46 protein-coding genes and 2 tRNA genes are annotated in these 47,478 nt (G+C 51.7%); 32 read left to right on the top strand and 16 right to left on the bottom strand.

The features are described 5' to 3' along the window. The first annotated feature begins 130 nt into the window (after positions 1 to 130). Positions 131 to 217, top strand: a tRNA-Leu gene (locus tag Q4491_RS19750). A gap of 255 nt (positions 218 to 472) precedes the next feature. Here Q4491_RS19750 and Q4491_RS19745 read toward each other — a convergent pair. Continuing rightward, entirely contained in the window at positions 473 to 1,633 is a 1,161-nt protein-coding gene (locus Q4491_RS19745) for a 2-octaprenyl-3-methyl-6-methoxy-1,4-benzoquinol hydroxylase (protein ID WP_303460193.1), read from the bottom strand. A gap of 302 nt (positions 1,634 to 1,935) precedes the next feature. On the opposite strand from Q4491_RS19745, the gene miaB reads away from it, so the two are divergent. From miaB to lnt, 5 genes are all read left to right on the top strand, one after another. Then, a complete protein-coding gene (gene miaB, locus Q4491_RS19740) occupies positions 1,936 to 3,360 on the top strand; it encodes a tRNA (N6-isopentenyl adenosine(37)-C2)-methylthiotransferase MiaB (RefSeq protein ID WP_192014597.1) in 1,425 nt (474 codons plus the stop codon). A gap of 75 nt (positions 3,361 to 3,435) precedes the next feature. After that, entirely contained in the window at positions 3,436 to 4,500 is a 1,065-nt protein-coding gene (locus Q4491_RS19735) for a PhoH family protein (RefSeq protein WP_303460196.1), read from the top strand. 8 nt (positions 4,501 to 4,508) lie between these two features. Next, positions 4,509 to 4,973: an rRNA maturation RNase YbeY gene (gene ybeY, locus Q4491_RS19730; protein ID WP_303460188.1), complete on the top strand. Its 465-nt coding sequence runs from the start codon at positions 4,509 to 4,511 to the stop codon at positions 4,971 to 4,973. A 97-nt stretch (positions 4,974 to 5,070) separates the two neighbouring features. Further along, on the top strand, positions 5,071 to 5,943 hold the full coding sequence (corC, locus tag Q4491_RS19725; RefSeq protein ID WP_192014595.1) for a CNNM family magnesium/cobalt transport protein CorC: 873 nt from the start codon (positions 5,071 to 5,073) through the stop codon (positions 5,941 to 5,943). After that, the gene (gene lnt, locus Q4491_RS19720) at positions 5,943 to 7,502 is read left to right on the top strand and encodes an apolipoprotein N-acyltransferase (RefSeq protein ID WP_192014594.1); all 1,560 of its coding nucleotides are present in this window, start codon (positions 5,943 to 5,945) and stop codon (positions 7,500 to 7,502) included. The genes corC and lnt overlap by 1 nt, the downstream gene beginning before the upstream one ends. Before the next feature lie 65 nt (positions 7,503 to 7,567). On the opposite strand, the gene Q4491_RS19715 is transcribed toward lnt, so the two are convergent. Beyond that, positions 7,568 to 8,050: a zinc ribbon-containing protein gene (locus tag Q4491_RS19715; protein ID WP_027253806.1), complete on the bottom strand. Its 483-nt coding sequence runs from the start codon at positions 8,048 to 8,050 to the stop codon at positions 7,568 to 7,570. A gap of 214 nt (positions 8,051 to 8,264) precedes the next feature. On the opposite strand from Q4491_RS19715, the gene leuS reads away from it, so the two are divergent. The 12 genes from leuS (at position 8,265) to lipA (ending at position 20,931) form a co-directional block, all read left to right on the top strand. Beyond that, the gene (leuS, locus tag Q4491_RS19710; RefSeq protein ID WP_218383860.1) at positions 8,265 to 10,841 is read left to right on the top strand and encodes a leucine--tRNA ligase; all 2,577 of its coding nucleotides are present in this window, start codon (positions 8,265 to 8,267) and stop codon (positions 10,839 to 10,841) included. Between the two features lie 79 nt (positions 10,842 to 10,920). Continuing rightward, positions 10,921 to 11,568, top strand: a complete 648-nt coding sequence (gene lptE, locus Q4491_RS19705; protein ID WP_303460183.1) for an LPS assembly lipoprotein LptE — start codon at positions 10,921 to 10,923, stop codon at positions 11,566 to 11,568. After that, entirely contained in the window at positions 11,565 to 12,596 is a 1,032-nt protein-coding gene (gene holA / locus Q4491_RS19700; protein WP_303460180.1) for a DNA polymerase III subunit delta, read from the top strand. Before lptE ends, holA begins: the two co-directional genes overlap by 4 nt. Before the next feature lie 172 nt (positions 12,597 to 12,768). After that, on the top strand, positions 12,769 to 13,086 hold the full coding sequence (gene rsfS, locus Q4491_RS19695; RefSeq protein ID WP_192014591.1) for a ribosome silencing factor: 318 nt from the start codon (positions 12,769 to 12,771) through the stop codon (positions 13,084 to 13,086). Positions 13,087 to 13,093: 7 nt separating this feature from the next. Then, positions 13,094 to 13,564 carry a 23S rRNA (pseudouridine(1915)-N(3))-methyltransferase RlmH gene (gene rlmH / locus Q4491_RS19690; protein WP_192014590.1) on the top strand — a complete coding sequence of 157 codons (471 nt, stop codon included), beginning with the start codon at positions 13,094 to 13,096 and terminating at the stop codon, positions 13,562 to 13,564. Between the two features lie 5 nt (positions 13,565 to 13,569). Beyond that, entirely contained in the window at positions 13,570 to 15,507 is a 1,938-nt protein-coding gene (mrdA, locus tag Q4491_RS19685; RefSeq protein WP_303460175.1) for a penicillin-binding protein 2, read from the top strand. Then, positions 15,504 to 16,625 carry a peptidoglycan glycosyltransferase MrdB gene (gene mrdB, locus Q4491_RS19680; RefSeq protein ID WP_237794728.1) on the top strand — a complete coding sequence of 374 codons (1,122 nt, stop codon included), beginning with the start codon at positions 15,504 to 15,506 and terminating at the stop codon, positions 16,623 to 16,625. Before mrdA ends, mrdB begins: the two co-directional genes overlap by 4 nt. Then, positions 16,625 to 17,437 (top strand): septal ring lytic transglycosylase RlpA family protein, encoded by an 813-nt coding sequence (locus tag Q4491_RS19675; RefSeq protein WP_303460170.1) that lies wholly within the window; start codon positions 16,625 to 16,627, stop codon positions 17,435 to 17,437. The genes mrdB and Q4491_RS19675 overlap by 1 nt, the downstream gene beginning before the upstream one ends. 151 nt (positions 17,438 to 17,588) lie before the next feature. Continuing rightward, positions 17,589 to 18,764: a serine hydrolase gene (locus Q4491_RS19670; RefSeq protein ID WP_192014586.1), complete on the top strand. Its 1,176-nt coding sequence runs from the start codon at positions 17,589 to 17,591 to the stop codon at positions 18,762 to 18,764. A gap of 157 nt (positions 18,765 to 18,921) precedes the next feature. Further along, on the top strand, positions 18,922 to 19,197 hold the full coding sequence (gene ybeD, locus Q4491_RS19665; protein WP_192014585.1) for a DUF493 family protein YbeD: 276 nt from the start codon (positions 18,922 to 18,924) through the stop codon (positions 19,195 to 19,197). A 115-nt stretch (positions 19,198 to 19,312) separates the two neighbouring features. Continuing rightward, positions 19,313 to 19,957, top strand: a complete 645-nt coding sequence (gene lipB / locus Q4491_RS19660; RefSeq protein WP_192014584.1) for a lipoyl(octanoyl) transferase LipB — start codon at positions 19,313 to 19,315, stop codon at positions 19,955 to 19,957. A gap of 2 nt (positions 19,958 to 19,959) precedes the next feature. Further along, positions 19,960 to 20,931 carry a lipoyl synthase gene (lipA, locus tag Q4491_RS19655; RefSeq protein WP_192014583.1) on the top strand — a complete coding sequence of 324 codons (972 nt, stop codon included), beginning with the start codon at positions 19,960 to 19,962 and terminating at the stop codon, positions 20,929 to 20,931. A gap of 139 nt (positions 20,932 to 21,070) precedes the next feature. Here the strand turns inward: lipA and bamC are convergent, their stop codons facing one another. Next, the gene (gene bamC, locus Q4491_RS19650) at positions 21,071 to 22,102 is read right to left on the bottom strand and encodes an outer membrane protein assembly factor BamC (protein ID WP_192014582.1); all 1,032 of its coding nucleotides are present in this window, start codon (positions 22,100 to 22,102) and stop codon (positions 21,071 to 21,073) included. 17 nt (positions 22,103 to 22,119) lie between these two features. After that, positions 22,120 to 23,016: a 4-hydroxy-tetrahydrodipicolinate synthase gene (gene dapA / locus Q4491_RS19645; RefSeq protein ID WP_027253793.1), complete on the bottom strand. Its 897-nt coding sequence runs from the start codon at positions 23,014 to 23,016 to the stop codon at positions 22,120 to 22,122. A gap of 288 nt (positions 23,017 to 23,304) precedes the next feature. Here dapA and Q4491_RS19640 point away from each other — a divergent pair, with 288 nt between their 5' ends. Both Q4491_RS19640 and bcp read left to right on the top strand, forming a co-directional pair. Continuing rightward, a complete protein-coding gene (locus Q4491_RS19640; protein WP_192014581.1) occupies positions 23,305 to 23,847 on the top strand; it encodes a glycine cleavage system protein R in 543 nt (180 codons plus the stop codon). A gap of 24 nt (positions 23,848 to 23,871) precedes the next feature. Next, the gene (gene bcp, locus Q4491_RS19635; RefSeq protein ID WP_192014580.1) at positions 23,872 to 24,342 is read left to right on the top strand and encodes a thioredoxin-dependent thiol peroxidase; all 471 of its coding nucleotides are present in this window, start codon (positions 23,872 to 23,874) and stop codon (positions 24,340 to 24,342) included. 51 nt (positions 24,343 to 24,393) lie between these two features. On the opposite strand, the gene Q4491_RS19630 is transcribed toward bcp, so the two are convergent. Genes Q4491_RS19630 through Q4491_RS19620 form a run of 3 tightly spaced genes read right to left on the bottom strand, consistent with a single transcriptional unit; the run spans position 24,394 to position 26,613 of the window. Beyond that, positions 24,394 to 25,260, bottom strand: coding sequence for a DMT family transporter (locus Q4491_RS19630; protein ID WP_303460157.1), 867 nt, complete (start codon positions 25,258 to 25,260; stop codon positions 24,394 to 24,396). A 50-nt stretch (positions 25,261 to 25,310) separates the two neighbouring features. Further along, positions 25,311 to 26,378 carry an AI-2E family transporter gene (locus Q4491_RS19625; protein WP_192014579.1) on the bottom strand — a complete coding sequence of 356 codons (1,068 nt, stop codon included), beginning with the start codon at positions 26,376 to 26,378 and terminating at the stop codon, positions 25,311 to 25,313. Positions 26,379 to 26,385: 7 nt separating this feature from the next. Beyond that, positions 26,386 to 26,613, bottom strand: coding sequence for a sulfurtransferase TusA family protein (locus Q4491_RS19620; protein ID WP_192015027.1), 228 nt, complete (start codon positions 26,611 to 26,613; stop codon positions 26,386 to 26,388). A gap of 157 nt (positions 26,614 to 26,770) precedes the next feature. On the opposite strand from Q4491_RS19620, the gene Q4491_RS19615 reads away from it, so the two are divergent. From Q4491_RS19615 to Q4491_RS19600, 4 genes are all read left to right on the top strand, one after another. Beyond that, complete coding sequence (locus Q4491_RS19615; protein WP_192015026.1) at positions 26,771 to 28,243, top strand: M48 family metallopeptidase; 1,473 nt, start codon at positions 26,771 to 26,773, stop codon at positions 28,241 to 28,243. A 108-nt stretch (positions 28,244 to 28,351) separates the two neighbouring features. After that, the gene (arsC, locus tag Q4491_RS19610) at positions 28,352 to 28,702 is read left to right on the top strand and encodes an arsenate reductase (glutaredoxin) (RefSeq protein ID WP_303460149.1); all 351 of its coding nucleotides are present in this window, start codon (positions 28,352 to 28,354) and stop codon (positions 28,700 to 28,702) included. Continuing rightward, a complete protein-coding gene (gene wrbA, locus Q4491_RS19605) occupies positions 28,702 to 29,280 on the top strand; it encodes an NAD(P)H:quinone oxidoreductase (RefSeq protein ID WP_303460146.1) in 579 nt (192 codons plus the stop codon). Before arsC ends, wrbA begins: the two co-directional genes overlap by 1 nt. Positions 29,281 to 29,326: 46 nt before the next feature. Continuing rightward, positions 29,327 to 29,752, top strand: a complete 426-nt coding sequence (locus Q4491_RS19600) for a DUF2069 domain-containing protein (RefSeq protein ID WP_192014576.1) — start codon at positions 29,327 to 29,329, stop codon at positions 29,750 to 29,752. A gap of 71 nt (positions 29,753 to 29,823) precedes the next feature. On the opposite strand, the gene Q4491_RS19595 is transcribed toward Q4491_RS19600, so the two are convergent. Beyond that, positions 29,824 to 30,960: a DUF2066 domain-containing protein gene (locus Q4491_RS19595; protein WP_303460141.1), complete on the bottom strand. Its 1,137-nt coding sequence runs from the start codon at positions 30,958 to 30,960 to the stop codon at positions 29,824 to 29,826. A 455-nt stretch (positions 30,961 to 31,415) separates the two neighbouring features. Between Q4491_RS19595 and Q4491_RS19590 the strand changes: the two genes are divergently transcribed. Continuing rightward, positions 31,416 to 32,666 carry a uracil-xanthine permease family protein gene (locus tag Q4491_RS19590; RefSeq protein WP_192014574.1) on the top strand — a complete coding sequence of 417 codons (1,251 nt, stop codon included), beginning with the start codon at positions 31,416 to 31,418 and terminating at the stop codon, positions 32,664 to 32,666. A 76-nt stretch (positions 32,667 to 32,742) separates the two neighbouring features. On the opposite strand, the gene upp is transcribed toward Q4491_RS19590, so the two are convergent. Continuing rightward, positions 32,743 to 33,369 carry a uracil phosphoribosyltransferase gene (upp, locus tag Q4491_RS19585; protein WP_192014573.1) on the bottom strand — a complete coding sequence of 209 codons (627 nt, stop codon included), beginning with the start codon at positions 33,367 to 33,369 and terminating at the stop codon, positions 32,743 to 32,745. Between the two features lie 194 nt (positions 33,370 to 33,563). Here upp and purM point away from each other — a divergent pair, with 194 nt between their 5' ends. Further along, on the top strand, positions 33,564 to 34,604 hold the full coding sequence (gene purM, locus Q4491_RS19580; RefSeq protein WP_218383881.1) for a phosphoribosylformylglycinamidine cyclo-ligase: 1,041 nt from the start codon (positions 33,564 to 33,566) through the stop codon (positions 34,602 to 34,604). 3 nt (positions 34,605 to 34,607) lie between these two features. Next, a complete protein-coding gene (gene purN / locus Q4491_RS19575) occupies positions 34,608 to 35,252 on the top strand; it encodes a phosphoribosylglycinamide formyltransferase (protein ID WP_218383882.1) in 645 nt (214 codons plus the stop codon). Positions 35,253 to 35,317: 65 nt separating this feature from the next. On the opposite strand, the gene Q4491_RS19570 is transcribed toward purN, so the two are convergent. Further along, the gene (locus tag Q4491_RS19570; RefSeq protein ID WP_192014570.1) at positions 35,318 to 36,130 is read right to left on the bottom strand and encodes a class II glutamine amidotransferase; all 813 of its coding nucleotides are present in this window, start codon (positions 36,128 to 36,130) and stop codon (positions 35,318 to 35,320) included. Between the two features lie 30 nt (positions 36,131 to 36,160). Next, positions 36,161 to 36,745: a D-sedoheptulose 7-phosphate isomerase gene (gene lpcA, locus Q4491_RS19565; protein WP_120510134.1), complete on the bottom strand. Its 585-nt coding sequence runs from the start codon at positions 36,743 to 36,745 to the stop codon at positions 36,161 to 36,163. Between the two features lie 357 nt (positions 36,746 to 37,102). On the opposite strand from lpcA, the gene fadE reads away from it, so the two are divergent. Next, the gene (fadE, locus tag Q4491_RS19560; RefSeq protein WP_192014569.1) at positions 37,103 to 39,556 is read left to right on the top strand and encodes an acyl-CoA dehydrogenase FadE; all 2,454 of its coding nucleotides are present in this window, start codon (positions 37,103 to 37,105) and stop codon (positions 39,554 to 39,556) included. Positions 39,557 to 39,751: 195 nt separating this feature from the next. Here fadE and Q4491_RS19555 read toward each other — a convergent pair whose 3' ends face one another. Beyond that, complete coding sequence (locus tag Q4491_RS19555; protein ID WP_303460128.1) at positions 39,752 to 41,008, bottom strand: TIGR03503 family protein; 1,257 nt, start codon at positions 41,006 to 41,008, stop codon at positions 39,752 to 39,754. A gap of 7 nt (positions 41,009 to 41,015) precedes the next feature. Then, complete coding sequence (gene dnaQ / locus Q4491_RS19550; RefSeq protein WP_218383886.1) at positions 41,016 to 41,747, bottom strand: DNA polymerase III subunit epsilon; 732 nt, start codon at positions 41,745 to 41,747, stop codon at positions 41,016 to 41,018. 51 nt (positions 41,748 to 41,798) lie between these two features. On the opposite strand from dnaQ, the gene rnhA reads away from it, so the two are divergent. Next, positions 41,799 to 42,263, top strand: coding sequence for a ribonuclease HI (rnhA, locus tag Q4491_RS19545; RefSeq protein WP_192014566.1), 465 nt, complete (start codon positions 41,799 to 41,801; stop codon positions 42,261 to 42,263). A 16-nt stretch (positions 42,264 to 42,279) separates the two neighbouring features. On the opposite strand, the gene Q4491_RS19540 is transcribed toward rnhA, so the two are convergent. Beyond that, a complete protein-coding gene (locus tag Q4491_RS19540; protein ID WP_192014565.1) occupies positions 42,280 to 43,023 on the bottom strand; it encodes a methyltransferase domain-containing protein in 744 nt (247 codons plus the stop codon). Positions 43,024 to 43,061: 38 nt separating this feature from the next. Between Q4491_RS19540 and gloB the strand changes: the two genes are divergently transcribed. The 3 genes from gloB (at position 43,062) to Q4491_RS19525 (ending at position 46,167) form a co-directional block, all read left to right on the top strand. Continuing rightward, positions 43,062 to 43,820 carry a hydroxyacylglutathione hydrolase gene (gene gloB, locus Q4491_RS19535; protein WP_192014564.1) on the top strand — a complete coding sequence of 253 codons (759 nt, stop codon included), beginning with the start codon at positions 43,062 to 43,064 and terminating at the stop codon, positions 43,818 to 43,820. 71 nt (positions 43,821 to 43,891) lie between these two features. After that, complete coding sequence (locus Q4491_RS19530; protein WP_303460124.1) at positions 43,892 to 45,481, top strand: LysM peptidoglycan-binding domain-containing protein; 1,590 nt, start codon at positions 43,892 to 43,894, stop codon at positions 45,479 to 45,481. After that, positions 45,478 to 46,167, top strand: coding sequence for a YIP1 family protein (locus tag Q4491_RS19525; protein ID WP_303460121.1), 690 nt, complete (start codon positions 45,478 to 45,480; stop codon positions 46,165 to 46,167). The genes Q4491_RS19530 and Q4491_RS19525 overlap by 4 nt, the downstream gene beginning before the upstream one ends. Here the strand turns inward: Q4491_RS19525 and Q4491_RS19520 are convergent. Both Q4491_RS19520 and Q4491_RS19515 read right to left on the bottom strand, forming a co-directional pair. Next, the gene (locus tag Q4491_RS19520) at positions 46,133 to 46,990 is read right to left on the bottom strand and encodes an endonuclease/exonuclease/phosphatase family protein (RefSeq protein ID WP_192014561.1); all 858 of its coding nucleotides are present in this window, start codon (positions 46,988 to 46,990) and stop codon (positions 46,133 to 46,135) included. The genes Q4491_RS19525 and Q4491_RS19520 overlap by 35 nt on opposite strands. A gap of 316 nt (positions 46,991 to 47,306) precedes the next feature. Then, positions 47,307 to 47,383, bottom strand: a tRNA-Trp gene (locus Q4491_RS19515). Positions 47,384 to 47,478 lie beyond the last annotated feature (95 nt).

Genomic DNA, 47,478 nt, shown 5'->3' with positions numbered 1-47,478 from the left:
GGCTATCGCCAAGCGGTAAGGCAGCGGCTTTTGATGCCGCCATTCCCTGGTTCGAATCCAGGTAGCCCTGCCATCTTGATGCTGACCAAGAGTGTCAAAAAGTTAGAGACTGAGTCTCTTTCACCATGTTGCGGTGGTGGCGGAATTGGTAGACGCGCTAGCTTCAGGTGCTAGTGTCCGCAAGGACGTGAGAGTTCAAGTCTCTCCCTCCGCACCAACTTACTGTTCAGGCAGAAGTTGTAAAACACTTGGGTATTACTCGCTGTAATATCTGTTAAGAAACCAGCTCTTTGGCTGGTTTTTTTATACCTGAAAAATACAGCCCGCCCTAACACCTCTCTTTGTTCACGTCTCTTTTCACACTGACCGTCCTGAAATGGGTTGGAAAAGTGTCACCTTATTTAGGACGGGACACACGCAGTAAAAAAGCCACGCTATTGGTGGCTTATAAAATCGAATAAAAACAAAAAGCTTACAACCCTAGCGCATACTTCAGCACTTGGTGTTTCAGCGGGCCGGTATGCTCGGCCAGTTTAAGGCCAAGGTTTCGCAGCAAAGCAACGGGTTTAAGATCATTGCTAAAGGCACAGTAAAACACATCCATCCCGGTCTGCATCATCAGGTTATCGGGTCTGCGCCGCCTCTGGTAGCGCTGAAGAACCGGCTCTCCGAACCAGTGTTCTCCACCGTGCGCCATTTCATCAAGCAGCACATCAACGTCTTTAAAACCGAGATTCACTCCCTGCCCCGCCAGCGGGTTAATGGTATGCGCGGCATCTCCCAGCAAAACAATCCCGTCTTTATAGTAAGACTGGGCGTGGCGTCGTGTCAGCGGGAAACTGCCTTTGTTCCGCACACGAACCGCACCGAGTTCAACAGGAAATTCACTCCGCACCGCTTTTTCCAGTTGCTCCGCCGACATGGCTGATAACTGTTTGATCCGCTGAGGGCTGTCATACCAGACTAGCGATCCGTTGTGACCCGGCATCGGCAGAAAAGAGCGAGGGCCACGCGGCGTAAACTGCTGCCAGGTAATATCCTGCTGGGGTAAAGCGGTTTCAACATTGATCAGCATGCAATGCTGACGATAATCCCAGGCTGTAATGCCGATATTGGCCTGCTGACGAACGCGGGAATTCGCACCATCGGCCCCAACCAACCAGCGGGTTTGCAGCACCTGACCGTTATCCAATGTGACCTGGTACCCTTCATCAGCACGCTGAAAATGCGCTAAACGGGCAGGACAAATCAGTGACAGATTGGAATATGCGTCAAACGCCTGCCACAGACCCAGCTGAATCAAACGGTTCTCCACCATAAAGCCCAGCTCAGCTAACCCAAGGTCAGCGGCATGAAAACGGGTGCGGCATTCCGGGTGCTCCCAGGTTTCCAAACGCCGGAAAGGACACATCCTCATGACCTGGATATGTGGCCATGCCCCCAGACGGTTCAGCAGGGTGACCGACTGGGCAGAAATGGCTGACACACGCAGATCCATCTCCTGTGCGGAGTCAAAAGCCACCGGAGGCTGACCTTCAATCACTGCCACTCTGCGTCCCTGCCGGGCCATTCCCAATGCTGCCGCCGCACCCACCATGCCGCCGCCAGCAATCACAATATCAAACTGTTCCATGCAGGTATCTCATCTCATTACTCTGCCGACATTCTAACGGCTTTACGCGGGTTTACTACACTCAACACTTTCTGCGCTCGCTTTTCTGTCATCTTTGGCACTGAAGCTTGATCTGTGCCAATAGCCACCGGCCAGAGATGCGCCTGCTGCTGATTTTATAATCAGCATGGATGATCTGGTCACGCCGTGTCGAAAGCAGTACAATACGCGGCTTGCTATTTAAGGCGGCCCCAGAGGCGATCTCTGACGCTGCAAACGCAACGTAAATGCACTGAATTAACACTACGAGTGAAGAGTTAGACATGGCGAAGAAACTGCTTATCAAAACCTGGGGTTGTCAGATGAATGAATACGATTCATCCAAGATGGCCGATCTTCTCAACGCCAATGGCGGTTATGAATTAACAGAAGAACCAGCAGAAGCCGATGTACTGCTACTTAACACCTGCTCTATTCGCGAAAAGGCACAGGAAAAAGTCTTCCACCAGCTGGGCCGCTGGAAAACGCTGAAAGACAAAAAGCCAGGCCTGGTGATTGGCGTTGGCGGCTGTGTCGCTACTCAGGAAGGGGATTCCATCCGGGATCGTGCTCCCTATGTCGATGTGATCTTTGGTCCGCAAACGCTGCACCGTCTGCCTGAAATGATCAGCACATCACAGTCTTCCGATGCGCCGGTCATGGATATTTCTTTCCCGGAAATCGAGAAATTCGACCGCCTGCCTGAACCACGGGCCGAAGGCCCTACCGCGTTCGTGTCTATCATGGAAGGTTGCTCCAAATACTGTACTTTCTGTGTGGTGCCATACACCCGTGGTGAAGAAGTCAGCCGCCCGCTGGATGACGTGCTGTTTGAAATCGCTCAGCTGGCAGAGCAAGGCGTGCGTGAAGTAAACCTGCTGGGCCAGAATGTGAATGCCTTCCGCGGTGAGACACACGATGGCGAGATCGCTTCATTTGCTGAGTTATTGCGCCTGGTGGCAGCAATTGACGGTATCGATCGCATTCGCTATACCACCAGCCACCCGATTGAGTTCACCGACGACATTATTGCCGTTTATGAAGACACGCCGGAAGTGGTCAGCTTCCTGCACCTGCCGGTTCAGAGCGGTTCCGACCGTATCCTGGCGATGATGAAGCGGCCTCATACTGCCATCGAGTATAAATCCAAGATCCGCAAGCTGCGTAAAGCTCGCCCGGACATCACCATCAGCTCCGACTTTATCGTCGCTTTCCCGGGTGAGTCCGATCAGGACTTCCAGGACACCATGAAACTGATCCGCGATGTCGACTTTGACATGAGTTTCAGCTTCATTTATTCAGCCCGCCCGGGGACACCAGCGGCCGATTACCCTTGTGATTTGTCTGAAGACGTGAAGAAAGCGCGTTTGTATGAACTGCAGCAGCAGATCAATGCGCAGGCAATGCGCTACTCCCGCCAGATGCTGGACACTGAACAGCGCATTCTGGTGGAAGGGCCATCGAAAAAGAACATCATGGAGCTGCGCGGCCGTACCGAGAACAACCGTGTGGTGAACTTTGAAGGTTCAGTGGATTTGATCGGCCAATTTGTTGATGTCAGAATCACGGATGTATTCAATAATTCCCTGCGTGGTGAACTTGTCCGTACTGAAGCAGACATGAATCTGCGGATCGCTATGTCTCCCAGCGAGGTCATAGAGAAAACCCGTAAAGAAGATGAAATAGGTGTAGGCGTTTATACTCCTTAATAAGAGGACAGAAATTTCTGCCTGTGCCCAACTATTCCGGCCACCCGTCACAGTGGGTGGCCCACAGAGAGGCAAATCTTGAGCAAAATTATTACTGTTGAACTGAATCTCGAACCCGCCGATAACCACCGCCTGGCCAGCCTTTGCGGTCCTTTCGACGACAATATCAAGCAGCTGGAACGCCGTCTGGGCGTTGAAATTAACCACCGCAGTCACAACTTCAGCATAGTCGGTCAGCCGCACACTGCCGAAGCCACAGCCAATATCCTTAAGAATCTGTATGTTGACACCGCTCCGGTGCGCAACGTGATCCCGGATGTTGAGCCTGAGCAGATTCATCTCGCCATTAAAGAATCGGGTGTGCTGGAACAAGATGTGAGCTCAAGTATCCCTTACGGCAAAGAAATTCATATCAAGACCAAGAAAGGCGTCATCAAGCCGCGGACACCAAACCAGGCGCAGTACATTGCCAATATGGTTGGTCACGATATCACCTTCGGTATTGGTCCTGCCGGTACGGGGAAAACTTATCTGGCTGTTGCCGCTGCGGTTGATGCGCTGGAGCGCCAGGAAATCCGCCGTATTCTGCTGACCCGCCCTGCCGTAGAAGCCGGTGAAAAACTAGGCTTCCTGCCGGGGGATCTGAGCCAGAAGGTCGATCCGTATCTGCGCCCGCTTTACGATGCCTTGTTCGAAATGCTGGGTTTTGAGCGGGTAGAAAAGCTCATTGAGCGTAATGTCATTGAAGTGGCACCGCTGGCGTACATGCGCGGCCGGACACTGAACGATGCCTTCATTATTCTCGATGAAAGCCAGAATACGACAGTAGAGCAGATGAAAATGTTTCTGACCCGTATCGGCTTTAACTCGCGTGCCGTGATCACAGGTGACGTGACCCAGATCGACTTGCCGCGCGGGGCGCGATCCGGGCTGCGCCATGCCATTGAAGTGCTGGCCGATGTGGATGAAATCAGCTTTAACTTCTTCCAGGCAACTGACGTAGTACGTCACCCTGTTGTAGCTCGTATCGTCCAGGCGTATGAAGCCTGGGAGAGCGAAGATCAGAAACAACGAAAACTGGCTGAACAACGCCGTCGCGACCAGCAGGAAGCGCGTCAGGCCAGTCCTGAAACGGAATAATCATACAGATGGCTATTTATCTGGATTTACAGCTTGCCACCACTGATGAGAGTGGCATGCCGACTGAGGCTGACTTTCAGCGCTGGCTGGAAGCGGCGGTGACTCCGTTTCAAACCGAAGCCGAAGTGACTGTGCGCTTGGTTGATGAAGCCGAAAGCCAGGCACTCAACAGTGAATACCGGGGGAAAGACAAGCCCACCAATGTGCTGTCTTTCCCGTTTGAAGCGCCTCCGGGTGTAGAACTGGAGCTGTTGGGCGATCTGATTATCTGTCGTCAGGTGGTTGAAAGTGAGGCGCGGGAGCAGAGTAAACCCTTGTTTGCCCACTGGGCACATATGGTTGTACACGGCTCACTTCATCTGCTAGGTTATGACCATATTGATGACGAAGAAGCCGAAGAAATGGAAGCCCTGGAAACCGAGATAATGCAAGGTTTAGGGTTTGCCAATCCTTACGAAGCTGACCAATACTAACATCAGCTTCTGGCTGTCTTTGGCTAAGATACTGTCGGCTGCGCCTGTGGCGACGCCGACCTTCCGTGGCTCTGTCCACATATTTGAATAGAAAGCAATGAACGAAGATAACCCCCAAAATTCTGACGGTCCGAGTCGAAAGACCTTCTTTGAACGTATTGGCCAGCTCTTTCAGGGCGAACCTCAGAATAAGGAAGAACTGGTCGATGTGATCCGTGATTCCGAAGAAAATGATCTGATTGATCACCACACACGCGACATGCTCGAAGGTGTGATCCAGATTTCTGAGATGCGGGTTCGGGATATCATGATTCCCCGCTCCCAAATGACCACCATAGAGCGTTCACAGAAGGTTGAAGACCTCATTGATATCATTGTTGATGCCCAGCACTCTCGCTACCCGGTCATCAGTGATGATAAAGACCACGTTGAAGGTATTCTTCTGGCTAAAGATCTGCTGCGCTACCTGCGCCCGGACAGCGAGCCATTTGACCTCAGCGCCATTCTGCGCCCGGCAGTTGTTGTGCCGGAGAGCAAGCGGGTAGATCGCCTGCTGAAAGAATTTCGGGAAGAACGCTACCACATGGCCATAGTGGTCGATGAGTTTGGTGGCGTATCCGGCTTGATCACTATCGAGGATATTCTGGAGCAAATCGTTGGTGAAATCGAAGATGAATTCGACGATGAAGAAGAACAGGACATCCGTCAGTTAAGTAAGCACACCTGGAATGTGAAGGCATTAACCACTATCGATGACTTCAATAAACTGTTCCAGACCAACTTCAGTGCTAACGATATCGACACCATAGGCGGATTGGTCATGACCAGCTTTGGTCACCTGCCAGCCCGTGGTGAAGTGGTCGAACTGGAAGGCTATGCGTTCAAAGTCACCGCCGCAGACAGCCGCCGGGTCATACAATTACAAGTGACAGTGCCGCAGGAGGCACACCAACCAACGATGACGCCCTGATGAGACGAATCGACAATCTAAACCTGACAGGACGGCTGCTACTGGCCGTCCCTTCCGGCGCACTGGCAACCCTGTCTTTCGCCCCTTATAAGCTCTGGTATCTCGCCCCGCTCTCCCTGATTATTTTCTTTACCCTGCTGCAGAATCAACGCCCTAAAACCGCCTTCTGGACAGGTTTATCATGGGGGTTAGGATTATTCGGCAGTGGCGTTTGGTGGGTACATGTCAGCATTGCCGACTTTGGCGGCATGCCCGTCATTGCGGGTCTGTTCCTTATGGCGCTGCTGGTTGGTTATCTGGCGCTCTACCCTGCCTTATTTGGCGCCTTGTTTGCCCGGTTCGGGCTGGGTCGGCCTTTCCACCAGCTGATGTTGCTGGGCCCGGTGTTCTGGCTGCTGCTGGACTGGGTCAGAGGCTGGTTGTTTACCGGTTTTCCCTGGTTGTGGATGGGTTACGGGCAAATTCACGGCCCGCTGGCCAGTTTCGCGCCGATCCTGGGGGTTGAAGGTCTGACGCTCGCACTGGTGCTGAGTTGTGGTGCGCTGGTTGCCGCCGGCTATTACCGTAACTGGCGCCCCCTGACCGTGCCGGTTCTTGTCTTGCTGCTGGCGTATCAGGCGAAAGGCATTGAATGGGTTCAGACTGAACCGTATAAACCGGTCAAGGTCGCGCTGGTGCAAGGCAATGTCCCGCAGGCACTGAAATGGCAACCTGAGCAACGCTGGCCAACCCTGATGAAATACTTAGATCTCACCCGTGAAAACTGGGATGCTGATATTATCATCTGGCCGGAAGCAGCAATTCCCGCGCTGGAAAAACAGGTAGAGACCTTCCTCAGTCATCTCGATGAAGCCGCCCGTTTAAATCAAAGTGCGGTAATTACAGGTGTGCTAGATAAAACCGAACAGGGTGAGTTTTTCAACAATATACTGACGCTGGGTATCAACCGTGACGGTCAATACCACTACGATACTGCCAGCCGGTACAGCAAGCACCATTTGCTGCCGTTTGGTGAATTTGTGCCTTTCGGCGACTTACTGCGTCCGATTGCCCCGTTTTTCAACCTGCCGATGTCATCATTCAGCCGCGGCAGTTTTGTCCAGACCAATCTGGAAGCCAAGGGTTATGCCCTGGCTCCGGCCCTGTGTTATGAAATCGCCTTCAGCGAGCAGGTTCGCCAGAATGTGGGCATGGGCACCGACATGCTGCTGACCTTGTCCAATGATGCCTGGTTCGGCCGCTCCATTGGCCCGCACCAGCACATGGAAATCGCCCAGATGCGGGCTCTGGAAACAGGTAAACCCTTACTGCGTGCCACTAACACGGGCGTGACAGCCGTTGTCGATCACCAGGGTCAGATCATTGCAGAGCTGCCACAGTTCGAAACCGGCGTACTGCGTGCCACTGTAACCCCGACCAAGGGTCTGACGCCCTACACGACACTGGGCAGCTGGCCATTGTACTTGTATTTACTCTGGTCCGTTGCTGTTTCCTGGCTACTGCTTAAACGCCGCCGGGGCGATTTCAGAGACACTACCCCGCAAGAAGGCGTCCATTAAATCAAACACAGATCCAACCAGACAGGGAGCAACAGGCTCCCTGTCGCTTGTCAGCGGCAGCTGCTTTACGGCGCCAGAGGCTGACGGGTGAATTGGGTGTGTCCACACTTAGTACAGGGCTCAATCGTCCGCACGTGCGTGTACTGTTCATGATGTCCGCACTGCTCGCAGACCAGATTACCCAGGCCAACCACTTCACCGGCTTTATAGATGCCCTGATGCTTGATATCGTCCATAACCTCTAACCATTCCAGCTGTGTCTTATCTGTCACCTCAGCCAACCCTTCCCAAATCGTCTCGGTCACCAGTTTGTAAAACGGACTTTCAGAGAAAGGGGTCGGGCTTTCCTGCACGTTTTGCCCGAATTCTTTCAGATCCCGTTTGAAATACGCACGTATCAGCGCCAGTTCATCTTTGGTCATGTCACTGGCCGCGGTGCGATACTTTTCACTGGTATCAATCCAATGTTTCAGTTCATCAGGGCTATGCTTGAGGGCTTCCGTGATCTCTTCCAACATGGATTCATACGCATCTTTTTCTTTAGCCATGTAAGTTTCTCCTAGGCTTGATCCGCCGGACATAGGCACCCTGACACATAGCGCCGGGTCAGTAACCAGTCCGGCACGGGCAATCCGTGGCTGAATAATGATAATAACCGGCCTATTCGGCCTCAGCTATTGTTGCTACCTTTACCTTTAGTTATTCTATGTCGATTATTTTGACTGTGTTTGTATTAACTCACAACGATTCCGGAAGTCATCGATGCAAGAACAATACCGTCCACAGGACATTGAACCTAAAGTTCAAGCACATTGGGACAACAACCAAACCTTTGTTGTAAGTGAAGACCCTAATAAAGAAAAATTCTACTGTCTCTCCATGTTCCCGTACCCAAGTGGACGTCTGCACATGGGCCACGTGCGTAACTACACCATCGGTGATGTGATTTCCCGTTATCAGCGCCTGCAGGGCAAGAATGTAATGCAGCCAATCGGCTGGGACGCATTCGGTCTGCCAGCAGAAAATGCAGCGGTGAAGAACAACACCGCCCCTGCGCCGTGGACTTACGAAAACATCGACTACATGAAGAACCAGCTGAAATTACTGGGCTTTGGTTACGACTGGAACCGTGAGTTTGCTACCTGCACCCCGGAATACTACCGCTGGGAGCAGGAATTCTTTACCAAGCTGTATAGCAAAGGCCTGGTCTACAAGAAAACCTCTTCCGTAAACTGGTGCCCGAATGACCAAACAGTGCTGGCCAACGAGCAGGTTGAAGACGGCTGCTGCTGGCGTTGTGATACACCAGTAGAGCAAAAAGAAATTCCGCAGTGGTTTATTAAGATCACGGCTTACGCCCAGGAGCTGCTGGACGATCTGGACAACCTGGAAGGCTGGCCTGAGATGGTCAAAACCATGCAGCGCAACTGGATTGGCCGCTCTGAAGGTGTTGAGCTGTCCTTCGCCGTTGAAGGCCAGGACACACCACTGGAAGTCTATACCACACGTCCAGACACCCTGATGGGGGTGACTTACGTCGGCATTGCCGCCGGTCATCCTCTGGCTGATCTGGCCGCCAAGAACAATCCTGCACTGGCTGCCTTCATTGAAGAATGTAAGAACACCAAAGTGGCAGAGGCCGAACTGGCTACCATGGAGAAGAAAGGCATGGCCACTGGCCTGTATGCCGTTCACCCTCTCAATGGCCGCCGTGTGCCTGTCTATGTCGCTAACTTTGTGCTGATGGACTACGGAACAGGCGCTGTGATGGCCGTCCCTGCCCATGATCAGCGTGACTTTGAATTCGCCACCAAGTACGGGCTGGATATTGTTCCTGTTATCAAGCCGGCCGACGGCAGCGAACTGGATATCAGTGAAGCAGCTTACACCGAAAAAGGCGTGCTGTTCGACTCTGGTGAATTCAACGGTCTGGATTTCCAGGCGGCGTTCGATGCGATTGCCGCCAAGCTGGAAACCGAAGGTAAAGGCAAGAAAACCGTCAACTTCCGCCTGCGTGACTGGGGGGTTTCCCGCCAGCGTTACTGGGGTGCACCGATTCCTATGGTTACCACCCCGGACGGCGAAGTCCATCCTGTCCCTGCCGATCAGCTACCGGTGATCCTGCCGGAAGATGTGGTGATGGACGGCGTGACCAGCCCGATCAAAGCAGACAAGAGCTGGGCAGAAACCACCTTTAACGGTGAACCGGCGCTGCGCGAAACCGATACCTTCGACACCTTTATGGAATCGTCCTGGTATTACGCGCGTTACTGCTCACCTCAGGCGGACGAAATGCTGAATTCTGATGCCGCCAACTACTGGCTGCCGGTTGACCAGTACATCGGCGGTATTGAACATGCCTGTATGCACCTGCTGTACTCACGTTTCTTCCACAAACTGCTGCGCGACAGCGGTATGGTGACGAGCGACGAGCCGTTCAAACAGCTTTTATGTCAGGGTATGGTACTGGCAGATGCCTTCTACTACACCAGCGAAAAAGGCGCCAAAGTCTGGGTATCGCCAACAGAGGTGACTCTGGAGCGTGACGAAAAAGGCCGCATTACCAAAGCCACTGACGAGCAAGGTAACGAACTGGTGCACTCAGGCATGACCAAGATGTCGAAGTCGAAGAACAACGGCATCGACCCGCAGGAAATGGTCGACAAGTACGGCGCGGATACCGTTCGCCTGTTCATGATGTTCGCCTCGCCGGCTGATATGACGCTGGAGTGGCAGGAATCTGGCGTTGAAGGTGCCAACCGCTTCCTGAAACGAGTCTGGAAACTGGTCTTTGAACATTCGGCAAAAGGTGCGGTCGAAGCACTGGATGCTTCAGCACTGAACGCCGATCAGAAAGCGCTGCGCCGTGATGTTCACAAAACCATCGCCAAAGTCAGCGATGATATTGGCCGTCGTCAGACGTTCAACACAGCTATTGCGGCTATCATGGAGCTGATGAACAAGCTGGGTAAAGCACCACAAGACAGCGCCCAGGATCGTGCCCTGCTGGACGAAGCCCTGAAAGCGGTTGTCCGTATGCTGTACCCAATCACCCCGCATATCTGTTTTGAACTGTGGCATGCACTGGGTGAGTCTAAGGTGGATCATGCTGACTGGCCGGTTGCCGATGACAACGCTATGGTGGAAGATGAGAAGCTCATCATAGTTCAGGTTAACGGTAAACTGCGCGCCAAACTGACTGTCGCGGCAGATGCTGGTAAAGATCAGGTAGAAGCGCTGGCACTATCAGACGAGAACGTCACCAAATTCACCGACGATAAAACTATTCGCAAGGTGATTTACGTGCCGGGCAAGCTGCTGAACATTGTTGCCAACTAACAGGCATACCAACAACGCCTTCCCAGTGGGAAGGCGTTTTCTCTTTCACTCTCGAATTTGTTACTAAGGAGTAGACACGGTGAGCGCAGCGTCATCCCTACTGTCCCGTTTCCGTCTGGTCTTTGTCGTCGTACTGGCGCTGGCCACTGCATCATGCGGCTTCCATTTACGTGGTAACTACATGCTGCCCGACGATATTGCCCGCCTGTCTCTGACCAGCTTTGATAAATACGGCCCGCTGACCCGTATGGTGAAATCCCAGTTCAAACTGCACGGTATTGAAGCCGTTCCCCCATCGTCTCAGGTGCCCAATCTGCACCTGATCAGTGAATCTCAGGGGGAGCGTACCTTATCCTTATACCAGAACAGCCGTGCCGCCGAGTACGAACTGACCTATACCGTCAACTATCAGGTGGTGGTGCCTGAAAAAGGGGCCAAGCGTTTTACCACTAAAGTTAACCGCAGCTTTCTGGATAACCCGTTAACCGCACTGGCAAAGTCGGTGGAACGCGATATGTTGCTCGATGAAATGCGCCAGCAGGCCTCGCGCCAGATTATGCGTCAACTTGCCCGTCTGACCGCCGACCTGAACCAGTCAGACTCTGACAATGCAGAACGTTCTGCCAGCGACGCCAATGGCAGTGTCACAACAATTGAGACAGAAACCGATGCCGATAAACAGGCCGCAGATCGGATGTTCGACACCATGGACAGCGTGGCGCAATGAGGATCTACCCGGAACAGCTGGCTGAGCGATTAAAACAGGGGTTAGCCTCCGCTTATCTGCTTGCTGGCAACGAACCTTTGCTGTTACAGGAAACGGCTGACCGGGTGCGGCAACAGGCCAAAGACGCCGGTTTTCTCGAGCGACACAGCTACACCATAGATAATCAGCTGGACTGGAATGAAGTACTGGATAATTGCCAGGCGCTGAGTTTGTTCTCTTCACGCCAGATCATCGAACTGACCATGCCGGACAGCGGTATCACGGCGACTCAGGCCAAATCACTGCAAACAGTGATTGATGCTTTACACCCGGATATCCTGTTGCTGGTGCAGGGCCCGCGTCTCAATAAAAAACAAGAAAGCAGCGCCTGGTTTAAAGCGCTCACGACTCAGGGGATATATGTGCCCTGCAATACGCCTGATGCCCGTCAGCTACCCCGCTTCATCCAGCAGCGTTGTCAGCAACTGGGGCTGAATGCCGATGCAGAAACCATACAGATACTGGCTCAGTGGCATGAAGGTAACCTGCTGGCACTGGCACAGAGTCTGCACAAACTCACCCTGATTTATCCTGACGGCACCCTGACCGTGCCCCGGATTCAGGAGGCGCTCAGCCGCCATAACCACTACACCCCGTTTCAGCTGCTGGATGCCTTACTGGCCGGTCAGGCAAAACGCAGTCAGCGCATTGTGCGCCAGCTCGAAGCCGAAGGGGTGGAAGCTATTATTATTCTGCGTACCTTGCAACGTGAACTGACCCAGCTGTACCGCATGCAGGAAATGGGTAAACAGGGAATCCCTTTGAATCGGATCCTCGAAAATTTTCGGGTTTGGCAAAACCGGCGTGAACTCTATGTGGGCGCCTTGCACCGATTACCCTTACCTGCCCTGCTAACAGCTATCCAACAACTCAGTCAGCTTGAACGACAGGCTAAAACCGACTATGACACCAGTGTCTGGCCCGGTTTAAGCACATTATGCGCCATGATGTGCGGACTGAGTAAGGGCTTACCTTTGCAGTCCCACTGACACCGCTGGCAAATTATTGTTAAAACTGGCTGATGCTCAAAAAATCTGTACATCACTGCACCACGCAAGCGTCAGCCAGAATTGAGCATGGTATACTCCAGCGTTAAAATGTGAACCCGATCGGCCCACCTGACTCTAATAACAAGAGAAGACTGAATTGAGGGAGACCCCTTTGCAGCTACAAGAACTACACGACTTCGTCATTGACAAAATTGATGACATGAAAGCCCTGGACATAGTCACTCTGGATGTGCGCGGCAAATCCAGCATTACTGATCTCATGGTCGTTTGTACCGGTACTTCAAACCGCCACGTCGCTTCGATTGCAGACAATGTCAACACTGCCTCCAAACTGATAGACTTCCCGCCGTTTGGTATCAGTGGCGAAGAAGACGCTGAGTGGGTCGTGGTTGATATGGGAAGCGTCATGCTGCACATCATGCAAGAAGATGCGCGTCAGCTTTACCAACTGGAGAAGCTTTGGGGCTAACTGACGGATGAAGTTGCAACTGATCGCGGTCGGCACAAAAATGCCTAAATGGGTAGAAACCGGCTTTGAGGAATACCGCCGCCGTTTTCCTAAAGATATGCCGCTGGAACTGATTGAAATTACAGCCGGCAAACGGGGTAAAAATGCGGATATAGCCCGTATTCTGCAAAAAGAAGGCGAGGCTATGCTGGCTGCCGTTGCCAAAGGCAACCGCATTGTCACCTTAGATATTCCGGGTAAACGCTGGGACACAGAACAACTGGCCGATCAGATGGAAAGCTGGAAACTGGACGGCCGGGATGTGTCTATACTGATTGGCGGACCTGAAGGTCTGGCACCGGCCTGTAAAGCCGCTGCAGAACAAAGCTGGTCCCTGTCTCCGTTAACGCTGCCACATCCGCTGGTGCGTATTGTGATGGCCGAAAGCCTTTACCGGGCCTGGAGCATCACAGCCAACCACCCATACCACAGGGAATAGACGGCATGCGCAGAAAGCGACTTCAGATCCGGGATCATCAGGCCGAATCGTCTCTGTTTTTCAGACGAGCGGTCTTCTCCTTTGTCGGTATCTTTGCTTTGATTGGTGTGCTGATTGCGAACCTGTATCACATTCAGGTTCGTGAGTTTGAAGATTATCAGACCCGCTCCAATGACAACCGCATCAAAATTGTCCCTGTCTCGCCTAACCGCGGCATGATTTACGACCGTAACGGCGTTTTACTGGCCGAAAACAGGCCAGTGTATTCGCTGGAAGTGGTCACAGAGAAAGTCCCGGATCTGGATGATACCTTTGGCCGTCTGAAATCACTGCTGGGGATCTCAGAGGAAGAGATTGAACGCTTTGACAAAGAGCGTCGCCGTACCCGGCGCTTTAACTCTGTACCGCTGCGTAACCAGCTGACGGAAAAAGAAGTCGCCCTTTTCTCCGTTAATCAGCACCGTTTTCCGGGTGTGGAGGTTAAAGCCTACCTGAAACGTTACTACCCTTACGGCGACGCGCTCACCCATGTGCTTGGTTATGTGGCAAAAATCAATGACAGGGATCTAGAGATGCTGGACAGGGAAGAGCGCCTTAACAACTACAAGGCCACCCGGGATATCGGCAAGCTGGGCATTGAAAAATACTATGAAGAGTTGCTGCACGGCACCTCTGGCTACCAGGAAGTCGAAGTCAACAGCCGCGGCCGTATCATCCGCACCCTGAAATATGTACCGCCTGTGCCGGGCAAAGATCTGCGCCTGAATCTGGATATTGGTCTGCAGTTGTATGTTAAAGAGCTGCTGACTGAAAAGAAAATCGACCCGGAAACCGGTGAAGAATACACCAAGCTGAAACGGGGTTCTGTGGTGGTGATGGATCCAGAAGATTCCTCCGTGCTTGCGATGGTTTCCAGCCCGAGTTATGACCCTAACCTGTTCGTACATGGCATTTCTTCGAAACAGTACAACGAATTACTCAATGACAAAGACAGGCCGCTGGTGAACCGGGTTACTCTGGGGATTTACCCGCCGGCCTCAACCGTCAAACCGGCGATTGCTGTGGCAGCCTTAGCCGAAGGCGTCATCACAACACGGACGACACGCAACGATCCTGGCTACTGGAAAATCCCGAACACCAACAGCCGGCCATTCCGTGACTGGCTGCGCTGGGGTCACGGCAAAGTCAGTATCCACAAAGCCATTGAAGAGTCAGTCGATACCTTTTTCTATCAGATTGCCTATGACATGGGGATCGACAGGTTATCATCATGGATGAGCAAGTTTGGCTACGGTGAATATACCGGGATTGATATTGCGGAAGAGAGCAAAGCAAACATGCCTACCCGCGAATGGAAACAGGCACGTTTCCGCCAGCCCTGGTATCAGGGCGACACCATTCCTGTCGGGATCGGGCAAGGTTACTGGACATCAACGCCATTGCAGATAGCCAAAGCGACCACAGTACTGGTCAATGACGGTGTTGTCCGGGCGCCGCATTTGCTGAAAAGCATTATGGATGCCGATGGAGAAATCCCCGCCAAGTACGAAGTTTTTCCGCCCATTTCCGGTGTCGATCCTAAATACTGGCAGGTCGCCAAAGATGGTATGTACCGGGTACTGCATGGCAACCGCGGGACGGCAAGACGCTCTTTCTACGGCGCAGAATACAAAGCTGGCGGTAAATCCGGTTCAGCCCAGGTTTTCGGACTGGCTGAAGATGAAGAATATAATGCCGAAGAGCTTGAAGAACATCTGCGAGACCACGCGCTGTTCACCGCTTTTGCCCCCTTTGAGCACCCTGAATACGTAGTGGCAATGGTGCTTGAAAATGCCGGTGGCGGTTCCAGTAATGGTGGCCCGGTCGCAAGGCAGATTTTTGACCATATGCTGCTCAATCAAGATGACAAAGATAAATCGACATTGGCTGAGGTTTCGCAATGAGTATCATGGCTGCGGCAGGCAGCAAAGCCACCTTGAGTGATCGCCTGCATATCGACGTTCCTTTATTATTGGGGATCCTGACGCTGATGGGATTCGCCCTGGTCGTCATGTACAGTGCCAGCGGCCAGAACCTTGACATGATGGAACGCCAGGCGGTCCGTATGCTGCTGTCTCTGGCGGTGATGTTCATCCTGGCCCAGATTGCCCCTCGCCACTATGAAGCCTGGGCTCCCTATCTGTTCGGGGTCGGCTTACTGCTGCTGGTGGGAGTACTGCTGGTGGGCGAAATTTCCAAAGGGGCACAGCGCTGGCTGGATCTGGGCGTCGTCCGTTTCCAGCCTTCTGAATTGATCAAACTGGCTGTCCCCTTAATGGTGGCCCGTTTTATCGGAAACCACCCGCTGCCCCCCAGCCTGAAAAATATTATCATCGCAACCCTGATGATTTTCGTGCCAACCATTCTAATTGCCAAACAACCCGATCTGGGCACATCGATCCTGATCGCCGCATCCGGGGTATTTGTGCTTTTTCTGTCCGGCATCAGCTGGCGGATTATTATTTTTGCCGGCATGCTGATCGGTGCGTTCATCCCGGTGCTCTGGTTCTTCCTGATGCATGATTATCAGCGCACCCGGGTGCTGACACTGTTTAACCCTGAGTCCGATCCACTCGGCGCGGGTTATCACATCATTCAGTCGAAAATTGCCATTGGTTCAGGCGGTATTACCGGTAAAGGCTGGCTCCACGGTACCCAGTCACAGCTGGAGTTTTTGCCGGAACGCCATACCGACTTCATTTTTGCCGTCATCGCAGAGGAATGGGGACTGTCCGGGGTCATCGGCCTGCTGGCCCTGTATCTGTTCGTTATCGGCCGCGGACTGCTACTGGCCAGCCGGGCACAAACCGCCTTTGGCCGTATGATGGCAGGCAGTATCGTATTGAGCTTTTTTGTTTATGTATTCGTCAATATTGGCATGGTCAGTGGCTTATTGCCTGTGGTCGGCGTTCCGCTGCCCCTGATCAGCTACGGCGGCACCTCCATGGTCACCCTGATGGCAGGTTTCGGTATCCTGATGTCTATCCACACCCACAGAAAAATGTTGTCCAAGGCTAACTGATGCACACAGTGTCCAAATCACTCGCTTTTTCACTCAGTGTCACCCTGCTCATGGCAGGGTGCAGCACGACTCACTCCGATCGCTATCAGATAAAAGATGACCACGCGCCAGAGAGTTCCCCCACCCTGGATCACATTGAAGATGCACAGCCAAGGTACGAGCCCAAAAGTCTGGCCGGCAATAAAGATTACACGCTGAGAGGCCAGGCCTACGCCATTGTACCGGCCGAGCAGCCTTTTAGCGAAGAAGGGCTGGCCTCATGGTACGGCAAAAAGTTTCATGGTCACAAAACGTCTAACGGCGAAATTTATGACATGTATTCGATGACAGCGGCGCATAAAACCTTACCGTTACCCAGCTATGTCAGAGTCACCAATACCAGCAATGGCAAAAGTGCCATTGTCCGGGTCAATGACCGCGGCCCGTTCCATGAAGGACGTATCATAGATCTCAGCATGGCAGCGGCCACCAAACTGGATGTGGTGGGTCACGGCACGGCGCCGGTCAAAATTGAGCTGCTGCAGATGCCCAAACCAGACTCTACTGCTGAATGGCAAAGCGCAAATCCCAAATGGTTCTTTGTGCAATTGGCAGCATTCAGTGATCTCAATAAAGCCCAACTCGCCGCTCAGAAGCTCAAATCAGAGTTCAACACCCAGGTTGATGTAAAAAAAGCCGAGTCCGCCGCCGTCTATCGGCTTCGCCTGGGTCCGTACCTCGACTCAGGTGAAGCCGAGACACAGAGAAATAAAGCCAGGGCGAGCCAATTCCCAGAAGCATTTGTCGTTTCTGAACAACGTGAGTTGAACTAATTTGTCAGGGCAAAGTCTGACAAAAGAATGTAAAAATTTCACAAGATCCCTCAATGAACCACTATTCCTCTGGTTGAGAACTGTTTAAACAAGCTCAATCTGATATAGTGGTTCCAATTTTTTGATATCCGTAACCCAAGTAACATATATCATGAATAAATCTGCTGCATTTTTTCGCTCTGTCGCTGTTTCAACCGCTTTACTGACTAGTCTTTCAGCGGCCGCGGCGCCCGCCGTTGTTCCAGAAGCCCCGCAGATAGCCGCTAAAGGTTATGTCCTGATGGATTACCATTCAGGCAAAATTCTGGCCGGGCAACAAGAATACGATAAGATTCCACCTGCAAGCCTGACTAAAATGATGACCAGTTATGTGATCGGTCAGGAAATCAAACGCGGTAACATCTCTATGGATGATACTGTTGTGATCAGCAAAAATGCCTGGGCAAAAAATTTCCCGGGTTCATCAAAAATGTTCATTGAAGTGGGCAGCGAAGTAAAAGTCGCTGACCTTAATCGCGGCATTATTATTCAGTCCGGCAATGATGCCTGTGTGGCCATGGCTGAACATGTCGCCGGTTCAGAAGACTCGTTCGTTGATCTGATGAATGGCTGGGCGAAATCGCTGGGCATGGATTCAACACACTTCGCCAATGTACACGGCCTGGACAACGACAAACTGTACACCACACCTTATGATATGGCCTTGCTGGCACAGGGTCTGATCCGTGATGTGCCGGATGAGTTTGCCATCTATAAAGAAAAATCATTCCGTTACAACGGCATTGAACAGTTTAACCGTAACAGCCTGCTGTGGGACAAAAGCCTGAATGTTGACGGCCTGAAAACCGGCCACACGGACAATGCGGGTTACAGCTTGGTTAGTACCGCCACTGAAGGTCAGATGCGCCTGATTGCGGTTGTGATGGGCACCAAAAGCGCCAATGCCCGTAAGGCTGAGAGTAAGAAGTTACTGAACTACGGTTTCCGCTTCTTCGAAACCGTTTCGCCGCATAAAGCGAACGAAACTTTTGTCACCGAAAAAGTCTGGATGGGCGACAACGATGAAGTCTCCCTGGGCGTCAATCAGGATACTTTCGTGACCTTGCCTCGCGGTTCCGCCAAAGATCTGAAAGCTAACTTTGTGCTGGAAAAAGAGTTAAAAGCGCCTATCCGTAAAGGCGACGTGGTAGGTAAACTTTACTACCGTCTGGGCGATGAAGACGTGGCTGAATACCCGCTTCTGGCGCTCAACGAAGTTAACGAAGGCAGTATTTTCAGCCGCTTAATTGACTACGTAGTCTTACTCTTTAAAGGCTGGCTAAGCTAAGTCACCGCTTTTGATAAAGGACAGCCTCGCTGTCCTTTTTCTTTTTGCCGCTGCGGCCTGCTTCCCAGCCCCTATGCTTGACTTGTGTTATGGACTGCGAGCCATTAATATGCTGCCCTAAATTGTGATATACCGCATACCTTCCTGGGAGTTCAGCATGCAACAGCAAGAACAGCCAAAACTTAAAGATTTACTCGAGTTCCCTTGTCAGTTTTCTTTCAAGGTAATGGGCTTTAACAAGCCTGAGCTGCCTGATTTGGTGGTGGAAGTTGTCCAGCGTCATGCGCCTGGCGATTATACCCCAACCGTTAAACCAAGCGGAAAAGGGACCTACAGTGCCGTGTCTATCACTATCACAGCGACCCATATTGAGCAGGTTGAAACCCTGTATAAAGAGCTGGGTGAAATCGACATTGTTCGTGTCGTGCTCTGATACCTGGTCCTACCGAGCAATTGGCGGCTGAAATTTTAGCCGCCACGATTTATAATGCACCATTATTGGTCTCGAATGGCTCTCAACTGAGACCGACAGACAACATGGGTGAAATGTGCAACGAAATCTCATTGTCCGCAATCTGGGCCTGACAGACTATTCTGTTACTTATGAGGCCATGCATCACTTTACCGCCAACCGTGATGACGACACTGTCGACGAAATCTGGCTGGTTGAGCACCTTCCCGTCTTTACACAGGGTCAGGCTGGCAAAGCTGAACACGTGCTCAATCCCGGCGACATCCCGATTTTTCAGAGTGACCGTGGCGGACAGGTGACCTATCATGGTCCCGGACAACAAATGATGTATCTGTTGATTGACCTGCGTCGCCATAAACTTGGCGTCCGCGAACTGGTCACGCACATTGAAAACACCGTAATCAACACGCTATCCCGCTTCGGTGTAGCATCCAACGCCCGTCCTGATGCACCTGGCGTGTATGTCGACGGTAAAAAAATCTGCTCACTCGGCCTACGTATCCGTCGCGGCTGTTCTTTTCATGGTCTGGCTCTTAATGTCGACATGGATTTAACACCTTTTCTGCGTATTAATCCCTGCGGTTATGCGGGTATGGAAATGACTCAGCTGGCCAGGCTAAATGGCCCTACAGAACTGGCTGACGTGCAACCTGTACTTGTCGATGAGTTAGTGAAACTGCTCGATTACCAGAGCATAGAGTGGACAACGGAAAGCAATTAATCATGAGCAAACCGATCGTAATTGAACCTGGTGTCAAATACCGTGACGCCGATAAAATGGCCCTGATTCCTGTACGTAACATGGAAGCAGAGGAAAAGCCTCGCGAAATGCTGCGTAAGCCAGAGTGGATGAAGATCAAGCTCCCGGCCGACACTCAGCGTATTCAGGAAATCAAAGCGGCGATGCGCAAGAACAACCTCCACTCCGTGTGTGAGGAAGCTTCTTGCCCTAACCTGGCAGAGTGTTTCAGTCACGGTACTGCGACCTTCATGATTCTGGGTGCTATCTGTACTCGTCGTTGTCCGTTCTGCGACGTGGCCCACGGCCGTCCTCTGCCTCCGAATGCCGAAGAGCCGGTACAGCTTTCTCAGACCATTGCCGACATGAAACTGCGCTATGTGGTTGTCACCTCGGTTGACCGTGATGATCTCCGTGATGGTGGTGCCCAACACTTTGCTGACTGTATCCGTGAGATTCGGGTGAAAAACCCTGACATCAAAATCGAAACTCTGGTACCCGACTTCCGTGGTCGTATGGATCATGCACTGGAGATCCTGCGCGATAACCCGCCGGATGTCTTCAACCACAACCTGGAAACCGCACCGCGCCTGTACCGCAAGGCCCGCCCGGGTGCCAACTACCAGTGGTCACTGGATCTGCTGAAAAAGTTTGGTGAGATGCATCCTGAAGTGCCGACCAAGTCAGGCCTGATGATGGGACTGGGTGAAACCAAAGAAGAAATTGTGGAAGTACTGAAAGATCTTCGCGCTCACGGTGTCACCATGCTGACACTGGGTCAGTACCTGGCACCAAGCCGACATCACCTGCCGGTTGAGCGTTATGTGCCGCCGTCAGAGTTTGATGAGCTGAAAGAAATCGCGCTGGAACTGGGCTTTACTCATGCTGCCTGTGGCCCGTTTGTTCGCTCTTCCTACCATGCCGATCTGCAGGCAAAAGGCGAAGTAGTGAAATAAAACGCGTGATAGCAGAGAATACCCTTTCTCTTATCCGTACATAAGAAAACGCTTCGGCAATCCTTTCAGATGCCGAAGCGTTTTTTTGTCGTTCTCGTTTTGTCAGTTAACTGTTGTCGCGATAAGAATCAGAAAAAAATTACTTCTGATTATCTTTGTCAATCACAGCGGCTAATACCGGAGCAATACTTTCTAATGCCTCGTCTGTGATCGGTTTTCCGTCTTCATCTGTCACTGTGATCGAAGTCCGGTTACCCAAATCCCCCAGCTGCAACTTATATTCGCGGTTTTCCAACTGCAGAGGCTGAATGCCTAAATCGACCCAGAAGCTGTCATCCGGGTTACGGAAGCTCACATCGATCGTGCCTTGTGAGCGATTACGCCCGTCGACAGTAAAGCCCAGGGTCTGCAACAGACTTGGCAGGCGTTCCCAGAACACGTTATAAGGCGCGCGGGCGATAATCACAGGCAAGCCGCTACGATCCTGGCCCATAGTGATTGGGATCTGCTTCACCAGCTCCTCGGCACGTAATCTTGCTTTCTCTCGCTCATAAGCATCGTACTTGGCCATCACCAGGTTGGTCATCAGAATGCTGTAACGCTCCTGATTAACCATACTGACAGGTTTCTCTACACCGGCTTCACGCCAGTCGAGCAGTTTGATGGTATACAGGTTCTGGTCGTTGGCACTGTCACGAGAAATCCGATAGCGACTGCTTATCTCAGTATCTTCATCTTCGTTGTTCCAGTTCACCCACCCGGTTTCAAGCGTCCGGGCCGTATTCACATCAAGAGCAATATTACGCTCAGTTGCCATACGTTTGGTCAGAGTCCACAACTCGTCCAGTTCAGCCGAATTCACTAACTGCAAACTAACGGTACCATCACTGTTGTGCACAGTTCTGGCACCAGGGATCAGGGCCAGAACTTGCTGAGGAGGGCGAATATCAACAGCCCTGCCAATCGCGCCCGGGTATTCTTTAGACGGTATCGCATACTCGTTCGACAGCGTCGCTGCTGAGCCGCTAGGGCTGTTCCAGCTGCTTAACGGCGCTGTTTCCAGATAATTAAAATCCTGGTTAGCCTGTCGGCGTCGCTCTGCACTGCCAGAACAGCCAGCCAAAGCAGCCACCATGACAGCTGTAACTGCCAGCCTGTAATTCACATTCATGTAGAGTTCTTACGTTCCTATGCGGTAGCCAGTGAAGGCAGCAGTTTCGCATCTTTCAACGCTTGCAACACCACAGGTTCAGCCTCTTTGCTCAGTGGCGTTAATGGCAAACGCAGTGTGCCGTGCTGAATCAGTCCAAGCTTTTGTGCTGCCCATTTCACCGGAATGGGATTGGACTCAACAAACAGGTGCTTGTGCAGCGGCATCAGTTTAGCATCAATGGCTTTCGCCTCGTCCAGTTCTCCTTTTAAGGCCAACTGGAACATAGTTGCCATATCTGGTGCTGCAATATTCGCCGTCACAGAAATCACGCCGTGACCGCCGCGTGCCACAAATTCCAGACCTGTTGCATCATCACCGCTGAATTGGAGGAAATCTTTGCCACAAAGTTCCCGTGTTTTTTCCACTCGGGCTAAATCACCTGTCGCATCTTTGACGCCGATAATGTTATCCAGCTTAGACAGGCGGGCAACCGTTTCAGGCAACATGTCTACCGACGTACGACCTGGTACGTTATACAGAATCTGAGGCAGATCGGTGGCTTCTGAAATCGCTTTAAAATGCTGATACAAACCTTCCTGAGTCGGTTTGTTGTAATACGGTGTGACGGTCAGGCAAGCTGCTACGCCCGTACCCGAGAATAGTTTGCTAAAAGTGATGGCTTCATGGGTGGCATTGGCGCCTGTACCGGCAATAACAGGGATACGTCCCTGAGCAAAATCGACTGTCTTCAGCACGACTTTGACGTGCTCTTCAACAGTGAGAGTCGCTGACTCACCTGTGGTACCAACAGCGACAATCGCGTCTGTACCCGCTGCAATATGATATTCAACCAAGGATTTCAGGCTGGCGTAATCAACTTCGCCGACTTCATCCAAGGGCGTAACTAGCGCTACCATGCTACCAGTAAACATGTCGATCTCCCTTTTTTATTGATTTCTCATGGTACTTTTCAGTGACAGTAAACACAAGCAAGTAGAATGTAAAATAGCTGTCATGGCTGGCCATATCCTGTTCGTTAATTCTGTCCTGTGATCCCCTGTCAAAAGTGGATTAAACCAGTGGCTTGCACCATTGCCAGCGAATTTAACAACAAAATATACCAATCATAACAATATCATCATTTGCGCAGGTAACTTCATGGCAGGAGATAAGTTGGCTGTGCTACCATGCAAACATAAAGGTCATCAATGTGAAACTGTATGGAACACTACCTCGTCATCACCGCAATCGGCTCAGATCGCCCGGGTATTACTGATGAAATTACCCGACATATCTCACTCAGCGGCTGCAATATTGAAGACAGCCGACTGGCTATTTTTGGCAGTGAATTTACCTTCATACTTTTACTGTCAGGAACGGCAGCATCGATAGCCAAGGTTGAAGCAACCCTGCCACTTCAGGCCCAGCAGTTTGATCTGCTGACCGTGATGAAAAGAACCACCAAGCACGAGCACCGCTTTTATCCCTATACCGCCGACTTCCACATTGAAGGCAATGATGCCCCGGGTCTGATAGAAAAGTTCACCCATTTCTGTGCCAGCCGCCAAATAGACATTTCAGCACTCAGTGCTCACTCCCAGGAAGAAGTAGGTAAAGGTGAAGAAGACCAGCTCACCTTACAGCTCAGTACTAATCTACCTGAAGGTTGCAATCTGATGTCTTTGCAGGAAGAATTTGAAGCCCTGTGCCAGACAGTGCAAGTCACTGGCACAGTGACATTTACCGGCCATTTACCCAAGTAACCTCCGAATGATAAGGAACGACACATGCAAACCTTGACTGCAGGTACTCCTGCGCCTGACTTCACTCTGCCAGATCAGAATGGTGCGCCTGTCAGCCTGAAAGACTTCAAAGGTAAAAAAGTACTCGCTTATTTTTATCCTAAGGCCATGACCCCGGGCTGCACCGTACAAGCCTGCGGATTACGCGACAGCAAATCGGAGCTGGATGCGCTGAACGTCGCTGTACTGGGTATCAGTATTGATCCGGTCAAACGCCTGCCTAAATTCATTGAGCGCGACAACCTGAACTTCACTCTGCTCTCTGATGAAGATCATGCTGTTGCCGAACAGTTTGGCGTATGGGGCGAGAAAAAGTTCATGGGCAAAGTGTACGATGGCCTGCACCGTATCAGCTTTCTGATTAACGAAGACGGTGTCATTGAACATGTCTTTAATAAGTTCAAAACCAAAGATCACCACGAAGTCGTGCTGGCTTATCTGAACGGTAACAGCTAGTCCTGCGGACACTCAGCAAAGGCCGTCAGCTCGGCCTTTGTGCTTTCAGCGTCATTGCCCTGAATTGGTCACTTTTCGGGCCCCGATAACCATGGCTATCCCTCCCAGAATCGCCATCGAAGCGACCAGCAATCGTAGTGTCACGGGCTCCGATAACATCAGCACACCACCGACAGCCGCCAGAACAGGCACGCTGAGCTGAACGGTAGCCGCTATCATTGCGCTCAGCGAAGGTAAGACAGTATACCAAATCGCATAACCGACGCCTGAGGCTAGCCCACCAGAAAGCACGGCATACCACACCCCGAGCACATCCAGCTCAGTTTTCCCCCATATCAACCAGCATGCCAGACCAAATGGCACAGCACGCAAAAAGTTCCCTGCCGTCGTCTGGAGCGGATCTGTAGCACCTTTACCTCGCAGGGTATAGGCTCCCCAAGCCACCCCCGCCATCAGCATCAGAACAGCTCCCTGCCAGGAAGGCGCTGACACCCCGGGTAACAAAAGTACCACCAGCCCTGCCAAGGCAAGTGTAAAACCAATCACTTGCAAGGAGGTCAGCCTTTCACCTTTGCTCAGCGCAACGGCCATCATGGTGATTTGCACCGCGGCAAACAGCAGTAATGCACCAGTCGCTGCTGTCAGACTGAGGTAAGCAAAAGAAAAGCCGGCTGCATAGATGAAGAGTGCCAGCGCAGACAGCCAGTTGCCGCCCACACTCGCTTTGTGTTTCTTACCTGAATGACGGTAAGCGTGAATGAGCCATAAAAACAGAGCCCCCGCCAGTAAACGAATCAGAGTAAAACTGGCGGGATCAATTGTCGTGTCAGACAAGGCCACCCGGTTAAGCAGTGAATTGGCAGCAAACGCCAGCATCGCCAGCCCGGTCAGCAGTAATATCTTCACGGATATATTCACGTAACTTCCCTGTGCGATGACTAGCTGTGCGCTGACTAGCTAAGTGATGGTTAATCGGTTTCTTCGCCATGATCTGTGGCCGGTAATGCATTCCAAACGGCCTTCACCAGTGTGGCTAACGGAATCGCAAAGAACACCCCCCAGAAGCCCCATAACCCGCCAAAGACCAGCACGGAAATAATGATAGCGACCGGATGGAGATTCACCGCTTCAGAAAAGAGGACAGGCACCAGCACATTACCATCCAGCGTCTGAATAATGCCGTAGGCCACCAGCAGCCACCAGAAGTCTGGCGTCAGCCCCCACTGGAACAGCCCGACCATAGCGACAGGCAAAGTCACCGCTGCCGCGCCTATATATGGAATCAATACCGAGAAACCCACCAGCACAGCCAGTAACAAGGCATAACGCAAATCAAGCAGCGCAAAAGTGATGTAACTGACAGTACCGACAATAAAAATTTCAGTGACCTTACCGCGGATATAATTCGAAATCTGCTGGTTCATTTCAGCGCCGACCTTACTGGCCAGGCGACGGTTGCGAGGCAGTATGCGGCTGAAAGCACTGAGCATCTCATCCTTGTCTTTCAGCAAGAAAAAGACCAGTAAGGGCACCAAAATCAGATAGACAGCCAGTGTCGCCAGGCTCAACAACGATGCCACTGAGCCTTTCAGAGCACTCTCGCCCATACCCAGCACTTTTGCGCGAAGGCTGGTCATCACAGTCGTTATCTGCTCCGGCTGAACCAGTTCAGGGTATCGCTCTGGCAGGCTGGACACATAATGCTGCAGATCGTTAAACATACTCGGCATATCAGAAAGCAAATTACTGATCTGATGCCAAATAACAGGAATCAACACGAAAACGGCCATCACCATTAACCCGGCGAACAGCAATATGACCAGAGTGACGGCCAGCGTTCGTGGCACTTTCATCCGGGTCAGATACATCACCGGCCATTCCAGTAAGTAAGCGAGCACTATTGCAGCAAGCAAAGGCGCGATGAGGTTGCCGAAAAAATAGATGGTGATGAAGCCCACCAAGAGGATCGCCACCAAACTGACCGCGTGGGGGTCAGAAAATCTGCGCTGATACCAGCGACTAATCATTTCGAGCATATGAGCGTCACAACCTTCTAGTAACGGTAATCACAAGTAACTGTGGGTTATCTGATTGAATATGAACCTGAAACCCATGATTCAACAAATAGCGTGGTATATCTTTTCTTGAGCCGGCATCACAGATATGTATCTCCAACGGCTGCCCGGCTTTGAGCAGACGGCAAGTGCGCTTTGCCGTCAGTAAGGCCAGCGGGCAACGGGTATCGGTTAAATCCAGCTTAGGTATTTCCATTCTCAGGCACAGGCGGTTATTATCCAACAAGTTATTGTAAATAACATTATGACGACAAGAAAGAAACACCCTGGAGCTTTTGTTGTCATACCTGTAAGCGCGCAGATTGATTAACTGCAAATCCCGCAGCAACCGGAATATCAACATACGAATGAAGATGATCACCTTTTCTAAGCTTCGATTTGTCAAAAAGCCAGTTTGTTTGCTGCTGTGTGCTCTGCTTAGCACAGTGCCAGTGAGCTGGGCTGAGGCTTCTTTGGAAGATCTGCCCGAGATCGGAACAACGGCCGCCGCGACACTGACCATCGAAAAAGAGCTGGAGTACGGTGATGCTTATATGCGCTTGCTGCGAGCCAGTAAACCTATCATTAATGACCCTTTACTGTCCGAATATGTCAAAGATCTGGGGCACAGATTAGTGGCCAATGCGCAGGATGTGCGCACTCCGTTTGAGTTTTTTCTGATTCAGAACCGGGAAGTGAACGCCTTTGCTTTTTTTGGCGGCCACGTTGCCCTGCACAGCGGACTGTTCTTGCATGCCCAAAGTGAAAGTGAGCTGGCCTCTGTAATGGCGCACGAAATTGCCCACATCACTCAGCGCCATCTGGCCAGAAGCATGGAAGATCAAGCCAAGAAATCACCTGCCACTATGGCTGCTCTGATTGGCTCACTCATGCTGGCGATTGCCTCACCGGAAGCAGGTATTGCTGCCATGCAGGCGACCACCGCCGCCTCAGTGCAAGGCCAGATAAACTATACTCGCAGCAATGAGATGGAAGCAGACCGCATTGGCATTGCGACCTTAGCCAAAGCCGGGTTTGATGTTCAGGCTATGCCGGGCTTTTTTGGCCGTTTAGCCGACCAGTACCGATACGCCAGTACGCCACCTGCTATGTTGCTGACTCACCCATTACCGGAATCCCGTATTGCTGATACCCGAAGCCGCGCTGCTCAGTATCCGCCTCGCCGTGTAGCCGTTTCGGAAAACTATCTGCTGGCTCAGGCCAGAATCATCGCGCGATATGCCAATCTGGACAGCCGAAATGCGCTGGACTGGTTCAACCGCAAAGGAAAAGAAGCACGCGGCGCCACCCTGATGGCAGTAAATTACGGCAAGGCTGTAGTGTATATGGACAGCGGAAAATATGACCAGGCACGTGAATTGCTGATGCCACTGCTGCAGGCCGAGCCAGGTAACCGTTTCTTTATTGATTCTGCAACCGATTTAGATTTGTTCCAGAAACGCTATGACAGTGCCATTAACCGGTTACAGCACGCGCTTAAGTCCAACCCGGAAAATGCCGTCCTCAGGCTCAACCTGGCCCACGCCCTCCTTGAAGCAGGCCGGGCGAAAGACAGCCTGTCGCTGTTAAGCCGCTTTACCTATGATAATCCAGCCGATATCAACGGCTGGGGGATGCTGGCCGAGGCTTATGCCGGCATCGGACGCAGAGACGGTGAGCTGGCAGCACGTGCGGAAGTAATGGCATTACGCGGCGACTGGGAAAAAGCGATCCAGAATTATATTCAGGCCAGCCAGATAGTCGATGTCGGCTCGCTGGATCAGGCCAGATATGACGCACGCATCGATCAGCTGCGTCTGGCACGAGCCAGATTTGCCGATCTCTGATCAAAGCGGCACGTCACCTTAATATCCGTTATTTAGCCCGCTGATTCTGGCGGGCTTTACCTTAACAACTTTACCTAACAATTAGATACCGACAATCCGGGAGCTATTATGTCTGTCACTATTTATCACAATCCACGCTGCTCAAAAAGCCGGGAAACTTTAAACCTGCTTGAAAGCAAAGGCATCCAGCCAGACATTATTAAGTATCTGGAAGAGACGCCTTCCGCTGAGCAATTAGCCGAGCTGCAGCGAAAGCTGGGATTTGACTCTGCCCGCCAGATGATGCGCACCAAAGAAGACATCTACAAAGAACTGAATCTGGCCGACGACTCAGTCTCTGAGCAGGCGCTGCGTGACGCTATGGTTGCCCACCCCAAACTGATTGAGCGCCCTATCGTGGTCAAAGGTGACAAAGCGGCGCTTGGCCGTCCGCCTGCGCAAGTACTGGATATCCTCTGATGCTGCCCATTCTGGTGCTCTACTATAGCCGCCATGGCAGCACCCGCCAGCTCGCCAGACAGATAGCCCGCGGCATTGGCCAGATTGATGGATGTGAGGCGGTACTGCGTACCGTCCCTGAGATACGTGCAAACGGCGAGCTGGAAAACGCTCAGGACAACGGCGATCCCTTTGTGACTGTCGCTGATCTGGAGCAGTGCCAGGGGCTGGCCCTGGGCAGCCCTGTTCGCTTTGGCAATATGGCCGCGCCACTGAAACACTTCATCGACAGTACCAGTGCGCAATGGCTCTCGGGCAGCCTGATTGGCAAACCTGCCTGCGTGTTTACCGCATCGTCTTCAATGCATGGCGGACAGGAGACAACACTGCAGTCCATGCTGTTACCGCTTCTGCATCACGGCATGCTGGTATTAGGACTGCCTTACTCCGAACCACTGCTGCATACCACCCAGTCTGGCGGTACTCCCTATGGTGCCTCACACCTCAATCAAAACGACGGACTGACACCAGATGAAGCCGCTCTGGCGCAAGCGTTAGGCAAAAGGCTGGCACAAACGGCCAGGCAATTACATCAATAAGTATTATCCAGTCGCACCTGCGCAGTTTTAGGATACGGATACCAATATGAAACCGATGAGCCCTTCAACACAGAAATTACGCTACTTCGCACTGACAGCCAACCTGTCTCTGCTACTGTGGGTTTTTCTGTGGCAGAGCGTGATTTCGCCCCACCCGCACCTGAACAACTATGTGGTTGCCGGGATGTGGATACTGCCTTTGCTGCTGCCTCTCAAAGGAATGCTGCAAGGTAAGCCTTACACCCACGCCTGGGCAAACTTCATTCTGATGTTCTATTTTCTGCATGCCCTGACGCTGCTTTGGATTGACGGCGGAGAGCGCTGGCTGGCCTTGATTGAACTCGGACTGGCCACCGCGGCTTTTTTCGCCAACATTCTGTTTGCACGGACACGGAGCCGGGAATTGGGCAACAAGCTTAAAAAACTGTCTCAGGTTGAGCGGGAAGAGCGGGAAGCCCACGGCGATAAGTAAAGACAATGAGATGAAAAAAGCCCCCGGCACTCAGCCTGGGGGCTTTTTTACGATAATTTTCTGCAATAGTATCAGGCGTTTGGGTTCCAGTAATACAAACCGATGCTGGATGTTGCAGCCTGAGTGCCAGACACATCCAGCTGAGACAAGGGCTCAGACGCCGATCCTTCTCTGGAGGTCGGCACTATCATACCTTCCTGCTTCGCTGGAGTTGTATCCTCTGCGGATTGATTATCAAAGGCGACATCACGCACCAGCGACGCAGCCGGCTGTGCCTGAATCCTGGGTTCCATACTCAACTCGCGGGCAAACACCTGTTCGTTGCTCAACAGCTGAATCGCAAAGCGGACCTTATCACCCTGCAAATGGCTGGCATTCACAGAGGCCACTGAGCTGAGATCTTTCAGCAGTTTCTCAAGCTGAAAAAAGTCTTCAACCCGGCGCACATTAGCCACGTCAATGGCAAAACCGCCTTCGGTGGCACCACCCAGCTGCACGGCATAGCGTGATGCCAGATTGTCGGCAACCTGATCCATCATCGCCGTAATGGCCGCCACACTGTCTCCACTGTTACGCCCCTCGAGTGATGCTGAGTTGCCATCCAGCATGGCTGCCGGTGAACTCGGATACAGTTGCCAGGCCAGCTGCATGCTGTCGCTGCGACGCTGAACACGCGCAATCAGTACTGCATCGGGCTGATAACGAGTGCTGGCATTCGCAATTGGCTGCGAAAATCCGCCCCACAAATCCGGCACACTGATAGCGGTCACGTCCTGAAAATCACCGATGGGCAGCAGCACTGGCACACCACGGTGCGCCGCCGCCAGGTTCAGACTAGCTTGCAGGCTATTACCGGACTGATCCCACACTATCGCGCGATCACGATTAGCCTCTTCCACCAGCCAGACAAGCACAGTGGGTCGTTGCTCGGACCAAAACGTGGCACTGGCCTGAGTCAGCAGTGTACGGATTTTCTCGCTGTCAAAACTGATTTCCAGCACCGGCTGTCCCTGCTCATTGCCGTAACCCAGCTGGCTGACATAAGAGCTGCTGTTTTCCAGCGCTTTCCGGATAACGTCATTGCTGACGATGTCTCGCTGCCCGGACACTTTCACCAGCACTTGTTGTAAGGCGGCAACCCGTGCGGTTCGCTCCGTTTGCCGGTCGGAATCAGGCAGAGGCACCTGCGCCTGATATAAAGTATTCACTGTAGCCGCCTGCAGCGGCAAAGCCATGAGCGCTACAAGAAAAAAAGCAACACGCCACATAAATCACTCGTCGAATATCATTGTAAATAAAGGATGAGAATCATCCTGTTGTGAGAGTTATGACTGCAGTGAGCCATAACCTGACGTCAGCAAATTGACAGGGCTCACTATACCTTAGCTAGCGACAAATGACGTTATTTACCATAAAAAAATACCAAAACCGGGGACAAGTTAGCTTTCTTTCTTCAGACAGATTAACCTTGCATCAGAGGTTCTCGTCCTGAACAAACTTACTACGCGTATCGCAAGATGAAATCATAGACAGTCCGCCAGCTTTAGCCTTTCACGCCACACTAATAACAAGACTATAAAATTAATATTCAGGATCATTGGGGAAACGTTTGCGCTTGTGCTAGCATTGCGCGATTTTTTTATACCAAGGGAGATTCGTGACAATGATGCAGATATTACAAGGTGTGCAGATGCTTTTTGTAGCATTTGGTGCGCTGGTTCTGGTGCCGCTTTTAACCGGACTGGATCCCAACGTCGCGCTGTTCGGCGCCGGTATCGGCACCTTACTTTTCCAGGTCATCACCAAACGCAGTGTCCCCATCTTCCTTGCTTCCTCTTTTGCTTTCATCGCTCCCATCCTTTACGGCGTCCAAACCTGGGGGATCCCTGCGACACTCGGTGGCCTGATGATGGCCGGGGTGATCTACCTGATCATGGCCAGTGTGATTAAAGTCCGCGGGGTCGGCATTATCCATAAACTGCTTCCGCCTGTGGTGGTCGGCCCCGTCATCATGGTGATCGGGTTAGGGCTGGCACCTGCGGCAGTCAACATGGCGCTGGGAAAAAGTGGTGATGGCGCCATCCAGATTGTAAACGGCGATGTGGCTTTGTGGATTGCCAGTATCTCGCTGCTCGTGACTATTCTGGTCAGCGTACTCGCCAAAGGCATTTTCAAGCTCGTGCCTATCATCTCAGGTATTCTGGCCGGTTATGCCACCAGCCTGGCATTCGGTGTGGTCGATTTCACACCGGTACAGCAAGCAAGCTGGCTGGCCATGCCGAATTTCACCATGCCAGAATTCAATATCAATGCCATTCTGTTCATGATCCCTGTGGCGATTGCCCCGGCTGTTGAACACGTCGGTGACATGCTGGCCATTTCGAATGTGACGGGCAAAGACTATCTCAAAAAACCGGGTCTGCACCGCACCATGGCCGGTGACGGCGTGGCAACCATTGCCGCATCCATGTTTGGCGCGCCGCCTAATACCACTTATTCAGAAGTCACAGGTGCCGTTATGCTAACCAAAGCATTCAACCCGGCCATCATGACCTGGAGCGCTGTCACTGCCATCATTCTGGCTTTTGTCGGTAAGCTGGGCGCCACACTGCAAACCATACCTGTGCCGGTGATGGGAGGTATCATGATTTTGCTGTTCGGCTCTATCGCGACAGTAGGGCTGAATACTCTGATTAAGCATCAGGTCGATCTGCACAAATCACGCAATCTGGTGATTGTGGCTGTGACTCTGGTGTTCGGTATTGGCGGTATGGCGTTTGGCATTGGCGAATTCAGCCTGCAGGGCATCAGCTTGTGCGGTATCGTTGCCATTGTCCTGAACCTGGTGCTGCCGAAAGACTTGGGTGAAAGCAAAGTGGTGGATAATGCACAAATGGGTTCTAACGACGTCTGATCCCATTATTCTGAGCCAATAGACAGAGTCAAAAAAACCGGCGAACTGCCGGTTTTTTTATGCGCGTTAACTGCTGTTACTTAGTGCCAAAGATTTTGTCACCGGCATCACCCAGACCTGGGACGATATAGCCTTTGTCGTTCAGCTTCTGATCGATAGCCGCTGTGTACAGCTCTACATCCGGGTGCGCTTTCTCAAGAGCCGCAATGCCCTCAGGCGCTGCCACCAGCACCAGCACTTTAATGGCATTACAGCCGTGCTCTTTCAGCAAATCAATAGTGGCAATCATAGAACCACCGGTCGCCAGCATAGGATCAACCACCAGCGCCATACGCTCATCAATGTTTGATGCCAGCTTATGGAAATAAGGCACAGGCTCCAGCGTTTCCTCATCACGATAAATACCGACAGTACTGATGCGGGCACTTGGCATATGTTCCAGCACACCGTCCATCATACCCAGGCCGGCACGCAGAATCGGCACCACTGTCACTTTCTTACCTTTGATTTGATCAACCTCAACCGGGCCATTCCAACCTTCAATGGTAATTGTCTCTGTTTCGAAGTCAGACGTCGCTTCATAAGTCAGCAGGCTTCCCACCTCAGTCGCCAGCTCGCGGAACCGCTTGGTGCTGATGTCGGCTTCACGCATCAGGCCAATTTTATGCTTCACCAGCGGGTGTTTTACCTCAACGACTTTCATCTTGGACTCCTACACAACAAAATTTCAAAAAAATCGATCTATTATACACTAGTCCATAGTCTTACAGGTAGGGAATAGCAGCTTATCTGCTTAGCATTCCCCCACCAGGAATATTTGACGCAAACGTTTTCCTTTCCGCCCTGACTGCTGTTATCATACTGCGGATTTTGCGATTTAACCGGTGAGGATCTGTTGTGAGCGGTAATCATTCTTCTCTTAGTTACAAAGATGCAGGTGTCGATATTGATGCAGGGAATGCCTTGGTTGATCGAATCAAAGGTGTAGTCAAACGCACAACTCGTCCTGAAGTCATGGGTGGTCTGGGTGGATTTGGCGCCCTGTGCTCACTGCCGACCAAGTACAAAGAACCTGTACTTGTTTCTGGCACAGACGGGGTAGGAACCAAGCTGCGTCTGGCGATGGATCTGAAAAAGCACGACACCATTGGTATCGACCTGGTCGCCATGTGTGTGAACGATCTGATCGTACAGGGTGCAGAACCACTGTTTTTCCTCGACTACTATGCAACGGGCAAGCTGGACGTAGACACAGCAGCAAGCGTAGTGAGCGGTATCGGTGAAGGTTGTGTACAGTCTGGCTGTGCATTGATCGGTGGTGAAACGGCAGAAATGCCGGGCATGTACCATGGTGAAGATTACGACGTAGCCGGATTTTGTGTCGGTGTCGTGGAAAAGTCTGAGATCATCGATGGCACCAAAGTGAAAGCAGGCGATGCACTGATTGCCGTCGCATCCAGTGGCCCGCACTCAAACGGCTATTCTCTGATCCGTAAAATCCTTGAAGTGTCTCAAGCCGATCTGACTCAGGATCTGGAAGGTAAACCTTTAGCTGACCACCTGCTGGAGCCAACCCGCATTTACGTGAAATCCGTACTGAAGATGATGGAAAGCTGCGAACTGCACGCCATCTCTCACATTACCGGTGGCGGTTTCTGGGAGAACATCCCACGCGTACTGCCACAAGGTACAAAAGCGATCATTGATGGCAAAAGCTGGGAATGGCCGGCTGTATTCAACTGGCTGCAAACCGCAGGCAATGTGGAAACGCATGAAATGTACCGTACCTTTAACTGTGGTGTTGGCCTGGTCATTGCCCTGCCTCAGACACAGGCGGAGCAAGCTGTTGCCCTGCTCAACGCTGAAGGTGAGAGTGCCTGGCTGCTGGGAACCATTGCGGATGCTGCCGAGGGTGAAGCCCAGGTGGAGATTCGCTAAACAATGAAAAACATTGTTGTCCTCATATCAGGCAGCGGCTCTAATTTACAGGCCATCATAGATGCCTGTGAAAACGGCGTGATAGATAACGGCCGCATTGCAGCCGTTATCTCCAATAAATCGGACGCCTACGGGTTGGAGCGTGCGCGACTGGCCGGTATTGCGACGGCCCATCTCGCTGCAAAAGATTACGCCGACCGCGACAGCTTTGATCGCGCGCTGGCAGATCTCATCGATGGGTATCAGCCGGACTTAGTGGTGCTGGCTGGCTACATGCGTATCCTGAGTGGCGACTTTGTCAGTCACTACCATGGCCGTATGCTGAACATCCACCCCTCCCTGCTGCCTAAGTATACCGGTCTGCACACTCACCAGCGTGCGCTGGATGCCGGCGATCAGGAACACGGCACCAGTGTGCACTTTGTCACGGAAGAGTTAGACGGTGGCCCGGTTATTCTGCAAGCCAAAGTGCCGATTTTTTCAGATGATACGGCTGAAGATGTTATGGCGCGGGTTCAGCAGCAAGAGCACAGAATTTACCCATTGGTGTGTCAGTGGTTCCTGCAAGGACGAGTGATCATGCAAGATGATGCTGCCTTGTTGGACGGCAAACGTCTGCCACAACAGGGTTACGCCTCAGAAGAGTGATCTTTCAGGTGCTGAATACAAGAATGCGGCTATAAAGCCGCATTTTTTATATCCAGAAAACAAGGTTAAGTTAGTGACGGCGGAGGATCTTCCGGTACGTCCAGCACGCGCTTATTGATCAATTCGCCATAATGGAATACCGCAAATTCGCCCGTTGCCATTTTGTGCCAGCGCTCATCATTAGTCAGCGGCTGAGTCGCAATCACAGTCACCACATCATTCGGTGTGGTCTCTTTCTGAAAATCAATGGTGACATCTTCATCAATCAGCGAAGCTTTGCCAAAAGGTGCCCGCCGGGTGATCCAGTGCAGGTTATTAGTACAATAAGCCAGTACAAACTCACCATCACTGAGCAGCATGTTATATACACCGAGCTTCCTCAGCTCATCGCAACACTCAGCCACCACCTCAAAAATCTGGCTCCAGTCATCCGGTGGCTGAGGAAATTTGCTGTCAATCTGATTCATCAACCAGCAAAAGGCAATTTCACTGTCTGTATCTCCGACTGACTGATAGCGCCCCGCTTCCAGGGTTTCATACCCTGTCAGCTGGCCATTATGTGCGAAGGTCCAATAGCGTCCCCATAGCTCACGGGTAAAGGGATGGGTATTTTCCAGACACACCCCACCCCGGTTCGCCTGTCTGATATGGCTGATCACTGCACAGCTTTTAATCGGATACTGTTGCACCAACTCAGCAATTTTAGAATGGCAACTGGGTTTGGGATCTTTGAATGTACGAAACCCTTTACCCTCATAGAAGGTAATGCCCCAGCCGTCTGCGTGCGGGCCTGTGCGCCCACCACGTTGCATCAGACCGGTGAAACTGAAACAAATATCAGTAGGTACGTTGGCACTCATGCCAAGCAATTCACACATGTTTCCTTTTCCCTCAGTCAGGTTGCCGAATTACTCGGCCCCTTCCATTTCCTTTTCAACCAGCATGATAAGAATATGGATGATCTTAATGTGAATTTCCTGAATACGATCAGCATAACCAAAATGCGGCACACGAATTTCCACATCCGCAATACCGGCCATTTTGCCGCCGTCTTTGCCTGTCAGTGCAATCACTTTCATGCCTTTCGCTTTTGCCGCTTCTATGGCCTTCAAAATATTCGCTGAATTACCGGACGTTGACAAACCAAACAGTACATCGCCTTTCGCACCAACCGCTTCCAGGTAACGGGAAAACACATATTCATAACCAAAGTCGTTACTGACACAAGACAGATGGCTGGGATCAGAGATCGCAATGCCCGGATAGCCAGGACGGTTATCCCGGTAGCGGCCCGTCAGCTCTTCGGCAAAGTGCATCGCATCACAGTGCGAGCCGCCGTTGCCGCAGGACAAAACCTTACCGCCTTGTTTGAAAGAATCTGCCAGCAGCTTTGCGGCAGCCTGAATATCCGCCAGATTTTTTTCATCGCTGATGAATCGGTTCAGTACGTCCGCCGCTTCAGTCAGTTCGGCACGAATGAGATCTTGGTACATAGGCTTTTCTCTGTGATTTGTTGTGTAAAGCAAGGAATTCCCTGCCGGATATGCCCTGACAGGCAGTTTACCCACAAACACTAGGAAGTGTCGACTGACCGGGCAGCAATTGCAGTGATTTTCCCCTCATATCAGCGTCCCGGCGAACAGGGAAACCGATTTCCTGCCACTTTTTCCGCCTTTTTGTCGCCCCTGTCCTCCAATGGCGATGAGAACCTACTCAGCAAAATCAAAAAAAGATTTTTACATTTCGCTAAAGATTAACTTACAATCAAATCAAGTGGTATGACCTCTTACCCGAATACAAAACTCATTAAAAATACCCTAAGGGAATATCTCTAATAAGGAGAAGAAACAATGGCTACACTCGTGTACCTGCTGGGGTTGTTGGGGATAACCGGAGTGCTCGCTTATCACAGAGCCAGCCTCAGAACCTTCACCCTTGTTTTCGCCGTAGCGCTTGCTGTTGGTACTGTGCTGGATATCACCGGCGAATACAGCTGGCTGGCTTTCCTGATTATTGCATTGCCGCTGAATCTGCAGGCAATCCGTCAGAAATTACTCAGCAAACCGGCACTGAAAGCCTTCAAAGGCGTGATGCCGGAAATGTCGCGGACGGAAAAAGAAGCGATCGACGCCGGCACTGTCTGGTGGGAAGCGGATCTGTTCCGCGGTGCGCCGGACTGGAACAAGCTGCATGATATTCCTGCGCCACGCCTGAGTGCAGAAGAGAAAGCTTTCCTGGAAGGCCCGGTCAATGAAGTCTGCCGTATGGTCAATGACTTTGAAGTCACTCATGATATGGCCGATCTCCCTCCGGAAGTCTGGCAGTACCTGAAAGACAAGAAATTCTTTGCCATGATCATCAAGAAAGAGTTCGGTGGTCTGGAGTTTTCGGCTTATGCGCAATCACTGGTGCTGCAAAAGCTGTCCAGTGTGTCTATGGTGATGTCATCTACCGTTGGCGTGCCTAACTCATTAGGTCCGGGTGAGCTGCTGCAACACTACGGTACAGAAGAGCAGAAAAACCACTACCTTCCTCGCCTCGCGGCAGGTAAAGAAATTCCCTGTTTTGCTCTGACCAGTCCTGAGGCAGGCTCTGACGCCGGCGCGATTCCAGATTTCGGTATTGTCAAAAAAGGCCAGTGGCAGGGCGAAGAAATCCTGGGTATGGAGCTGACCTGGAACAAGCGTTATATCACGCTGGCTCCCGTGGCCACGGTTCTGGGTCTGGCTTTCAAGCTGTACGATCCAGAGCATTTGATGGGCGATGAAGAAGAGCTGGGTATCACCTGTGCTCTGATCCCGACGCATTTAGACGGCGTGAAGATAGGTCGCCGCCACTTCCCACTCAACGTGCCGTTCCAGAATGGTCCGACTCAGGGCGATAAAATCTTCGTTCCGCTGAGCTACATCATTGGTGGTCAGGAAATGGCAGGGCAAGGCTGGCGTATGCTGGTGGAATGCCTGTCGGTTGGCCGCGGTATCACACTGCCATCAAACACCACAGGTGGCCTGAAAACAACAGCCCTGGCAACCGGCGCCTACTCACGTATCCGTCGCCAGTTCAAGCTGCCTATCGGTAAGATGGAAGGTATTGAAGAGCCGCTGGCACGTATTGCCGGTAATGCTTATGTGCTGGACGCTGCCAGCAGCCTGACTGTCTCCGGTATTGATCTCGGTGAAAAGCCGTCGGTTATTTCTGCCATCGTGAAATACCACTGTACTCACCGCAGCCAGCGCGGAATCATAGACGCGATGGACATCATCGGCGGTAAAGGCATCTGCCTGGGTCCAAGTAACTTCCTGGCGCGTGGCTATCAGGGGGCACCTATCGCGATCACTGTGGAAGGCGCCAATATCCTGACCCGCTCCATGATTATTTATGGTCAGGGTGCCATTCGCTGTCATCCCTATGTGCTGACAGAAATGAATGCCGCCTACAACGAAGACCAGCGTCAGGCACTGATCGACTTTGACGATGCGCTGTTTGGGCATGTTGGCTTTGTGATCAGTAATTTGATGCGCTCATTCTGGCTGGGCCTGACCGACGGTCGCGGATCTTCTTCGCCGCGTAAAGACGCCACTAAACGTTATTACCAGCAATTGAACCGCTACAGTGCCAACATGGCTTTGCTGTCTGATATGTCCATGGCTGTTCTGGGTGGCTCACTGAAGCGTAAAGAACGCCTGTCGGCGCGTCTGGGTGATATCCTGAGCCAGCTGTATCTGGCTTCTGCAACCCTGAAACGTTATGCCGATGACGGCAGTAAGCAAGAAGATCTGCCGCTGGTTCACTGGGGCCTGCAGGATGCGCTGTATCAGACCGAGCAAGCCATCGACCAGTTCCTGCGCAACTTCCCTAACCGTGCCGTTGCCGGGCTGCTACGCGTGCTGATCTTGCCACGTGGTCTGTCTCGTGTTCAACCTAGCGACAAACTGGATCACAAGCTGGCCGTCATGCTGCAAACACCAAGTGAAACCCGTGACCGGTTAGGCCGCGGCCAGTTCCTTGAAGCCATTGAGACTAACCCCGTGGGTATGATGGAAGAAGCGCTGAAAGACATTCTGGCTGCTGAGCCTTTATACGACCGGGTGTGCCAGGCTGCAGGTAAAAAACTGCCGTTCATGCAGCTGGATAAAGTGGCCGACACCGGCCTGGAGTTGAAAGCTATCAACGAAGATGAAGCTGAGCTGCTACGACGTGCTGAAACTGGTCGTCTGCGCACTATCAATGTGGATGACTTCGACCCCCAGCGTTTAGTCGCAGGCATGGCCGATACGCAGAAAAACATTGAAAATGCTGCGTAACTATTTGCTTACGTATCTGCCTGCTTGCGTAAACACATCTGCTTGTTGAAAGCACAAACAATCACCACCGCCATAGGCGGTGGTTTAGGGGTGACAACCAAAAGGGAAGCATTGCGCTTCCCTTTTTCTTTTCATCTGATTCACTGGCCTGATTAGTATAAAGCCGAGTTCAGGATTCACCGCACCTTTACGCGGCTAGACTTTGACATCCGGTGGTATTTCCAATTTAGGCGCTTCCGGTTCTGCAGCAACCGGTTTTGTTCGCCTTTTTCTCAGCATCACAAAGACAAGCGCCATCAATACCATCACACCGTTACCCGCCAGAATCACCTTCCATGCCTGACTGCGGGCGGCCAGTTGTTCCTCAAGTCGCTGTTTTTCAGCTTCAAGTCTGGCTTTTTCTTCTTGTCGGGCACGGTACTCTGCCAGGTTCTTATCTAATTGCAGAACTGACGTAATGGCAAAATGACTTTTCTCTAACGGGAAAACCAAAGGCCGCTTTTGATAAGTATCCGTAGCATACACCCACCCAGACCAGGCATAGCTTCCAGGCTGTTGCAGGTTAGGAACGGTAACGTCCACATTGGTTGTCTCTGGCTGAGACTGTTCCTGGCTGATAGTCACGCTGCCATCCGGTGCATCCTGCTCAACATGCACCGACACAGAGCCCGGCTCAATCATGCCTTCATCAGAGGTCACCACCAACTTATGGGAATCTTCCTGCGCTCTCGCCTGAATGAAGGTGGATAATACCGGTGGCGGGTAAACCATGACCTGCTGCTCATGAGTACGGAGAAAAATACCATTGCCAGAGGTGATATTCACCCGGTATCGCCCCGGCTGGATATGTACCGGCAGGGCGACGGTAAACACACCGTCGCCGGGGGCTTCATCAAGATTCAGCCCATCATCGGCAAACTCGCCCAATGACAGAGGGGTGGGCAAAGCATCTTCAGATTGCGTTTCAGGCTCGTCCACATATTCAAAGAAGTTCACCGACATCTTGACGCTGTCGAGAAAATCCCGGTCAGTGAGCAACTCACCATCTTGTGTCAGGCGAGCAGTGAATTTGTAAGATTCGCTCTGATATAATCTTTCCGGCAACGGTGCCACATCCAGCTTCAGGTTTGAAAGCACCTTGACCTGATTCTTATCACTGACCCGGCCAACCGCCTGCCAGGGGCCCGGCATCGGGTTTTCAATCGTAATGATGTCTCTGCCCGGTTCTTCGTGCCAGGCGACATTATCCGGATGCCGCCACGGATAGTATTTCTGCCCGTCCGGCCTGACCAAGACCACATTCTGGTTCTCGGATTCTCTTTCTACCACGAAGGCCACTTGCTTGATGGTAGGATCAACCCGGAATCGGTTGTCCAGCCAGGACGCAGCCTGCACGCTTTGCGTACCAAGCAGCACCGGGATCAATGTAGACAGTAACGCTAGCCTTCGCATGCTTCTCCTATCGACGCCAGAGTGTGACGTCACCTTTTTTCTCGATGATATCTAAACGCGCTTCATGCGCTTCTAGTTCATCGGCAGAAGCACGGATAATCTTTAATGTTTTCCTTCCCGAGGCAAGACGACGTATCCCGCTTTCTGCACCGCTGTCACTTTCTTCACCGGCGGCATTTAATGCCAGTGAGGTCTGCCCGCCCGTCATCATCAGATAAACATCGGCCAGGATCTCAGCATCGAGCAAAGCGCCATGCAGCGTACGGTGGGAGTTATCAATACCGTAGCGCGAACAAAGTATGTCCAGATTGTTGCGTTTACCCGGGAAGATTTTCTTCGCCATGTCCAGGGTATCGGTCACCGAGCAAAAGTCGGTGGTTTTTCCGATAGAAGGATCCAGCTTCCTGAATTCATAATCCATGAAGCCGATATCGAAGGGGGCGTTATGTGCGACCAGCTCAGCACCGCGGATAAAATCCATGAACTCGTGATGGATGTCAGCATAAGACGGCTTATCGCGCAGAAAATCATCCGTAATACCATGAACGGCAACGGCTTCTGGATCAATCGGCCGATCCGGTTTGATGTAGACGTGAAAAGTCCGTCCGGTGAATTTTCGGTTAACGATTTCCACAGCACCGATTTCAACGATGCGATGCCCTTCATAGTGAGGGCCGGTCATATTCATACCTGTGGTTTCGGTATCAAATACAATTATGCGTTCATTGGTGGCTTTCATAGTATCGGTTATGTCAGACTAGAGTTTTAATAAAGATGAATACTACCAAAGATGACCAAGCAGGTAGAGATTTTCACCGACGGTTCTTGCCTCGGCAACCCAGGTCCAGGCGGCTATGGCACAATTTTACGTTATAAAGGCCATGTCAAAGAGCTCAATGATGGCTTCTTCATGACCACCAATAATCGCATGGAATTGTTAGCAGCCATAGTCGGACTGGCCAGCCTCAAAGAGTCTTGCGACGTTGATTTGACCACTGATAGCCAATATGTGCGTCAGGGTATCACACAGTGGATCCACAACTGGAAAAAGCGCGGCTGGAAAACGGCAGATAAAAAACCGGTCAAAAATGCTGATCTGTGGCAGCAGTTGGAACAGGAAACGCAACGCCATCAAGTGCGCTGGCACTGGGTAAAAGGCCATGCCGGCCATCCCGAAAATGAACGCTGTGACGAGCTGGCCCGCCAGGCGGCCGAATCCCCCTCGAAAGACGATACCGGTTACCAGGAAAGCTGACTGCTCTCAGTCGGTATTATCCCGACTGCTTCTTATTAGCCTGAGTGCGGCAATTCACACTGATTGGCGTGAGTTGTCGCCGCAGCTTCCAGCTTGGCTTGATCGGCTTGAGTGGAAAGGTTCGCTTTCTGGCCACAATCAGATAAATCCCGCCGACTCCGGAGAAGGAGCCCGATAGCATACTTTCTGCCCAGGCAGAAAACGCCGGATATCTGGTGGGCGGTAATATCGCCAGGTTTTCATGAAACACGACTTCGTAATTCAGCACCCCCAGCCAGTCTTTGACTCGGATAGGCATGAACATGCGTCCCGACCAAGGCGCACGTTTCCGGTTCCAGGGCAACAGCCCCCGCATACCGTGCAAGCTCAGTGGATTAAAACCTGTGATCAGCAGATAGCCGTCATCGACCAGCACCCTGTCAACTTCCCGAAGCAGAGAATGGGGATCGCCACAGAAATCCAGCTGATGCGCTAACACACAGGCATCAAAGGATTTTTCCAGAAAAGGTAATGCCATCGGATCGGCTTCAAGATTGCGAAGTGGATTATCGCGATCAATACAAACCTGATGGCGGATGTTACAATGGCCACTGACAAATTCGCAGCTCAGGCCGCCCAACTTCAGCATGTGGTAGCCAAAGAGTCTCGGCCACCATTCATCCAGCTGAGCCTGAAGCATTTGTGCCGCCCATTCTCCCTGAACCAGCTGAGACCAGGAATAGGGTGTGTCGATTTCTTTTATCGTGCGGGCTGGCTTCATAAATGATGACTCACACATCAAGGACTGGAGACAATTTCATGCTAACTATTAAGAGCATACCTGCATTTAACGACAATTACATCTGGCTAGTTCAAGGGCCGGATAATCGCTGCGTTGTTGTTGACCCGGGTGACGCCACTCCTGTTCTGGATTGCTTAAACACCAGCAATCTGACACTTGAAGCAATCCTGATTACCCATCACCATCATGATCATGTTGGCGGAATCAGTGAACTTAAGCGAGCTTTTCCTGCCTGTAAAATAGTCGGCCCCGGATCTGAGGCCATTCCCGGACTGACACAGTCTGTCGAAGATGGCGATCAGGTCGATATTTTCGACGAACGTTTCATGGTGTTAGGCTTGCCCGGCCATACCTCGGGACATATTGCCTACGTTGGCGATGGCAAACTTTTCTGCGGCGATACATTGTTCTCGGCTGGCTGTGGCCGCCTTTTTGAAGGCACAGCAGCCCAGATGTACAGTTCGTTACAAAAATTAACCGCATTGCCAGACGAAACTGAAGTTTTCTGTGCGCATGAATATACCAGTAGTAACCTGGCCTTTGCGTTAGTTGCTGAGCAGGATAATCCTCACCTGCAGCGTTACCGTGAAGAGGTCAGTCAGCGACGTGCCCGTGGAATAAGTACGATTCCAACGACTTTAGGGCTGGAAAAACGCGTCAATCCGTTTTTACGTTGTGATCAGCCAAGTATCAAAAAAGCTGTTTCAGATAAAGCGGTTAACGACAGTGACCTGGAAACCTTCGCAGCCCTCAGACGTTGGAAGGACAATTTTTGAAGGACGGTCACTTGTAACCAGCACCTTTCGCCAAGTATTATCACCTGCGATTTTGGCTAAAGGCAGGTTACATGAAATACCGATTTTTTTTAGCGAGTGCGCTGCTTCTGGCTGGTTGCCAAATAACAGGAAATTCTCAACAAGAGCCTGTGGCAACTAATCAGGAAAGTTCAGCTGCAGCGCAAAATAATAACAATACAGATACAGGCACAGCAGACAAGCCAGTGACCGCATTGGATACACCAATGGCTGATGTTGCGCCGCCGGCACCCGTGGTGACACCACAGGAACAGGATGATGCATGGCAACGCATTGCCATGCAGCTCAAGCTCGATGTCCCGGATAACAAACGTGTCAATTACTACCGCAACTGGTATCTTCGCCACCCCGGGCATCTCACTATTGTCGCTTCACGTGCAGAACCCTTCCTCTACTACATTACTGACGCCGTCGAAAAACGTGGCATGCCGCTGGAATTGGTACTGCTGCCTATCGTAGAAAGCTCATTTGATCAGTTTGCCTATTCACATGGCCGCGCGGCCGGTTTGTGGCAAATCATCCCAGGTACTGGCCGTCAGTTTGGCCTGAAGCAAAACTGGTGGTACGACGGCCGTCGTGATGTCGTCCAGTCAACCGAAGCTGCCCTTGACCTGCTTGAGTACCTCAACCGCCGTTTCGATGGTAACTGGCTTCATGCTCTTGCCGCTTATAACTCAGGAGAAGGCAGAGTATTCCGGGCGATTCGTGAAAATAAGAAAGCCGGTAAACCTACAGACTTCTGGTCACTGGATCTGCCCAAAGAGACCAGCGGATACGTTCCCAAGCTGCTAGCTGTTGCTGACATTGTCCGTCATCAAAGCAAATACGGCGTCGATATTCCCTTCATTGCCAATGAGCCTGCGGTTGAAACCGTCGATCCAAAAACCCAAATGGATCTAGCCATGGCCGCTAAATATGCAGGACTTTCTCTTTCGGAACTGAAATCGCTCAATCCTGCTTATAATCAGTGGGCAACAGCCCCCGAAGGTCAAACGCATCTCCTGCTACCGGTCGCTAATGTCGCGACGTTCAATCAATCCTTTGAAGAGAATGGCCGACAGGGCATGAAAGTCGTGCGCTACCAGGTCAAAGCCGGGGACAGCCTGAGCGTACTGGCCAAGAAGCACCATACCTCGGTTGATCTTATTCAGCGGGCTAACAAAATGGCAGGTTCAGGCATCAGAGAGGGTAAGTATATTCTTATCCCTGTTGCTATGAATGGTGAAAATGCATTTCCAAGCCTGACCGAAGTTCGCTCCCAGGTTAGCCACGGCAGCGGATACCGCACGATTTACAAGGTGGAATCCGGTGATAGTTTGTGGACCATCGCGAAAAAGCAGAAAGTCAGTATTAAAGAGCTGATGAAGTGGAACGGCTTAAGCAAGCAATCAACGCTTCGCGTCGGACAGAAGCTGAACATCTGGAAAACCAGCCAAAACGGCGGTGTGATCAGAACGGTTTATTATGAAGTCCGAACCGGTGACAACCTCAGTGCTATCGCGGATCGGTTCAATGTAAAATTGACAGATGTGATTAAATGGAATCAACTGGGGAGCCAAAAGTACCTCAAGCCGGGTCAAAAACTGAAGCTGTTTGTTGATGTCACTAAGGTGAGCGTATGATGCCGTCCAGCAATCCATTTATCGCTTTACTGGACTTGTTTCGCTCACCGGTAGATTGCTTTACTGCATTGCACCAGCGCCCTAAATGGGCGCTGTTACCTTATCTGTTATTGATACTCACCCCCTTTGGTTTGTGGGGCAGTTACTTTAATCAGGTCGATTTGGCCTGGCTGCAAGACACACTTCGCAACCAGTTAGCCCAGCTTACGGAAGAAAATCAGCTTGATTGGCTATCACGGGAAGTGCTGCTTGCAGGAGAAGTGTTCAGTGATATTTTCGGTCGCACTGCCAACCTCCTGCTTCTGGCACTTTGGTTGAACCTGGCGACCAAGAACAGTAAAGCACCGCAAAGTTTCGGCAAGTGGCTGGCTGCAAGCTGCTTTATTATGCTACCAACTCTGATTGGCGATCTGGCCAGCTATCTGAATGTGCTGTTCAACCCATCGCAAGTACTGCCAAACGCCGCTGATTTGAACAGCCTGAACGCTTTCATCAAACTGCCGATGAATCATCCCTGGACCGCTTTTGCCTCTAGCATTCCTTTGCTTGCACCTTGGTATATTGCGCTTAGTTATATAGCAGTCAGCCTGTGGTGTGGTATCGAGCGTGCCAAAGCCATTGTTATTGCTACATTACCTTGGTTACTGGTCGTTACTGTTTGGCCCCTTTTGATTCTAACAGCCTGAAACGGGCGATGATTGGGTGATGATCTGAGGCATCGGTTCCCGGTGCCTCTGCCTGTTCCAGTTTAAGGCCACGATAAAATAAATGATCAAGTGGCCAACCTAGAACCCGGGTACGCAGGTCTTTATCAAGGGTAACTTCATGCAGACCCAACTCTTCAATAAAACGGGTCACCACAGCCATACGCTCTTGCCGCCAGGTATTAAAGTCGCCTGCCAATAATACCGGCCCCTTGGCTTGTTCAAGCTGTTCTGACAAAGCGTTAAACTGTGCCCTGTATTCGTCCAGTCCCCACGCAAAATTTATCCCATGCAGATTCACCACCGTCAGCTGCTGCCCATTCGTCAGCGGGAATCTGGCTAGCAACGCAGACTTTGGAATACGCAACCAGGGTTCAACAGCCAGATAAGCGCATGTCTGTGCCGCCTGATGGCGCGAAAGGTTCATCACGCCCGCAGGCGTATCCAGAAAAGCAAACGCATTTGCCATCGTGACCTGCCATGGACTCTGCGCCAGATAGTGACGAAAAGACTCACTCAGCTTGGCTTCCTGGATCAATACCAGATCACTGTCTGCACTGAATGTTTCCAGTGCTGTCTGCCAAGTGTCACGTTGCTGTTTATAGATATTCCAGACTGTAACCTGAAGCATTCCATTCCGATCAATGGCCGCTTTCGGCTTAGCATCAAGACAATGAATACTATACTGTTTTCCCTGCACTGCGTCTGTCACCTGCGCTTGATCAGGGATATCAAATGAGTAATAGGTTCCGCCTCCGGCGACCAGCAGGGTTAAACCAACAACAATGGCGAGCTTTCTGAACATTCTGCACCTGCATCCATCTCTGATTTGACCATATTATCATCAGACATTTTCCACACCTAAGCGCAATTTCTGTAACTCAGATCCACTTAGAAGATAACACCCAAATACGACTCACAAATCTGTATCCTTATACACTGACCGGACATATCAGAAACAACAAAGCCCCGTCCGGAGACGAGGCTTTTCAAAGTGGCAAAGGATGACGGACGATCGAACAGGCGCCTCAGCGGGCTGACGATCCAGCCGCCGACATCAGCGTAACACGCTGACTCTCAGAAACGACAAAGCCCCGTCCGAAGACGAGGCTTTTTATAAGTGGCAGGGGATGACGGATTCGAACCGCCGACATTCGGTTTTGGAGACCGACGTTCTACCGGGCTGAACTAATCCCCTGCAAGCTATTTCTAGCTAATAAGTGGCGGAGCGGACGGGACTCGAACCCGCGACCCCCGGCGTGACAGGCCGGTATTCTAACCAACTGAACTACC

Origin of the sequence: Photobacterium sp. 2_MG-2023, from assembly GCF_030547675.1 — a bacterium.
Classification (GTDB): domain Bacteria; phylum Pseudomonadota; class Gammaproteobacteria; order Enterobacterales; family Vibrionaceae; genus Photobacterium; species Photobacterium arenosum.
The sequence above is the reverse complement of the archived record's forward strand: the minus strand, read 5'-3'. Positions and strand labels throughout refer to the sequence as shown.

Coding starts and splice junctions, on each gene's coding strand:
- Q4491_RS19745 (WP_303460193.1), bottom strand. CDS start 1,633: ATGGAACAGTTTGATATTGTGATTGCTGGCGGCGGCATGGTGGGTGCG.
- miaB (WP_192014597.1), top strand. CDS start 1,936: ATGGCGAAGAAACTGCTTATCAAAACCTGGGGTTGTCAGATGAATGAA.
- ybeY (WP_303460188.1), top strand. CDS start 4,509: ATGGCTATTTATCTGGATTTACAGCTTGCCACCACTGATGAGAGTGGC.
- corC (WP_192014595.1), top strand. CDS start 5,071: ATGAACGAAGATAACCCCCAAAATTCTGACGGTCCGAGTCGAAAGACC.
- lnt (WP_192014594.1), top strand. CDS start 5,943: ATGAGACGAATCGACAATCTAAACCTGACAGGACGGCTGCTACTGGCC.
- Q4491_RS19715 (WP_027253806.1), bottom strand. CDS start 8,050: ATGGCTAAAGAAAAAGATGCGTATGAATCCATGTTGGAAGAGATCACG.
- leuS (WP_218383860.1), top strand. CDS start 8,265: ATGCAAGAACAATACCGTCCACAGGACATTGAACCTAAAGTTCAAGCA.
- holA (WP_303460180.1), top strand. CDS start 11,565: ATGAGGATCTACCCGGAACAGCTGGCTGAGCGATTAAAACAGGGGTTA.
- rlmH (WP_192014590.1), top strand. CDS start 13,094: ATGAAGTTGCAACTGATCGCGGTCGGCACAAAAATGCCTAAATGGGTA.
- mrdA (WP_303460175.1), top strand. CDS start 13,570: ATGCGCAGAAAGCGACTTCAGATCCGGGATCATCAGGCCGAATCGTCT.
- mrdB (WP_237794728.1), top strand. CDS start 15,504: ATGAGTATCATGGCTGCGGCAGGCAGCAAAGCCACCTTGAGTGATCGC.
- Q4491_RS19675 (WP_303460170.1), top strand. CDS start 16,625: ATGCACACAGTGTCCAAATCACTCGCTTTTTCACTCAGTGTCACCCTG.
- Q4491_RS19670 (WP_192014586.1), top strand. CDS start 17,589: ATGAATAAATCTGCTGCATTTTTTCGCTCTGTCGCTGTTTCAACCGCT.
- ybeD (WP_192014585.1), top strand. CDS start 18,922: ATGCAACAGCAAGAACAGCCAAAACTTAAAGATTTACTCGAGTTCCCT.
- lipA (WP_192014583.1), top strand. CDS start 19,960: ATGAGCAAACCGATCGTAATTGAACCTGGTGTCAAATACCGTGACGCC.
- bamC (WP_192014582.1), bottom strand. CDS start 22,102: ATGAATGTGAATTACAGGCTGGCAGTTACAGCTGTCATGGTGGCTGCT.
- dapA (WP_027253793.1), bottom strand. CDS start 23,016: ATGTTTACTGGTAGCATGGTAGCGCTAGTTACGCCCTTGGATGAAGTC.
- Q4491_RS19640 (WP_192014581.1), top strand. CDS start 23,305: ATGGAACACTACCTCGTCATCACCGCAATCGGCTCAGATCGCCCGGGT.
- bcp (WP_192014580.1), top strand. CDS start 23,872: ATGCAAACCTTGACTGCAGGTACTCCTGCGCCTGACTTCACTCTGCCA.
- Q4491_RS19625 (WP_192014579.1), bottom strand. CDS start 26,378: ATGCTCGAAATGATTAGTCGCTGGTATCAGCGCAGATTTTCTGACCCC.
- Q4491_RS19620 (WP_192015027.1), bottom strand. CDS start 26,613: ATGGAAATACCTAAGCTGGATTTAACCGATACCCGTTGCCCGCTGGCC.
- Q4491_RS19615 (WP_192015026.1), top strand. CDS start 26,771: ATGATCACCTTTTCTAAGCTTCGATTTGTCAAAAAGCCAGTTTGTTTG.
- arsC (WP_303460149.1), top strand. CDS start 28,352: ATGTCTGTCACTATTTATCACAATCCACGCTGCTCAAAAAGCCGGGAA.
- wrbA (WP_303460146.1), top strand. CDS start 28,702: ATGCTGCCCATTCTGGTGCTCTACTATAGCCGCCATGGCAGCACCCGC.
- Q4491_RS19600 (WP_192014576.1), top strand. CDS start 29,327: ATGAAACCGATGAGCCCTTCAACACAGAAATTACGCTACTTCGCACTG.
- Q4491_RS19590 (WP_192014574.1), top strand. CDS start 31,416: ATGATGCAGATATTACAAGGTGTGCAGATGCTTTTTGTAGCATTTGGT.
- upp (WP_192014573.1), bottom strand. CDS start 33,369: ATGAAAGTCGTTGAGGTAAAACACCCGCTGGTGAAGCATAAAATTGGC.
- purN (WP_218383882.1), top strand. CDS start 34,608: ATGAAAAACATTGTTGTCCTCATATCAGGCAGCGGCTCTAATTTACAG.
- Q4491_RS19570 (WP_192014570.1), bottom strand. CDS start 36,130: ATGTGTGAATTGCTTGGCATGAGTGCCAACGTACCTACTGATATTTGT.
- lpcA (WP_120510134.1), bottom strand. CDS start 36,745: ATGTACCAAGATCTCATTCGTGCCGAACTGACTGAAGCGGCGGACGTA.
- fadE (WP_192014569.1), top strand. CDS start 37,103: ATGGCTACACTCGTGTACCTGCTGGGGTTGTTGGGGATAACCGGAGTG.
- Q4491_RS19555 (WP_303460128.1), bottom strand. CDS start 41,008: ATGCGAAGGCTAGCGTTACTGTCTACATTGATCCCGGTGCTGCTTGGT.
- dnaQ (WP_218383886.1), bottom strand. CDS start 41,747: ATGAAAGCCACCAATGAACGCATAATTGTATTTGATACCGAAACCACA.
- rnhA (WP_192014566.1), top strand. CDS start 41,799: ATGACCAAGCAGGTAGAGATTTTCACCGACGGTTCTTGCCTCGGCAAC.
- Q4491_RS19540 (WP_192014565.1), bottom strand. CDS start 43,023: ATGAAGCCAGCCCGCACGATAAAAGAAATCGACACACCCTATTCCTGG.
- gloB (WP_192014564.1), top strand. CDS start 43,062: ATGCTAACTATTAAGAGCATACCTGCATTTAACGACAATTACATCTGG.
- Q4491_RS19530 (WP_303460124.1), top strand. CDS start 43,892: ATGAAATACCGATTTTTTTTAGCGAGTGCGCTGCTTCTGGCTGGTTGC.
- Q4491_RS19525 (WP_303460121.1), top strand. CDS start 45,478: ATGATGCCGTCCAGCAATCCATTTATCGCTTTACTGGACTTGTTTCGC.
- Q4491_RS19520 (WP_192014561.1), bottom strand. CDS start 46,990: ATGTTCAGAAAGCTCGCCATTGTTGTTGGTTTAACCCTGCTGGTCGCC.